At 61.8% G+C, this 55,495-nt stretch carries 48 protein-coding genes, 3 tRNA genes, 1 pseudogene and 1 riboswitch (2 of these 53 cut by a window edge); of the genes and pseudogenes, 24 read left to right on the forward strand and 28 right to left on the reverse strand.

The features are described 5' to 3' along the window. A protein-coding gene (locus tag AB5Y53_RS13855; protein WP_368182314.1) for a hypothetical protein crosses the window boundary here: on the reverse strand, window positions 1–452 show its 5' portion. Its footprint begins 136 nt before the window's first position; only the first 452 of its 588 coding nucleotides appear in the window; its start codon is at window positions 450–452; the stop codon falls past the left edge of the window. A gap of 258 nt (window positions 453–710) precedes the next feature. On the opposite strand from AB5Y53_RS13855, the gene AB5Y53_RS13860 reads away from it, so the two are divergent. After that, complete coding sequence (locus AB5Y53_RS13860; protein WP_010673503.1) at window positions 711–977, forward strand: DNA-binding transcriptional regulator; 267 nt, start codon at window positions 711–713, stop codon at window positions 975–977. A gap of 195 nt (window positions 978–1,172) precedes the next feature. Further along, window positions 1,173–2,534, forward strand: coding sequence for a sodium-dependent transporter (locus AB5Y53_RS13865; RefSeq protein ID WP_221435943.1), 1,362 nt, complete (start codon window positions 1,173–1,175; stop codon window positions 2,532–2,534). A gap of 65 nt (window positions 2,535–2,599) precedes the next feature. Here the strand turns inward: AB5Y53_RS13865 and rssA are convergent, their stop codons facing one another. After that, on the reverse strand, window positions 2,600–3,469 hold the full coding sequence (rssA, locus tag AB5Y53_RS13870; protein ID WP_368182316.1) for a patatin-like phospholipase RssA: 870 nt from the start codon (window positions 3,467–3,469) through the stop codon (window positions 2,600–2,602). Between the two features lie 34 nt (window positions 3,470–3,503). After that, window positions 3,504–5,060 (reverse strand): sensor domain-containing diguanylate cyclase, encoded by a 1,557-nt coding sequence (locus AB5Y53_RS13875; RefSeq protein WP_041201458.1) that lies wholly within the window; start codon window positions 5,058–5,060, stop codon window positions 3,504–3,506. A gap of 210 nt (window positions 5,061–5,270) precedes the next feature. On the opposite strand from AB5Y53_RS13875, the gene AB5Y53_RS13880 reads away from it, so the two are divergent. The 3 genes from AB5Y53_RS13880 (at window position 5,271) to AB5Y53_RS13890 (ending at window position 12,089) form a co-directional block, all read left to right on the forward strand. After that, the gene (locus AB5Y53_RS13880) at window positions 5,271–6,323 is read left to right on the forward strand and encodes an efflux RND transporter periplasmic adaptor subunit (RefSeq protein WP_039039307.1); all 1,053 of its coding nucleotides are present in this window, start codon (window positions 5,271–5,273) and stop codon (window positions 6,321–6,323) included. Then, window positions 6,323–9,475: an efflux RND transporter permease subunit gene (locus AB5Y53_RS13885; RefSeq protein WP_201972498.1), complete on the forward strand. Its 3,153-nt coding sequence runs from the start codon at window positions 6,323–6,325 to the stop codon at window positions 9,473–9,475. Before AB5Y53_RS13880 ends, AB5Y53_RS13885 begins: the two co-directional genes overlap by 1 nt. 196 nt (window positions 9,476–9,671) lie before the next feature. Then, complete coding sequence (locus AB5Y53_RS13890) at window positions 9,672–12,089, forward strand: YgiQ family radical SAM protein (RefSeq protein ID WP_368182318.1); 2,418 nt, start codon at window positions 9,672–9,674, stop codon at window positions 12,087–12,089. Between the two features lie 65 nt (window positions 12,090–12,154). Here the strand turns inward: AB5Y53_RS13890 and AB5Y53_RS13895 are convergent, their stop codons facing one another. Then, on the reverse strand, window positions 12,155–12,736 hold the full coding sequence (locus tag AB5Y53_RS13895; RefSeq protein WP_368182319.1) for a hypothetical protein: 582 nt from the start codon (window positions 12,734–12,736) through the stop codon (window positions 12,155–12,157). Between the two features lie 316 nt (window positions 12,737–13,052). Then, window positions 13,053–13,367 (reverse strand): hypothetical protein, encoded by a 315-nt coding sequence (locus AB5Y53_RS13900; protein ID WP_368182321.1) that lies wholly within the window; start codon window positions 13,365–13,367, stop codon window positions 13,053–13,055. A gap of 410 nt (window positions 13,368–13,777) precedes the next feature. On the opposite strand from AB5Y53_RS13900, the gene AB5Y53_RS13905 reads away from it, so the two are divergent. Beyond that, window positions 13,778–13,993: a hypothetical protein gene (locus AB5Y53_RS13905; protein ID WP_368182322.1), complete on the forward strand. Its 216-nt coding sequence runs from the start codon at window positions 13,778–13,780 to the stop codon at window positions 13,991–13,993. 75 nt (window positions 13,994–14,068) lie between these two features. Here the strand turns inward: AB5Y53_RS13905 and AB5Y53_RS13910 are convergent, their stop codons facing one another. Then, on the reverse strand, window positions 14,069–14,503 hold the full coding sequence (locus AB5Y53_RS13910; RefSeq protein ID WP_130632786.1) for a hypothetical protein: 435 nt from the start codon (window positions 14,501–14,503) through the stop codon (window positions 14,069–14,071). Beyond that, window positions 14,500–15,033 (reverse strand): DinB family protein, encoded by a 534-nt coding sequence (locus AB5Y53_RS13915; RefSeq protein ID WP_368182324.1) that lies wholly within the window; start codon window positions 15,031–15,033, stop codon window positions 14,500–14,502. The genes AB5Y53_RS13910 and AB5Y53_RS13915 overlap by 4 nt, the downstream gene beginning before the upstream one ends. A gap of 187 nt (window positions 15,034–15,220) precedes the next feature. On the opposite strand from AB5Y53_RS13915, the gene AB5Y53_RS13920 reads away from it, so the two are divergent. From AB5Y53_RS13920 to aqpZ, 3 genes are all read left to right on the forward strand, one after another. After that, entirely contained in the window at window positions 15,221–16,129 is a 909-nt protein-coding gene (locus AB5Y53_RS13920) for a Gfo/Idh/MocA family protein (RefSeq protein ID WP_368182326.1), read from the forward strand. Window positions 16,130–16,363: 234 nt separating this feature from the next. After that, a complete protein-coding gene (ruvC, locus tag AB5Y53_RS13925) occupies window positions 16,364–16,885 on the forward strand; it encodes a crossover junction endodeoxyribonuclease RuvC (RefSeq protein ID WP_010673515.1) in 522 nt (173 codons plus the stop codon). A gap of 300 nt (window positions 16,886–17,185) precedes the next feature. Then, complete coding sequence (gene aqpZ / locus AB5Y53_RS13930) at window positions 17,186–17,872, forward strand: aquaporin Z (RefSeq protein WP_010673516.1); 687 nt, start codon at window positions 17,186–17,188, stop codon at window positions 17,870–17,872. Between the two features lie 105 nt (window positions 17,873–17,977). Here the strand turns inward: aqpZ and AB5Y53_RS13935 are convergent. Beyond that, window positions 17,978–18,081 (reverse strand): annotated as a pseudogene (locus AB5Y53_RS13935) (lytic transglycosylase domain-containing protein); the annotation flags it as partial. 14 nt (window positions 18,082–18,095) lie between these two features. Continuing rightward, window positions 18,096–18,836, reverse strand: a complete 741-nt coding sequence (locus AB5Y53_RS13940) for a lytic transglycosylase domain-containing protein (RefSeq protein ID WP_368182451.1) — start codon at window positions 18,834–18,836, stop codon at window positions 18,096–18,098. Between the two features lie 324 nt (window positions 18,837–19,160). Between AB5Y53_RS13940 and AB5Y53_RS13945 the strand changes: the two genes are divergently transcribed. Next, window positions 19,161–19,619: a GNAT family N-acetyltransferase gene (locus AB5Y53_RS13945; RefSeq protein ID WP_124813657.1), complete on the forward strand. Its 459-nt coding sequence runs from the start codon at window positions 19,161–19,163 to the stop codon at window positions 19,617–19,619. Window positions 19,620–19,623: 4 nt separating this feature from the next. On the opposite strand, the gene AB5Y53_RS13950 is transcribed toward AB5Y53_RS13945, so the two are convergent. Continuing rightward, the gene (locus AB5Y53_RS13950) at window positions 19,624–20,166 is read right to left on the reverse strand and encodes a DUF1439 domain-containing protein (protein WP_029313991.1); all 543 of its coding nucleotides are present in this window, start codon (window positions 20,164–20,166) and stop codon (window positions 19,624–19,626) included. Between the two features lie 96 nt (window positions 20,167–20,262). Between AB5Y53_RS13950 and cls the strand changes: the two genes are divergently transcribed. Then, on the forward strand, window positions 20,263–21,744 hold the full coding sequence (gene cls, locus AB5Y53_RS13955; protein WP_301481321.1) for a cardiolipin synthase: 1,482 nt from the start codon (window positions 20,263–20,265) through the stop codon (window positions 21,742–21,744). Between the two features lie 109 nt (window positions 21,745–21,853). Further along, complete coding sequence (locus AB5Y53_RS13960; RefSeq protein WP_368182327.1) at window positions 21,854–23,122, forward strand: DUF945 family protein; 1,269 nt, start codon at window positions 21,854–21,856, stop codon at window positions 23,120–23,122. A 58-nt stretch (window positions 23,123–23,180) separates the two neighbouring features. Here the strand turns inward: AB5Y53_RS13960 and purU are convergent, their stop codons facing one another. Further along, entirely contained in the window at window positions 23,181–24,017 is an 837-nt protein-coding gene (gene purU, locus AB5Y53_RS13965; protein ID WP_029313992.1) for a formyltetrahydrofolate deformylase, read from the reverse strand. Window positions 24,018–24,226: 209 nt separating this feature from the next. Then, window positions 24,227–24,384: riboswitch (FMN riboswitch) on the forward strand. A 104-nt stretch (window positions 24,385–24,488) separates the two neighbouring features. Between purU and ribB the strand changes: the two genes are divergently transcribed. Further along, window positions 24,489–25,142, forward strand: a complete 654-nt coding sequence (ribB, locus tag AB5Y53_RS13970; protein WP_010673523.1) for a 3,4-dihydroxy-2-butanone-4-phosphate synthase — start codon at window positions 24,489–24,491, stop codon at window positions 25,140–25,142. 225 nt (window positions 25,143–25,367) lie between these two features. Further along, window positions 25,368–25,610 carry an Lpp/OprI family alanine-zipper lipoprotein gene (locus AB5Y53_RS13975; RefSeq protein WP_010634682.1) on the forward strand — a complete coding sequence of 81 codons (243 nt, stop codon included), beginning with the start codon at window positions 25,368–25,370 and terminating at the stop codon, window positions 25,608–25,610. Window positions 25,611–25,749: 139 nt separating this feature from the next. Here AB5Y53_RS13975 and AB5Y53_RS13980 read toward each other — a convergent pair whose 3' ends face one another. Together AB5Y53_RS13980 and AB5Y53_RS13985 are read right to left on the reverse strand one after the other, a co-directional pair. Continuing rightward, window positions 25,750–26,598, reverse strand: a complete 849-nt coding sequence (locus AB5Y53_RS13980; RefSeq protein ID WP_368182328.1) for a tetratricopeptide repeat protein — start codon at window positions 26,596–26,598, stop codon at window positions 25,750–25,752. Beyond that, on the reverse strand, window positions 26,595–27,317 hold the full coding sequence (locus AB5Y53_RS13985; RefSeq protein WP_368182329.1) for a 4'-phosphopantetheinyl transferase superfamily protein: 723 nt from the start codon (window positions 27,315–27,317) through the stop codon (window positions 26,595–26,597). The genes AB5Y53_RS13980 and AB5Y53_RS13985 overlap by 4 nt, the downstream gene beginning before the upstream one ends. A 276-nt stretch (window positions 27,318–27,593) precedes the next feature. Between AB5Y53_RS13985 and AB5Y53_RS13990 the strand changes: the two genes are divergently transcribed. From AB5Y53_RS13990 to AB5Y53_RS14000, 3 genes are all read left to right on the forward strand, one after another. Continuing rightward, entirely contained in the window at window positions 27,594–28,082 is a 489-nt protein-coding gene (locus AB5Y53_RS13990) for a C40 family peptidase (RefSeq protein WP_039039319.1), read from the forward strand. 151 nt (window positions 28,083–28,233) lie between these two features. Further along, window positions 28,234–29,181, forward strand: coding sequence for a 23S rRNA (adenine(1618)-N(6))-methyltransferase RlmF (rlmF, locus tag AB5Y53_RS13995; protein WP_368182330.1), 948 nt, complete (start codon window positions 28,234–28,236; stop codon window positions 29,179–29,181). A gap of 236 nt (window positions 29,182–29,417) precedes the next feature. Further along, window positions 29,418–30,143, forward strand: coding sequence for a MaoC family dehydratase (locus AB5Y53_RS14000; protein ID WP_201969436.1), 726 nt, complete (start codon window positions 29,418–29,420; stop codon window positions 30,141–30,143). A 63-nt stretch (window positions 30,144–30,206) separates the two neighbouring features. Here the strand turns inward: AB5Y53_RS14000 and AB5Y53_RS14005 are convergent, their stop codons facing one another. Both AB5Y53_RS14005 and AB5Y53_RS14010 read right to left on the reverse strand, forming a co-directional pair. Next, window positions 30,207–31,190: a DUF481 domain-containing protein gene (locus AB5Y53_RS14005; protein ID WP_368182453.1), complete on the reverse strand. Its 984-nt coding sequence runs from the start codon at window positions 31,188–31,190 to the stop codon at window positions 30,207–30,209. A gap of 22 nt (window positions 31,191–31,212) precedes the next feature. Next, window positions 31,213–32,130, reverse strand: coding sequence for a L,D-transpeptidase family protein (locus AB5Y53_RS14010; protein ID WP_319862554.1), 918 nt, complete (start codon window positions 32,128–32,130; stop codon window positions 31,213–31,215). A 340-nt stretch (window positions 32,131–32,470) separates the two neighbouring features. Between AB5Y53_RS14010 and AB5Y53_RS14015 the strand changes: the two genes are divergently transcribed. Next, window positions 32,471–32,560 (forward strand) — tRNA-Ser (locus tag AB5Y53_RS14015). A 387-nt stretch (window positions 32,561–32,947) separates the two neighbouring features. Here the strand turns inward: AB5Y53_RS14015 and AB5Y53_RS14020 are convergent. Further along, the gene (locus AB5Y53_RS14020) at window positions 32,948–36,385 is read right to left on the reverse strand and encodes an ATP-binding protein (protein ID WP_368182331.1); all 3,438 of its coding nucleotides are present in this window, start codon (window positions 36,383–36,385) and stop codon (window positions 32,948–32,950) included. Window positions 36,386–36,634: 249 nt separating this feature from the next. On the opposite strand from AB5Y53_RS14020, the gene AB5Y53_RS14025 reads away from it, so the two are divergent. After that, window positions 36,635–36,710 (forward strand) — tRNA-Gly (locus AB5Y53_RS14025). Window positions 36,711–36,765: 55 nt separating this feature from the next. Beyond that, window positions 36,766–36,839 (forward strand) — tRNA-Cys (locus AB5Y53_RS14030). Between the two features lie 63 nt (window positions 36,840–36,902). On the opposite strand, the gene AB5Y53_RS14035 is transcribed toward AB5Y53_RS14030, so the two are convergent. Then, a complete protein-coding gene (locus tag AB5Y53_RS14035; protein ID WP_010673542.1) occupies window positions 36,903–37,190 on the reverse strand; it encodes a hypothetical protein in 288 nt (95 codons plus the stop codon). Between the two features lie 214 nt (window positions 37,191–37,404). On the opposite strand from AB5Y53_RS14035, the gene AB5Y53_RS14040 reads away from it, so the two are divergent. Next, window positions 37,405–37,605, forward strand: a complete 201-nt coding sequence (locus tag AB5Y53_RS14040; RefSeq protein WP_010673543.1) for a YbfA family protein — start codon at window positions 37,405–37,407, stop codon at window positions 37,603–37,605. Between the two features lie 245 nt (window positions 37,606–37,850). Here AB5Y53_RS14040 and AB5Y53_RS14045 read toward each other — a convergent pair whose 3' ends face one another. The 4 genes from AB5Y53_RS14045 to AB5Y53_RS14060 all read right to left on the reverse strand — a co-directional run bounded on the left by AB5Y53_RS14045 (window position 37,851) and on the right by AB5Y53_RS14060 (window position 44,044). Next, entirely contained in the window at window positions 37,851–41,072 is a 3,222-nt protein-coding gene (locus AB5Y53_RS14045) for a transporter substrate-binding domain-containing protein (RefSeq protein WP_368182332.1), read from the reverse strand. Window positions 41,073–41,215: 143 nt separating this feature from the next. Further along, a complete protein-coding gene (locus tag AB5Y53_RS14050) occupies window positions 41,216–41,983 on the reverse strand; it encodes a class III extradiol ring-cleavage dioxygenase (RefSeq protein ID WP_109422600.1) in 768 nt (255 codons plus the stop codon). Between the two features lie 298 nt (window positions 41,984–42,281). Then, window positions 42,282–42,752: an FKBP-type peptidyl-prolyl cis-trans isomerase gene (locus AB5Y53_RS14055; RefSeq protein ID WP_010673545.1), complete on the reverse strand. Its 471-nt coding sequence runs from the start codon at window positions 42,750–42,752 to the stop codon at window positions 42,282–42,284. A 137-nt stretch (window positions 42,753–42,889) separates the two neighbouring features. Next, window positions 42,890–44,044 carry a Na/Pi symporter gene (locus tag AB5Y53_RS14060; protein ID WP_368182333.1) on the reverse strand — a complete coding sequence of 385 codons (1,155 nt, stop codon included), beginning with the start codon at window positions 44,042–44,044 and terminating at the stop codon, window positions 42,890–42,892. Window positions 44,045–44,294: 250 nt separating this feature from the next. On the opposite strand from AB5Y53_RS14060, the gene AB5Y53_RS14065 reads away from it, so the two are divergent. Continuing rightward, window positions 44,295–44,687, forward strand: coding sequence for a hypothetical protein (locus tag AB5Y53_RS14065; RefSeq protein WP_043155836.1), 393 nt, complete (start codon window positions 44,295–44,297; stop codon window positions 44,685–44,687). A 75-nt stretch (window positions 44,688–44,762) separates the two neighbouring features. Here the strand turns inward: AB5Y53_RS14065 and AB5Y53_RS14070 are convergent, their stop codons facing one another. From AB5Y53_RS14070 to AB5Y53_RS14090, 5 genes are all read right to left on the reverse strand, one after another. Next, the gene (locus AB5Y53_RS14070) at window positions 44,763–46,106 is read right to left on the reverse strand and encodes an APC family permease (RefSeq protein ID WP_319900537.1); all 1,344 of its coding nucleotides are present in this window, start codon (window positions 46,104–46,106) and stop codon (window positions 44,763–44,765) included. A gap of 470 nt (window positions 46,107–46,576) precedes the next feature. After that, on the reverse strand, window positions 46,577–47,920 hold the full coding sequence (locus tag AB5Y53_RS14075; protein WP_041214747.1) for an APC family permease: 1,344 nt from the start codon (window positions 47,918–47,920) through the stop codon (window positions 46,577–46,579). After that, window positions 47,920–48,057: a hypothetical protein gene (locus AB5Y53_RS14080; protein ID WP_164882979.1), complete on the reverse strand. Its 138-nt coding sequence runs from the start codon at window positions 48,055–48,057 to the stop codon at window positions 47,920–47,922. The genes AB5Y53_RS14075 and AB5Y53_RS14080 overlap by 1 nt, the downstream gene beginning before the upstream one ends. A gap of 233 nt (window positions 48,058–48,290) precedes the next feature. Then, window positions 48,291–49,580, reverse strand: coding sequence for a 4-aminobutyrate--2-oxoglutarate transaminase (gene gabT / locus AB5Y53_RS14085; protein ID WP_010673550.1), 1,290 nt, complete (start codon window positions 49,578–49,580; stop codon window positions 48,291–48,293). A 232-nt stretch (window positions 49,581–49,812) separates the two neighbouring features. Continuing rightward, window positions 49,813–51,276 (reverse strand): NAD-dependent succinate-semialdehyde dehydrogenase, encoded by a 1,464-nt coding sequence (locus AB5Y53_RS14090; protein ID WP_010673552.1) that lies wholly within the window; start codon window positions 51,274–51,276, stop codon window positions 49,813–49,815. 309 nt (window positions 51,277–51,585) lie between these two features. Here AB5Y53_RS14090 and puuR point away from each other — a divergent pair, with 309 nt between their 5' ends. Further along, complete coding sequence (gene puuR / locus AB5Y53_RS14095) at window positions 51,586–52,194, forward strand: HTH-type transcriptional regulator PuuR (RefSeq protein WP_029314011.1); 609 nt, start codon at window positions 51,586–51,588, stop codon at window positions 52,192–52,194. A 49-nt stretch (window positions 52,195–52,243) separates the two neighbouring features. Then, a complete protein-coding gene (locus tag AB5Y53_RS14100; RefSeq protein ID WP_201969924.1) occupies window positions 52,244–53,521 on the forward strand; it encodes an FAD-binding oxidoreductase in 1,278 nt (425 codons plus the stop codon). A 95-nt stretch (window positions 53,522–53,616) separates the two neighbouring features. Here AB5Y53_RS14100 and AB5Y53_RS14105 read toward each other — a convergent pair whose 3' ends face one another. Both AB5Y53_RS14105 and AB5Y53_RS14110 read right to left on the reverse strand, forming a co-directional pair. Next, on the reverse strand, window positions 53,617–54,810 hold the full coding sequence (locus AB5Y53_RS14105; protein ID WP_368182334.1) for a transporter: 1,194 nt from the start codon (window positions 54,808–54,810) through the stop codon (window positions 53,617–53,619). Window positions 54,811–54,873: 63 nt separating this feature from the next. Next, window positions 54,874–55,495: the 3' portion of a hypothetical protein gene (locus tag AB5Y53_RS14110; RefSeq protein ID WP_010673556.1), read on the reverse strand. Its footprint extends 38 nt past the window's final position; 622 of the gene's 660 nt are visible here — the last part of the coding sequence; the start codon falls outside the window, past its right edge; its stop codon occupies window positions 54,874–54,876.

Here is a 55,495-nt window from a genome sequence, read left to right on the forward strand (position 1 = left end):
AAGGGTGTGAAACTGAGCAAGAAGTGACGGGCGAGGTAGGGATCGAGAGGCCAGATGTTGAGGATGGCCCGCGCCACGGGCTGGACGGCGGTGGAGCAGATGAAGTACCGATGACCCGCTTCCAGCCATTGGGCCATCTCGGCGAGGCTTTCTTCCGGCACGATGCCGCCATCGCCTTTCTCCCTGGCCAGCGTCATCGTGTGACCATTGCCCAGTGCCAGGGTGCCGTTTTCTGCCACGACGCCGTCGTGGCTGCGCAGGGGAAGCGTCGCCTGGCCTTCAAGATAGAGGCTGCAGCTGTCCGGGAGGGCCGCCAGCACGGTGGTGGCGTCCCCCTGCATGGCCATGGGCAACCAGAACGCTTCGGCCCGGGTCTGCAGACCCTGGGCGAGCTGACGGGGGAGGGAGTCCGGGTCGGAATGAAGACGGGAAATGATGCCGGGAAATGCCATGTTGATGACTCTCTTGGAAATAACCGGCGAATTATACGAGGGATGGCCGGGCAACAAGAAAGGTTTCTTTTCGAGACTGTTTACCTGAGGCGACGCAGCGATTACCATCCCCGAGGTTTGTGAAGGGTTGTCGTCGAAAGACGCTGATTATAGATAGAGGCTCGACCATAACGAGTCCGTTCAAAACTGATACACTTGACTACGAGTCGTCGCGAAAAATAAAGGTGGAGTCAATCCGCCGAACGGAGTATGGAACACATGAATTCAAATATCGTAACTGTTGGCAAGAAGATCCGTCAGATCCGCGAAGCGGTAGGCCTGAGCCGTCCCAAGTTTGCCGATCTGCTGGGCGTCCCCCCAACCACCCTGAAGAACTATGAACTGGGTTACCGTGAAGTCGGAGGCGCCTTCTTGGTTGCCCTGGCCCACCACCCCGATCTGCACAAGTTCACCCTCTGGCTGCTGGCTGACAAGAAAGTCGCCGAAATCGGCCAGATCGGTCCGGACGATATTGCCAAGGCTTGATTCAGTTCAACCTTGATAAAAATGCCGCCCTCGAGGCGGCATTTTTTATTTGTCAAAATGGATGATTATTTAATTAAATAATGCGTTGTGTGCGGTCAGCGGCGATTTTCACTAAATCATCTTGTCGGGCTGGATTAATCCACGGAACACTCCGACCCTTTTAATTCAGGCGGTGATCCACACAGCGAGACAACGATGAGCCAATCCATTACCAAAGCCAGAGATGGGTTTACCAGCACCTTTGGCGTGCTGGCCGCGACCCTGGGGTCTGCCGTCGGGCTCGGCAATATCTGGAAGTTTCCCTATCTGACCGGTGAGAACGGTGGCGCCGGTTTTCTGCTGGTCTATGTCATCGCCACCCTGCTGGTGGGATTGCCGGTGATGATCTCCGAGATCATGCTGGGGCGCGAGGCCAGGACGGATGCGGTCAGCGGGCTCATCAAGCTGGCTCCGAAGGGGCAACCCTGGTGGCTGATAGCCGCCATGGGGGTGAGCGCGGCCTTCCTCATCATGTCGTTCTACTCCGAGGTGGCGGCCTGGGTGTTTGCCTACATCTTCAAGGCGGCCAGCGGCGAGATCCTCTCCACCGATCCCGCCGTCACGGGTGCTGCCTTCAATTCACTCATCACGGATCCCTTGCAGAGTCTGCTCTGGCAGTGGCTGGTGCTGGCCCTGATGGGGGGCATCCTGCTGATGGGGGTCTCCAGGGGGATCGAAGCGGTCACCAAGCGGTTGATGCCACTGCTCTTCATCCTGCTGCTGGTGATAGGCGTGCGCAGCCTGACTCTGCCCGGAGCGAGCGAAGGACTGCATTTCCTGTTCTCGCCGGATTTCTCCAAGGTGACCGCAGGTGTCGTGCTGACAGCCATGGGGCTGGCGTTCTTCAAGCTCTCCATCGGGATGGGCTGCATGATGACCTATGGCAGCTATTTTCGCGATGATCAGCACATCCCTCTCACCACGGTACGGGTGATGTGCGCGGATCTCTTCGTCTCCATGCTGGCGGGGATCGCCATCTTCCCGGCGGTGTTTGCCTTTGGCTTCGAGCCGAGCGCAGGCCCCTCCCTGCTGTTCATCACCATACCCGCGGTCTTTGCCAGCATACCCTTAGGCCACCTCTTCATGGTGCTCTTCTTCGTGCTCTCCGCCATCGCAGCCACCGGGGCCATGCTCTCCATTCTGGAGGTGCCGGTCTCGGTGCTCTCCGAGCGCTTTCACATGAGCCGCACAAGGGCGACCCTGATCAACCTGCTGGTGCTGGGGGCGGTCGGCTCGACCTGTGCGCTCTCGAGCAGCACGCTGGCGGATGTGCAGGTTGGCGGGAAAACCTTCTTCGATCTGTTCGACTTCGTCTCTTCCAACGTGCTGATGCCCCTTGGCGGCATCTTCCTCTGCCTCTTTGTGGGCTGGGTATGGGGATTCGAGCGGATGACGACGGCCCTGACCAATGGAGGCAAGCTGGCGCTGCCCATCCTCAGCCCCCTGTTTTTCATCATCCGCTATGTGTCGCCGCTGCTGATCCTGGTGGTGATGCTCAAGGGGCTGGGGCTGTTCTGAGCCGCGTAACCCGAAACAAAAAAGCGCCTATTGGCGCTCTTTTTGTCTTTTACCCCGATATGCCTTCATATCAGGCAGAGTCGTGACAGCTCCTCCTTGAGCTGCTCCAGGTTGCGCTCGACACAGGCTTCCCCCTCGTTGATGGCGTCGCTCGCGCGGTGAAAATCCATGATGGAGAGGTTGCCAAGGCGCGGGCAGAGCTGGATCTCGGGGGGATCCCCGGCCATCCGGGCACGGGTGATGCGCTCCTGCATGATGTTGATGGAGCCCGTCATCACCCCCCACATGCCGGGGGTACTGGGTTCGCGTTCGCCCCGGTTCAGCCACTGGCTGAGCAGCCCCCCCTGCACGGGCTCGTCCGGTTCGTCGGTCCAGGGCTGGTGCATGTCGGTGTTGAGGTTGACGGCGATCACCACCTCGGCTCCCATGGCGCGGGCCAGGGAGATGGGGACAGGGTTGACCACGGCTCCGTCCACCAGCCAGCGATCCTCCACCCGGGTCGGGGTGAGCAGGCCGGGCATGCCGCAGGAGGCGCGCACGCACTGGCGAAGCGGCCCTTCCTGCAACCAGATCTCGCGACCGGTATCGAGTTCGGTGGCGACGCAGGCAAAGGGCAGCGGCAGGCTTTCGATGGCGGGATCCCCCAGATGGCCGGCGGCGATGCCAAACACCTTGTCACCGCGAAACAGGCCGCCTGAGAGGGCAGGATCGAGCAGCCCCATGACCTGCAGGCGGCTGAAGCCGCGCACCCAGCTCTCCAGCTTGTCCAGTTCACCAGCGGCATAGGCGGCGCCGACAAAGCTGCCGATGGAGCAGCCAGCCACCAGATCCGGCTTGACGCCCAGTCGCTCCAGGGCATGGATGATGCCGATGTGGGCCCATCCTCGGGCCGCACCGCTGCCCAGGGCCAATCCCAGACGGGGTTTTCGTGACACAGTTGCGTCTCCTGACATGAAGTGGGAGTCCAGCTTACTCCGGCTTCTCCTGTCCGTCATCCCGCCACGCTTCGCTGCGATTGCGGCCGTTGGCCTTGGCCTGATAGAGGGCGATATCGGCGCGGCGGATCACCTCCTGCAAGGAGATGGCCGGTGACTGGCGACAGTGGCCCAGGCTGACGGTCACCTTCAGCTCGGCCGCAATCGCGCTCCAGGGATGCTCTGCTATGCACAGGCGAAGCCGCTCGGCCAAGGGGGCCAGAGGGATCGCTTCATCGGCGACGAGCAGCAGGAACTCCTCGCCGCCCCAGCGGATCAGGTGGCACTCCCGTGTCAGCAGGGACTGGCAGAGCTGCACCAGACGGATGAGGACCTGATCGCCCACCCCGTGGCCGAAACGGTCGTTGACCTGTTTGAAGTGATCGCAGTCAAACATGATGGCGCCGATGCGTTGGCGGCCCGCCAGGGCCTGGCGGTGTTCGAAGGCATCGAAGTAGTGGCGGTTGAAGGCGCCGGTCAGGGCATCGTGGCGCGACAGGTAGTTGAGGCGCCGGTTGAGGCGCTGGGCACGCAGGCTGGAGACGGTCGCCACCACCAGACAGAGAATGGTGATGAGCGCCGTCGCCGATTGCCACAACAGCGTCTGCAGCAGAGGCAGCAGCGGGATGCGATGGATGAGGGAGAGCGGTGTCTCCGGGATGGGATAGACGAGCTGCAAGGCGCCCTGTTGCCACTCATATTCCGCTGACTGCGCCGTCCTGACCGGGGGCGGCGCGGTTCCGGACTGGCTGCTGGCGAGGATCTGCTGATGGGCGTTGAGCAGGAACAGGGTACCAATCCGGGGGGCGAGGCGGTGCAGGGTCTGCGCCAGCGTGACGGTCTGGATGTCGATGCTGAGCAGGCCAATGATCTGGCCGCCCTGGGTAATGGGCTGGGAGAGGGTGATCATCTGCCCCCGTCCGGCAAAATCCTGGTAGGGGCGCGAGAGCATGGCGTGCTCCAGGTGGGGATGCCTGGCCATCGCCTCCTGCCAGTAGGCCTTGCTGTAAATCACGGGATCGAAGCGAAACTGGCTGGATGGCACCCAGGGATAGAGGTAGATGAAATTGTCCGTACCGGTGAAGTAGATCCAGGCCACGTCCCTGTCCAGCAGCTTGCTGGCCGTGGCGAGCAGGGGGGAGAGGCTGAGGGCGAGATGTATTCTGGCTTGCCGCTCGCTGCCGTCGTGGGGCAGCGGGCCCTGCCCGGTCAGGTTGCCGATGAGGGCGGGGGGCAGATCGACGGGGATGCGATCCAGGTTGATGCCGTGCTCCCCGTCGGATTGCAGCGCCTGATAGAGCTGGCGAGAGAGCACGGACTGGGGATTGCTGCGCAGGCGCTCCTCCGCCTGGCCGCGCATGGCCTCAAGGAAGGTCTCCATCCGCTGGTGCTGGCTGCTGAGCTGGGTCGCGGCGTTGATGGTGTCACGCTTGTTGATCTCGGTAACCTGGCGAAACGCATGTTGCAGGGCGAGCAGCAACAGCAGCAGGCCGAGGCCCAGCAGCAGCCACTGCAATCGGTATCTGGCAAAGGCGGGGGAGGGAATGGACATGGGCGTACCGGAAGATGGCGAGAGTCGGCATCAGTGTAAGGCAGAACCCTGACGCGCGTGCCGACAAGATGCGTTTTTGATGATCTTCTCACCGGACTGTTACGTTTTGTCACATTTATACATAGTCACGGCATAGTCAGGGGGTAACATGGTGCCATCCTTGATGAAGCTATCTCTTCTTCCTCTCTCTTTGACTGCATGGATCTTGTGATGAAAACGCGCGTGTGGCTGTGGCTTTTCCCTCTTCTTCTATTGCTGGCGGCGGGCGCCTGGCATCTGCGGCAGGCTGAACCTGCCAGCAAGCCTGCACCAAGAGAGATCAATATCAGGGCCGAAACCGTCAGGCAGAGCCTGGCCGAGCCCTCCATCAAGCTGGTGAGCAAGCTTGCGGCCAATCGCTCCGTGGCCATCAGTCCCGAGGTGACCGGCCGCATTGCCACCATCGCGGTGAGCTCCGGCCAGCAGGTCAAACAGGGGCAGACCCTGATCGCCCTGGATGCGGGCAAGCAGCAGGCGGAGCTGGCCGAGCAGAGCGCCAGCGTGCGCGACGAGGCTCGCAAGCTGCGGGACATGCGCAAGCTGGTGGCGCGAGGCGCCGTCACCACCTCGGAGCTGGAGGGGCAGGAGGCGACTGTTGCCCAGGCCCAGGCCCGGGTCGATGCGGCCCGTTACGAGCTCTCCCTGCGCACCCTGGCCGCCCCCTTCGACGGCACCGTCAGCCTCATCGATCTCAGCGAAGGAGCCCTGGTCAACAGCGGCGACGTGCTCTTGCATCTGGACGAGCTGGCAAAACTGCGGCTCGATCTGGCGGTGCCCGAGCGCTACCTCTCCCTGCTGCGCCCCGGCATGGCGGTGACGGCAACCAGCTCGGCCTGGCCGGATCAATCCTTTTCCGGCGTGCTGGAGACCCTCGACAGCCGGATCTCCAGCGACACCCAGAACATCAAGGCCCGTGTCATCCTGCCCAACACCGGCGGCCAGCTGCGCCCCGGCATGCTGATGAACGTGGATCTCTCTCTGCCACCCCAGAAGATGACCCTGATCCCCGCCCAGTCGGTGGAGTACGCCGGCGAGCAGCGCTTCGTCTATCGCCTGGAGGCGGACGGACGGGTGAAGCGGGTGCCGGTGGAGCTTGGCGACACCCATGGCGAGGCCGTCTGGGTGCTCAAGGGGTTGAACGTCGGCGATCGCATCGCGGTGGAGGGGCTGGTCAATCTGCGCGACGGCGCCCAGGTACGTGATCTGGGCGAGGTGAAAGGCTGATGTGGCTCTCCGATATCTCAGTACGCCGTCCCCTGGTGGCGGTGGTCATCAGCGCCCTGCTCACCGTGTTCGGCCTGGTGGCCTTCAGCAAACTCACCGTGCGGGAGATGCCGGATGTGCAGACCCCGTCCGTCTCCATCACCACCACCTATGAGGGGGCGGCCCCCGAGGTGATGGAGAGCCAGGTCACCAAGCCCATCGAGGATCAGCTCTCCGGCATCAGCGGCATCAAGAACATCAACTCGGTGACCCGCAAGGGGCGCTCCTCCATCACGGTGGAGTTCAAGCTCGGCTGGAACATGCTGGAGGGCACCTCCGACGTGCGTGACGCCATCTCCCGGGCCAGACCCAAGCTGCCAGACGGGGCGGACGAGCCCATGGTGACCAAGGACAACGGCAACGGGGATGTGGCCATCTGGCTCAACTTCAGCAGCACCCAGATGGATCGTACCGCCATGACGGATTACGCCAATCGCATGCTGGTGGACCCTTTGAGCCTGGTGGACGGGGTGAGCGAGGTGTCCCTCTCCGGGGACCTGACCCAGGTGATGTACGTGCGGCTGCGCCCCGCCGACATGGCGGCCCGCGGCATCACGGTGGCCGACGTGCAGGATGCCCTCAAGCGGGAGAACATCGAGCTGCCGGGCGGCGAGATCCGCAACAACACCATGACCATGGCGGTGCAGATCGCACGGCTCTATCACAGTGCGGAAGATTTTCGCACCCTGCCGGTCAAAACCGCCACCAATGGTCAGAGCATCTATCTGGCGGACATTGCGGATGTGGAGGTGGGGGCCAAGAACGAAGACAGCGCCTATCAGCGCAACGGCCGCGAGAGCCTGGGGATTGGCATCGTCGCCCAGTCCACCGCCAATCCCCTGGCGGTGGCCCAGGGCATAGAGAAGAAGCTCGTGGAGATGCAGCGCTTCCTACCGGAGGGGGCCACCCTTGAGGTCGACTACGACTCCACCATCTTCATCAAGCAGGCCATCGACGAGGTATACGAGACACTCGCCATCTGCGCCCTGCTGGTGGTCGCCGTGCTCTATCTCTTCCTCGGGCAGGGGCGCACCACGCTCATCCCCGCCATCACGGTGCCCGTCTCCCTGATTTCGGCCTTCATCGGTGCCTGGTATCTGGGCTTTTCCATCAACCTCATTACCTTGCTGGCCCTCATCCTCGCCATCGGCCTGGTGGTGGATGATGCCATCGTGGTGGTGGAGAACATCCACCACCACCTGCAACGGGGCGAGTCCCCCTTGATGGCGGCCTGGCACGGCACCCGGGAGGTGGGCTTTGCCGTCATCGCCACCACCGCCGTGCTGGTGATGGTGTTCGTGCCCATCGCCTTCATGGACGGCATGGTGGGGCGCCTCTTCACCGAGTTCGCCATCCTGCTCTCCCTGGCCGTGCTCTTCTCCTCCCTGGTGGCGCTCACCCTGACCCCGGCCATGGGCTCCTGGCTGATGCGTGCCGTGGACAAGCCCAACGCCCTGACCGCCACCCTGGACAAGGGACTTGGCTGGGTGGAGGAGCGTTATCGCCGCGTGCTGGGCGCCGTGCTGCGCCGTGCCGTCTGGATGCCCCTGGTGTTGCTGCTCTGCCTTGGCGGCATTGGCGCCCTCTTTGGCAAGCTGCCCGCGAGCCTCACCCCGACCGAGGACAGGGGCGTGCTCTATGTGTTCGTGAAAGGGGCGGAGGGCACCAGCATTGAGCGGATGAAGCGCAACATGCAGCAGGTGGAGGCCGCCATCCTGCCGCTGCTCGGCAAGGGGGTGGTGCAGGCCATGAGCTTCAGCACCCCGGCCTTCGGGCGCGGCGGCGATCAGACCGGCATGGCCATCATCCAGCTCAGCGACTGGGCGGTGCGGGACGAAACGGCCACCGAGTTTGGCCGCTCCCTGAGCGGTCGCCTCGCCGGCATCCCCGACGTGATGATCCGCACCTTCCAGCCGGGGTTCAGAGGCGGCTCCACCGCGGCGGTGCAGTTCGTGCTGCAAGGCTCCGATTACGGCGAGCTCAACCAGCAGGGGCTGGCGCTCAAGGAGGCGGCGGCCCAAAGCGGGCTGATGCAGAGCCCGGATCTCGACTATGCCGAGAAGACTCCGGAGCTGCAGGTGACCATAGAGCGGGAGCGAGCCACCCAGCTCGGCATTCCGGTCTCCACCATCGCAAGCTCCCTGCAGGCTCTGCTCGGCGGCGTCAGCCAGACCACCTATGTGGACAGGGGCGAAGAGTATGATGTCTACCTGCGCGCCAACCAGACCCAGTTCAACGGCATCTCCGACATCAGCCGCATCTATTTGAAGGCCGCGAGCGGCGAGATGGTGAGCCTCTCCACCCTGGCGACCGTCACCCAGGTGGCGAGCCCGCAGCGCCTCAACCACTACCAGCGCCAAAAGGCGGTCACCCTCACCGCGGACGTGGCCCCCGGCCACACCCTGGGGGAGGCGCTTGACTTCCTGGATGGCTGGGCCGCAGATCACCTGCCCACCGGCATGTCGGTGGATTATGCCGGCGAGTCCAAGGACTATCGCGACAACCAGGGGGAGATGGCACTGGTGTTCGGCCTGGCCCTGCTGGTGGTCTATCTGGTGCTGGTGGCCCAGTTCGAGAGCCTGCTGACCCCGGCGGTGGTGATGATGACGGTGCCGCTCGGCATCTTCGGCGGCCTGCTCGGCCTCTGGCTCACGGGGCAGGAGCTCAGCATCTACAGCCAGATAGGCATGATCATGCTCATCGGCATGGTGACCAAGAACGGTATCCTCATCGTGGAGTTCATCAACCAGTTGCGTCAGCGGGGTGAAGGGTTCGAGGAGGCGATCATCAAGGGGTCGGTGCGCCGCTTGCGCCCCATCTTGATGACCTCGCTCACCGCCATCATCGGCGCCGTTCCCCTGATGCTCTCCATGGGGGCGGGGTACGAGAGCCGGATGGCCGTGGGGACCGTGGTTTTCTTCGGCTTGTCCTTGGCGACCCTGGTGACCCTGCTGGTGGTGCCCGCCATCTATCACCTGATCGCCAGACGCGCGGGGATGACGGGAGCGCGGGACCGACTGGTGGACGAGGTACTGGCCACGGCAATCCCGGCCAGTCCCTCCACGGTGCCGGGGGCGGTGGCCCCCGAGGGGCGTGACAAACCGGCGGCCTAGCGTGCCGACCCGGATGACAGCAAGCAGGGCGCCAATGGGCGCCCTGCTTGTTGATGAGATCGGAGTCTGTCACGCCGACCTGTCGCACCCGCTCGAAGGCGCCCCTTCCCCTCGCGTTCTGTAGGGGCAAAAAGCCGTCGCCCCCGCCTTGCTCTGCCGGTATAATGCGCGACCCGAATTGTTCCAGGTGGTCAAAATGCAGCCGGTTACCAACCTCTTTTCCTATCCCCGTTACTGGGCCGAGTGCTACGGCACTGCGCCCTTCCTGCCCATGTCCCGCGCGGAGATGGACAAGCTCGGCTGGGACAGCTGCGACATCGTGCTGGTGACAGGCGACGCCTACGTGGATCACCCGAGCTTCGGCATGGCGGTGATCGGCCGCATGCTCGAATCCCAGGGTTTTCGGGTCGGCATCATCGCCCAGCCGGACTGGTCATCGAAAGATGACTTCATGCGCCTGGGCAAGCCGAACCTCTTCTACGGGGTGACCGCAGGCAACATGGACTCCATGATCAACCGCTACACCGCCGACAAGAAGCTGCGCCACGACGACGCCTACACCCCGGGGGATGTGGGCGGCAAGCGGCCAGATCGCGCCACCCTGGTCTACACCCAGCGCTGTAAAGAGGCCTATAAAGAGGTCCCGGTGGTCATCGGCGGCATCGAGGCATCCCTGCGCCGCATCGCCCATTACGATTACTGGTCCGAGACCATCCGTCGCTCCATCCTCATCGACGCCAAGGCCGACATCCTCATCTACGGCAACGCCGAGCGCCCCCTGGTGGAGGTGGCTCACCGCATCGCAGGCGGCGAGACCATCGACACCATGCAGGACATTCGCGGCACCGCCGTCATCCGCAAGGAGCCGCTGCCGGGCTGGCGCGGGGTGGATTCGAGCAAGCTCGACCAGATTGGCCGCATCGACCCCATCCCCAACCCCTATATGGAAGGGGCCCCCTGCAGCGACGATGAAGGTACAGCGCCGGCTGCGCAGGAGGCCAAGCCCATCCTGGTGCAGCCCCCTAAGCAAAAACCCTGGGAGCAGACCTACGTCAAGCTGCCGGCGTTCGAGCGGGTGAAGGAGGACAAGGTGCTCTACGCCCATGCGTCGCGCATCCTGCACCACGAGACCAACCCGGGCTGCGCCCGCGCCCTGTCGCAGGCCCACGGCGATCGTATCATCTGGGTCAACCCGCCCGCCTTCCCGCTCGAAACAGACGAGATGGACGGGGTGTTCGGCCTGCCGTACCAGCGGGTGCCGCACCCGGCCTATGGCAACGAGAAGATCCCGGCCTACGACATGATCAAGACCTCGGTCAACATCATGCGCGGCTGCTTCGGCGGCTGCTCCTTCTGCTCCATCACCGAGCACGAGGGGCGCATCATCCAGAGCCGCTCGGAAGAGTCGATTCTCAAAGAAATCGAAGAGATCCGCGACAAGGTGCCGGGCTTTACCGGCGTCATCTCGGATCTGGGCGGCCCCACCGCCAACATGTACAAGTTGCGCTGCAAGAGCCCCAAGGCCGAGCAGACCTGCCGTCGTGCCTCCTGTGTCTGGCCGACCATCTGCCCGCACATGGACACCGACCACAGCCCGACCATCAACCTCTACCGCAAGGCGCGCGACCTCAAGGGCATCAAGAAGATCCTGATCGCCTCCGGGGTGCGCTACGACATCGCGGTGGAAGATCCGCGCTACATCAAGGAGCTGGCAAAGTACCACGTCGGCGGCTACCTCAAGATCGCGCCGGAACACACCGAAGAGGGCCCGCTCTCCAAGATGATGAAACCGGGCATGGGCAGCTACTACAGCTTCAAGGAGCTGTTCGACAAGTATTCCAAAGAGGCGGGCAAGCAGCAGTACTTGATCCCCTACTTCATCTCCGCCCACCCGGGCACCACGGATGAAGACATGGTGAACATGGCGCTCTGGATTAAAGCAAACCGCTTCAAGCTCGATCAGGTGCAGAACTTCTACCCGTCGCCGCTCGCCAACGCCACCACCATGTATTACACCGAGAAAAACCCGCTCAACAAGGTGAGCCGCCAGGGCGGGGACGTGTTCGTGGTGAAAGGGGAGCGTCGCCGTCGCCTGCACAAGGCGCTGCTGCGCTATCACGACCCGGCCGGCTGGCCGATGATCCGCGAAGCCTTGCTGGAGATGGGCAAGGGCCATCTGATCGGCAACGGCCCCGACTGCCTGGTGCCGCCGGAAGGCCGTGGCGAAGCCAAGGCCGAGCGCAGCCGCAGCAAGGGCCTCAAGCCCGCCCTGACCCGCCACAGTGCCATCACCCATCAGCGCAGCAACGGGGCAGGCAACAAGGCCGCCCGCAGCGAGGCTGGCGCAGCCAATGCCCCGGTGGCCAGCAGAAATGGCGGCAAGGCAGGCAATGGCAAACCGGTGGGCTCTCAGCTCCAGAAAGGCTCGGGCAACGGCAAGTCTGCCGTACAGGGTGCTGGGCAGGGCACAAGTCAGGGTAAACCCGCTGGCAAACCCGCCCACAAGGGCAAGACCCCGACCCGCGCCGGCTCTGCCAAGCCGGGGGCCAAACCTGCCACTCAAGGCGGCAAGCCTGTGGCCAAAGGCAGTGGTGCCAAGCGACCGGCAAGGTGAGTTTGCTGATTGGAAAGCGATAGAAATAAAAAGGCGACCAGTTGGTCGCCTTCTTACTTTTCCTGTTATGAGTTAGCCCATGCGGTAGAGTAACCATTCGTTAAACAATAGTTATACATGCCAGCGTAATCATGAATCATTAAACGAGTAAGTTCTCTGTGTATTGTCTTTAATATAATTACTCCATTATTAACATCGAGAGCTAAAAGGGGATTAGTCACAACACTTTCGATATGTGCAAATTCAACATCTTGACGATTAGTAAAAGGGGTGTTTGTAAATTCACACGATGAAATATTGAATTCTACAATTCTCTGTGTTTTCAATAATGGGCGATTATTTCGGATGTCATCTAAAAATAAGTCTTTTATGTCGCGCACTTGAGATATATTTAAAATTCGTAAATATGCTTGCATAGCAACAGATAAGTATTGATGAGTTCGGCCAATTGTTTGAGTCATTCTAAAATTAATTAGTGAGATTAATGTCGGGCCAGAGATATGTTCTGTACCATCAATTTCAACTATCTCTGCTGGGCTTATTACTCCAGTAACGCCTTGATATATTAGGGGTCTCTCGGCCCCTGAGTTTCCTGTTCTTAATATTGCTGAAAGCCCGCTTACTTTAATATATGGCAAGCCATTCACACAGATCTTTGTATTTATAAAAAATGCATTAACTATCGCTGTAATATGTCCAGAGTTGAGGGCTTGATGTGTAGCATTTATGACTGACTCAAGTTCATTAACTTGTGTGATTTCATTTAAAGAGCGATAGATTACTGAAGGTAGATTCTACATTATGCTTTACCTACCATTCTTGTATATATTTTATTGATGCATGAGGTTATTTCATCATAATTTAATGATTGGTCGTTTTTTATATTTTTATCTGGATGGAATTCTTTAAGTAGTTTATTTTTCCACTCTTTAGCTGCGTGTTTATCTAAATAATGTTTCTTTTTTATACCCAACTCTTCATCAAAAAAACCTTTCTCATGTTTTTTAATAAAAAAGCTAACCGTAATTTTTCGTTCAAAAAGCAACCATCGCTTGAGGCGGATTCATTTTTTATTTTATAATTTTCAGCTAGGTTAATATCTTTTTTTGATGTATCGAAAATTCTTTTCAAAATATCGATTTTTTCATGAAGTTCACCCCAACTCTTGGCTGTGATGTGTATTTTTCCGTTCAAATCTTTAGCAATAAGAGCTTTTACTTCGCGAAATTTACCAATAGCTTGAAGCTCTGATGCTTTATTGCACTCATACCACTTCATAAAAACCACCTTATTTTCGACATTTTCAAGAATTATTTAAAATAGCAATTCTGGGGCACCCACCTTTCTGAGCAAGGCGTATCACCACCAAATCCTACGCTACCGCCCGTGGATTACAGCTTCCAATATGCTCCCTTGAGCCGCGCTGGCAGCAACCCATCGCAGTTCAACAGGTTCTGGATGGCTATGGTAAGCCAAACGAAGCTGCCTGTGTGAGCCTTAAAATGATGTAACCATCAGAATCTCATCGTTTTTTGAACTGGATCAGCAAATGGATTTGAAAGGGCATATGTGGCTATTTTCATCCCCCAAAAGATGACTGTCCTCATCAGGGAGGCTTTGTTATCTTGCCGGGGATATCGGCAGGGGTGAGCGGTGCCCCTTTATCTCACTCCAACCGGAGCAATCAGATGGCGATAAAAACGCGATCCCGCAGGGAGAAGGTGGGTAGCGGTCTTGGGCTGCTGCTCGGGATCATCGGCTTCAATCTGCTGGTGCCTTTCTTGTTTGAAAAGCAGGCGGGCTTTGATGGCAACCAGATGCTCTGGGCCGCCGTGACGGCGCTGCTCTGCTCCGAGCTGGGGGCCAGGATAGGCAAGTGGCTGGATTGCAGAGATCAATCTTGACGGGATTTCGCTAGTCATCCGGCAAACGGCTGTTACCTGGCCAGGGGACAGCAAAGCGTTCCGCTTTATCGCCCCTTATTGCCACACCTCCTGCCCCTTGCCATTGAGCAGAGTGTGAAACAGATAGTGATCGTCCCGATCGTAATAGACGGTGAGGGTGTGGCGCTGGGTGTAATCCGCCGCCACGCCGGCCACTGTCATGGGTATCAGGATCAGCTCCCCCAACCCCATTGTCACGGCGCTCGCCGTGGCCTGGCCATTGCCGTCAGCGCGCTTGTGGATCTTGCCGAGCACGGTAAAGCGATCGCAGCCTTGCACCTTATCCTCGGTCAGAAAGGCGGCCTGCTGGCAGAGCTGGGGCTTGCCCAGCTCGGTGCGAATGGTCGTGCGGGTCTGCCCCGCTGCCAGGGTGTTGCGAAAGCGCCCCGAGTAGTGATCGATGGCGGCGGCGCAGCCGCTCAGCAGCCCGATCAGCAGCAGTGGCGTGAGCCGCAGACCGGCGCGTTTCATGGGCGGGCCTCGTTATCCGCCGAGGGGGCATCGCCCCGCCGCCCGGGTTCGCTGCGATGCAAAAAGGTGGTCAGGGTATCGCGCGGCGGCGTGATGCCGCACTGCACCAGAATGCGCCCGATCGCCCCCCTGTGATAACCGCCGTGGGTGACCAGGTGCAGCAGCATCTCGGCGCGGCTCATCTGCCCCTTGTCGCCATCCACGAAGTTGAACGAGAGCACGGCCTCGCCATCTGCCTGGCTCAAGTCGGCAACGTAATCCAGATACCAGGCATCCAGCTGGCCGATGGCGGTGCGCAGCATCGCCAGGGTCGGCGTCTCCGGGGTATTGGTGGCGGTAAAGCCGTGCCGTTCCCCCAGCAGATTGGCCTTGAAGATGGCATCAACCACATGGATATGGTTGAAGATGCGCAGGGCCGTGTGGTGGGCCTCGCCATCTTGCGCGGCATCCAGGGTGGCGAGGGCATCCAGCAGTTCGCCATCGGCCCAGGCCTTGTAGCGAAACAGCGAGAGCAGGGTTGAGCTTGGCATGGCACTCCTTGGCACGTCTTATGTCCAAAAGCGGGCATCTTAGCCAGATGGAGCCAAAAATGACACTCCCCGAGCAGAGGGCGTGGCTGGGCCAGCCATCGGCTGTGTCCGGGTCGGCAGGGATGCTACCCTGTCAGCCGTTGCCGGATAAAACGGCGCCCATAACCCGCCGCCACAAGGAGTCCCCATGCGCATTGCCTTGATTGGCCTTGGCGATATCGCCCGGAAGGCCTATCTGCCGCTGCTTGCAAACGACGAGCGAGTCACCCCGCTGCTCTGTACCCGGAGTCCCTCGGTGCTCGGCAAACTGGCGCGCCAGTACCGGATTGGCGAGTGTTTTACCGAGGTCGATGCGCTGCTGGCGAGCCGACCTGATGCGGTGATGATCCACGCTGCCACCGTCGTGCACGGCAAACTGGCGGAGCTGTGCCTGCGTGCCGGCATTCCCACCTTTGTGGACAAGCCGCTGTGTGACAACGCAGGAGAGGTGGAGGCGCTCGCCAATCTCGCCATCGCCAGAGACTGCCCGCTGTTTGTGGGCTTCAACCGTCGCTATCTGCCCGCCATGGCCGCCGCACGCGGCCAGCCGCTGACCGAGCTCCATTGGCAAAAGCACAGGCACGCCCTGCCGGGGGCGCCTCGCCAGTTCCTGTTCGACGACTGTATCCATGTGCTCGACAGCCTCTGCTGTTATGGCGGCGAGCCGGACGGGGAGCTGCATGCGGTGCTGCGACGCAGCAGTGAGCAGCCCGAGTTGCTGGCCGGGGTGAGCGTCGCTTGGCAGAGCGGGCAGATGGCGGTGAGCGGCAGCATGAATCGCAGCGCCGGCATGACCGAGGAGCGCATCGATGCCTATGGCGACAACCTCACTCTGCATATCGAGAATTGCACCCGTGGCCTGCTTGCGCGAGACAACACAGTGCAGACCCTGGCTCCGGGCGACTGGCAGCCCGTGCTGGCGAGCCGAGGCTTTGTCGCCATGCTCGAGCACTGGTATGGGCAGATTGACGTCGGGCGGGCAGACGGGGCGCTGGTCGAGAGCTACCTGAAAAGCCATCGACTGGCGGAGCGCCTCGTCGCCCTGGCAAAGGGATGACCCGGAGGCAAGGGGCTGGGTGACACCGACAGGCATCACTGGTCAGAGAAGCGGCAGAGCACTGTATGAGATGGTGGCTCCTTGCGCAGTCAGCCGGGAAAGGTGCCAGCGAGCGAGCCAAGCGAAGGCGGGTTTGTTATCTTGGCGGCCATCAAGAGCAGCAGGGCAAGAGATCGCAATGAAGAAGGTGTCGAAGATGAGATGGCTGACCGCAGTGGGCGGGGTATTCCGTTCATGAGCATCATTCTGGGGATCGATCCCGGTTCACGCATCACCGGCTACGGGGTCATTCGCATCGTCGCGGGCAAGGCGGAATATCTGGGATCGGGCTGCATTCGCACCGATCTGGGGGAGCTGCCGTCTCGCCTGAAGCAGGTCTATGACGGTGTGAGCGAGATCATCACCCAGTTCAAGCCGGACGAGTTCGCCATCGAGCGGGTCTTCATGGCGCGCAACGCGGACTCGGCCCTGAAGCTCGGCCAGGCCAGGGGAAGTGCCATCGTCGCGGCGGTCAATGCCCTGCTGCCGGTGAGCGAGTACTCGGCGACCCAGATCAAACAGGCGGTGGTGGGCACCGGTGGCGCCGCCAAGGAGCAGGTGCAGCACATGGTGACTCATCTGCTCAAGCTCTCTGCCACCCCCCAGGCGGATGCGGCGGATGCCCTCGGGGTGGCGCTCTGCCACTTCCACACCCGTCAGAGCCTCATTCGTATGGCCGGGCGGGCCAGCGGATCGGTGCGCGGCCGTTATCGCTGATCCCTTGAGGAGGGCTATCCGGTGTTGGCTAGAGAGCGCCGGGTGCCGGAGCTGCTGGCAAAATCGCTGGTCGGGTCACAATCTGTCGCGTCCCTCGATGGGACTCCCATGGAGAAGCGCACCGGGCGGGTGAATATCTTTCTACTTTATCAATAACTTGTGACTTTCATCACATATCCGCGATGAATCGGGTCGGTTTCGTCTTGAGCCGCCACACTCCCATAATATGGCGCCTGTTCAATAACAGTGTCCGTATGAGCCTTTCAGGTTCGCGTGTTAGTCATCATGGGAGAGACAAGAGTGAAACCTTTTGCTGCTGAATTTATGGGGACCTTCTGGTTGGTGCTGGGGGGCTGCGGGAGCGCCGTGCTGGCTGCCGCCTTCCCCAATGTGGGGATCGGCCTGCTGGGCGTCGCCCTGGCGTTCGGCCTGACCGTGCTGACCATGGCCTATGCCATCGGTCATATCTCGGGTTGCCACCTGAACCCGGCCGTGACCGTCGGGCTCTGGGCTGGTGGTCGCTTCCCGGCCTCCAACGTGCTGCCCTACATCGTGGCCCAGGTGCTTGGCGGGATCGTGGCTGGTGGCGTGCTCTATGTCATTGCCAGCGGACAGGCGGGTTTTGATGTGAGCGCCGGCTTTGCTTCCAACGGCTATGGCGAGCATTCCCCCGGTGGTTACAGCCTGCTGGCCGCACTGGTGTGTGAAGTGGTGATGACCGGTTTCTTCCTGTTCGTCATCATGGGGGCCACCGACAGCCGTGCACCGGCCGGGTTTGCTCCCATCGCCATCGGTCTGTGCCTGACCCTCATCCACCTCATCAGCATCCCGGTGACCAACACCTCGGTCAACCCGGCGCGCAGCACTGGCGTGGCGCTTTTTGTCGGTGACTGGGCCGTGGGCCAGCTCTGGCTGTTCTGGGTTGCCCCCATTGTCGGTGCCATTCTGGGTGCATTGGCCTATCGTGTGATCGCCACGAAAGAGTGATGTGTTGCTAGTTAACGTGTGGTATCGACACGCCCCCGGGCGTGTTTTTTTATGCCTGAAGGAATACCGGGCAGGGCGCCATGCTGACGATAGGGTGCGGCATGATCACAGTCCCTTGGCGCTCAGCATCTCCTTGTAGCGCTGATGCAGCAGCTTGACTCGTTCCACATAGGCCCGGGTTTCGGCCAATGAGGGATGCCGCCGTGCTTGTACCGTACCGGTCCTACAACCCCTTGGCGCTCAGCATCTCTTTGTAGCGCTGATGCAGCAGCTTGACCCGTTCCACATAGGCCCGGGTTTCGGCATAGGGCGGTATGCCGCCGTGTTTTTGCACCGCACCGGCGCCTGCATTGTAGGCGGCGGTGGCCAGGGCCACGTTGCCGTCATACTGCTTGAGCAGCCCCGCCAGGTATTTCACCCCGCCAAAGATGTTCTGCTCCGCCAGCAGGGCGTTGCCGACCCCGAGCTCGCGCGCCGTGGCGGGCATCAGCTGGGTCAGTCCCATGGCGCCCTTGCGGGAGACGGCCAGGGGATTGAAGGCGGACTCGGCATGGATCAGCGCCCGGATGAGGGCAGGCTCGACCTGATAAGCCTTGGCTGCCGCCTGTATGGTACTGGCGTAGTCATAGAGGAAGAGGCCTGTCGTGTGCCAGTTGACCTTGGACGCCGGATCGCAGGCATAGCAGTCGTTGAACAGCAGTAGTTCGTAGTGACCCTGCTCCGGCATCATGTCGGAATAGCGTATGACCCCGTTCTTTTGTACCGACTTGTAGACCTGGATCTGACGGCTTGCAGGCTTAGCGGGTTCAGGGGAGGGGAGCTGCGCCGTGGTGAGCGCCACGGTACGCGGCGTGGGAACCGGGGAGGAGACAGCCGTCTCCGGGGTCAGGATCACCACCTCTGCCGGCGGCGGTATCTGAGCCGGGGCTGCGTGGGAAAACAGCGGCATCATGCCCAGCAACATCCATGCTTTCAACGGCTTGCTCCTTAAGCCTCGTTAGCCACGTTGAGTAAAGCATTCGGGATGGCGCAGAACAAGTGTCCGTGAACAGGGGAGGCTGGAAATGTGATGGTAGAGGGACGTCCCGCCTGTGTGCTCACTCAGGACAAGGGGCGCGGCTCATAGCGTCAAGGGACGCATGATCGCAACCTCGTCTTTTCCATCTAGTTATTGGCTTTTTTGTAAGTTAAAGGCGTGTTATCTTGCTGTTGCTCCACTCTGGTCAGATCTCTTCGTGGAGCCAGAGAGCGAGCAGGAGAGGGCCGGTATGGCCAGAGCGAAATGGGCATGACAAGCAGGCGAGCGATGGAGCTCACATTCGAAGAGTACTGTGATGCGGATCTTTCTCTCATCAGAGACTATTACGAGACGACGTTTTCCCACTATGTGCCGGATTTGGCAGAACGGATTTTTGTGGTTCGTGATGCACACTGGCTGGTGGGGGCGGTGCGCCTGCGCGATGAACAGGATTACTACCACTTGTGCGGTTTTCGTCTGCTCCCTCACTACCAGTCTCTGGGGCTGGGGTCCCGCTTGTTGCAGCATGCCTGCCGCGATCTTTCCGACAAGCCCGTGATCTGTCACGCCCTGCCGTTCGAGAAACCCTTCTACCTCAAGGCGGGATTTGACCACCTTCCCCTGCATGAACTCGACGGACCCCTTCACTCCCACTATCACCAGCAGCACGAACAGGGTTACCAGATCGAGCTGCTGGTGCGTCAGGCGAAGGCGCCTGTTTTCAACTGACGTCTTATTGGGGTTTGGTCAGCAGGTGGATCTTGCCTGGTGACAGCTCCAGCCCCAGCAGATTTTCCTTGAGCCAGGCCTGATTGGGGTCCTTGTCATCCAGCTTGTAGACAGGCTGAGTCTCCAGCCGTTTCTCCATGCTTTGCAGCAGCATCCTCAGCATGAAACCAAACTTCTGTTCCGCCGCGGCAGGCTCCAGCTTGTAATCGATGAGCTTCATGTTGTCGAGGAAGAGCGCACTCCTGGCCTTGTCGTAGCGGGGCCTCGCCTCATAGGTCATGTTGAGGCGCGCGTCGTACTCGGTCTGATCCGGGAGCGCGATTTTCAACTTGCCTTTGCCAAACACCCTGGCGGTATCCGGGCTCTGGCGACCAATCTGCACATCGCTCTGCTCGAGTTGCACATGGGCCTTGATGATGCCGGGCAACTCCAGCTGTTTGTCCACTTGCACCTGGGACTGCAGGTACTGATTTATCTGTTGCTCATTGATGTCATATGAGCCTTGACCTAGCATGGCCAGACTCAGCAGCATAGATTGCAGGATCATGCTAACGACCTGATAGAATGGGTGTGCCCCATAGCATACCATCCCGACCCTGTGGGGTCTGCCCGTGCCATCTGTCCAATACACCAAGGAGTCGCCTTGCTCGACGGTCTGGAATACGACATTCAGTTGCTGTTTTCCCGCTTTCTCGGCTGGTTGTTGCTGTTGTTTCACACCGTGATCGTGGCAGGGATCTCCCTGCGGGTGGTGATGAAGCGACGTCCCATCGGGGTATCCCTCGCCTGGTTGGCCCTCATCTATGCCATCCCCTTCGCCGGGGTCGGTTTCTACGTGCTGTTTGGCGAGATACGTCTCGGTCGCAAGCGGGCGGAGCGGGCCCAGGCCATGTACCGTCCTTACGCCATCTGGATCCGCCAGCTCGCGCGCCTCTTCCCCCAGCACTGCTGCGAGGTGGGCAGCAAGGCACGCCCGCTCCACGATCTGATCCAGGGGCGCTTGGCCATGCCCATGCTCTCGGGCAATCGGATGACCCTGCTGCACAAGCCCAAGAGCATCGTAGAGGAGATAGTGCGCGACATCCGGGGCTCCTCCCAATCCTGTTATCTGGAGTTCTACATCTGGCACCCCGGCGGGGATGTGGACGAGGTGTGCGAGGCGTTGATGGAGGTGGCGGCACGCGGCGTGGATTGTCGTGTCTTGCTCGACTCCATCGGCAGCAAGACCTTCTTCCGCTCCTCCTGGCCCAAAACCTTGCGCGCCGCCGGCGTCAAAGTCGTGGAAGTGTTGCCGGTCGGCGCCTGGCGAATCCCCTTCCAGCGCCAGGACTTGCGCATGCACCGCAAGCTGGTGGTGATCGATGACAAGGTTGGTTATACCGGCTCCATGAACATGGTGGATCCCCGTTTCTTCAAGCAGGATGCCGGGGTCGGCCAGTGGGTCGACATCATGATCCGGGTGCAGGGCCCCGTGGTGCCGTTGATGTGGTCCACCTTCGTCTGGGACTGGGAGATGGAGACCGGCGAACGGCTGCTCGACAGTCTGCAACATGAGCCGGAAGCCTGGCCACAGACCAACTATCGGGCCCAGCTCATTCCCTCAGGCCCCTTCGTCGGCGGTGACTGCATCCAGCAGAGCCTGCTGCTCGCCATCTACCAGGCTCGTCACCATCTGGTGCTGACCACCCCCTATTTCGTGCCGGACGATCCGCTGGCTGCGGCCCTCTCTTCGGCGGCGGCCCGCGGCGTGCTGGTGCAGTTAGTTCTGCCTGCACGCAACGATTCCCTGATGGCCAACCACGCCAGCAACTCTTTCATGGAGGATCTGCTGGCGGCAGGAGTGGAGATATACCGCTATGATGCCGGACTGCTGCACACCAAGAGCGTGCTGGTGGACGATGATTTCGCCCTGGTGGGCACGGTCAACCTCGACCGGCGCAGTCTCTGGCTCAATTTCGAGATCACCCTGCTCATCGACAACCCGGTGTTTGTCGCCGAGATGAACCAACTGGTGCAGGGCTACATGCTGGAGGCGACCCCCATGTCACTGACCAAGTGGCGTGCCCGCCCCTGGTACAAAAAATTGCTTGAGAACATCTTCTACCTGTTCAGCCCCCTGCTGTGACAGCCAGAGCGTGGAACCCAAGCCGTTGTCTGGCTTGTGTTGATGCCCATCCTCCCCGTAGAGTGCGCCCATGCACCCGCCATTGAACCATTGTGGAGAAACAGAACTGATGAAGAAAAAAGTGGCCTTGGCCGTCGGAGCCGTGTTGGTGGTGGGAGGGCTTGGCGCCTGCTGGTACACGGGCAATACGTTCGACCGGATCTTGGCCGAGCAGATCGCCAGGGCGCAGCAGGAGAGCGGAATCGAAGTCACCTGGAGCCCGGAGACGGAGAATCTGTTCACCCGCGACGGCGTGCTCAAGGTGGTGGTGCCGCCCCAGACGCTGGCGAGTTTTGATCCCCAGCTGGCGGGAAGCGAACCCATCGAGATGCAGTTCGCGTTCAACAGCCGCCTGTTGCCGCTCTATATCAAGAGTCACCTCCAGCTTGATACCGCACAGGGCACGCTGGCGCCCATCCTGACCTCTCTGGGGATGCAGCAGTGGCAACTGGGGGCCGAATCGGCGAGCAGCCTCTGGACCATGAGCAACAGCTCCCGCTTCTGGGTGAGTGACTTCAAGGTCAAGGAGGGGCTCAACGAGTTCACCTTCCGGCCCTTGAACGGCGACTATCGCGGGGATCTCGACGGCAATGGCCATCTCACCGCCCACTGGTTGGGGATGACGGTCCACGATGCCCAGAGCAAGACAGATCTGGCCTTGGCGGATCTCAAGGGCAGTGCCGACATGGCCGAGATCAGCGGGCTCTGGCTCTCTCCCCGCAGCGATGCGACCCTCACGGCCTTCACCCTGACCCAGCCGGGGAACGTCAAGATCACGCTGGAGGGGCTGACCACGGCCACCGAGCTGGCGGGGGACGATCTTCAGACGCTCTCCACTCGCTATCAGATGAAGGTGGCGACCCTCAACATGGAGAGCGAGGAAGACCGGCTCGCGCTGACCCAGGGAAATCTGGATCTCTCCCTCAAGGGGCTGGATCTCGAGGGGTATCAGACGCTGCAAGAGGCCAGCAGCAAACGGGTGGACGAAGCGGCCATCCAGGAAGCGCTGGACAAGATGCTCCAGAGAGGGGCCACGCTGGAACTGGCGGATCTGAGTGCGCGATTGAACGGTGAGCCTGTCAGCCTGCAAGGGGAGGCCAAGCTGGCGCCCACCACCCTGGCACAGTTGATGGGCAGCGAGGAGGGGATGCAGGCACTCTCCGGTCTGCTGCATGCTCACCTTGGGGAGAAGCTGGGCCAGGCCGTTCCCCAGTTGGCCCCCATGCTGGAGCAATTCACTGCCATGGGATATCTGAAGGCGCAGGAGTCACAGCTTCAGGCCGAGCTCAAGCTCGACAAAGGGGCCGTGACCGTCAATGGTCTGCCGCTGCACCCGTGAGTGCCGCGCAATGAAAAAGGCTCCCTCGGGAGCCTTTTTTCTGGGGGCGCGCAGCCGCTTACTTGAACACGACGGTCTTGTTGCCGTAGACGAAGACCCGCTCGTTCAGCACCAGTTCCAGCGCCCGGCTCAGCACGGATTTCTCCACGTCGCGTCCGGCCTTGGCCATGTCATCGGCACTGAAGGTGTGATCGACGTGGATCACGTCCTGCTCGACGATGGGGCCTTCGTCCAGATCGTCGGTGACGAAGTGGGCGGTGGCACCAATCAGCTTGACCCCGCGGTCGAAGGCCTGACGATAGGGGCGGGCGCCGATGAAGGCAGGCAGGAAGGAGTGGTGGATATTGATGATCTTGCGCGGATAGGCTTCCACGAAGCTTGGGGTCAGCACACGCATGTATTTGGCCAGGATGACGTAATCCGGCTGGTAGCCATCGATGAGCGTGCGCACTTGCTCCTCATGCTCGGTGCGGCTGAGATCCTCGTGGCTCACGCAGTGGAAGGGGATGTCGAACTTGCCGGTCAGCTCGGCGAGGGTGTCGTAGTTGCCGATGACCGCGACGATGTCCATGTCCAGGGCGCCGGCATAGTTCTTCATCAGGATGTCGCCGAGGCAGTGGGTCTCCTTGGTCACCAGGATGACGATGCGCTTCTTGCCCGCCTTGACGAGACGACGCTGGGCGCCGGCAGGCAGGGCATCATCGAGGTCGGCCAGCAGGGTCTCGTCGTTGAAGCGCCCTTCCAGCTCGGTGCGCATGAAGAAGCGGCCGTTTTCGTGATCCACGAACTCGTCGTTCTTGTTGATGTTGAGCTGGTGCTTGTAGCAGATGTTGGTGATCTTGGCGATGAGACCCTTGGCGTCGGGGCAATCGGTCAGCAGTATTTTCTTTTCCATCTCTGTCATGATTCCGTTTGTGATGTTGGCACCCGGTCTGCGCGGGCGCGCGCGTTTTTGCTGGCACTATGCCACAAACGAAATCAGAAAGGACAGCGCGCCGTGTATCGGGTGGTGCTCGCGCGAAAATTGCAGTGCAGCCAGCACCCGGTTTGTCTTTGATGGGTTTTTGGCTGGCATCCTGCGTCTTTTTTCTTTAGGCTGTCTGCGCTTATTCTCAGGGCGGGGCGAAATTCCCCACCGGCGGTATCCCGATGTAACTCGGGGAGCCCGCGAGCGCCCGACCCGGCATTCATCCGGGACGGGGTCAGCAGATCCGGTGAGATGCCGGAGCCGACGGTCATAGTCCGGATGAAAGAGGATAAGACAGATATTGCTGGCCAGACCCTGCCGGGTTGGCCGCTGCATGGCTACTTCTGTCTGCCTTTCCATGCCCTGATTCTGGTCCTTGTCTTTTTTAGGAGTCTTACCATGAATCAGTCTCTACTCAGTGAATTCGGTGATCCCATTGCTCGCGTCGAAGCCGCGCTGGCCGCCCTGCGTGCCGGTCAGGGTGTGCTGGTGGCCGATGATGAAGATCGCGAGAACGAAGGCGATCTCATCTTTGCCGCAGAAACCATGACCAACGAGCAGATGGCCATGATGATCCGCGAGTGCTCCGGCATCGTCTGCCTCTGTCTGACCGATGAGCGGGTTCGCCAGCTCGAGCTGCCGATGATGGTGGAGGCCAACTCCAGCCACTATCAGACTGCCTTCACCGTGACCATCGAAGCGGCGCAGGGGGTGACCACCGGGGTGTCCGCCGCCGATCGCATCACCACCATCCGCGCGGCCATCGCCGACGGTGCCCGGCCCTCCGATCTGCATCGACCCGGCCATGTCTTCCCGCTGCGCGCCCGTACGGGTGGGGTACTGACCCGCCGTGGTCACACCGAAGCGACCGTCGATCTGATGCAGCTCGCCGGGCTCAAACCTTACGGAGTATTGTGCGAGTTGACCAAGGAAGATGGCTCCATGGCCAGGCTGCCGGACCTGGTGGCCTTCGGTCGCCAGCACCGGATGCCGGTCCTGACCATCGAAGATCTGGTGCAATATCGTCAATTGCTGTCAGAACGTTCAGCCTGAGCCTCATACGAAATTGTAATAAGCCCAAATTTTGGTTACGCTTTGTGCGAACCTCATCCAGGGACACTCATTTTTGCTTAAAGTTTGTACGGAAAGTGTGCAACTAAAAAAAAATGAGGGTTTTAACGCATTTATCTGTGATGAGGCCTATCCAAACTATGATTTTTTTGTGCCATAATCACGCCGCTTGCTAAACGTCTGGCGAGTTAAAGGGAGCTTTTAAAAATGAAAAAAATGTTGTTGGTAGGTGTTGTTGGTCTGTCCGCTCTGCTGGGCGGTTGTGCAAACACCAGCGAACTGGAAACTTCCGTTCAGAATCTGTCTAACAAAGTTGACCAACTGGCTCAAGATGTTAGCGCTGTTCGTGCTGATCAGTCCAAGATCGCTGCTGATGTTGCAGAAGCCAAGCAAGAAGCTATGCGTGCTAACCAGCGCATCGACAACATGGCTACTTCCTACAAGAAGTAATCCATGCGAAAAAATGGCGCATTTCAATGCGCCATTTTTTTTGCCTGAAATTCATCAAATTACCGCGTTTCCCCGCTGAAACCCGCCTGACAAGGCAATGCCGACGAATCGGCATCCCCTCTTCTGATTTTCCTGTCGCTCAATAGAGCAGGCTGTAGAGCTTGCGACGATAACTCTGCGCCGCCGGGTGCGCGCCCATGGTTGCCAGCACATCGAGATAGATCTTCTTGGCATCGCCAAAGGCGAGATCACGTTTGAGTATGGTGAACAACAGGGCCAATGCCTCTTCCTGTCGACCAACCTGGCTGTAGAGCACCGCCAGCTCCTGGGCGAGGGCATGATCATCCGGCTGTTCAGCGTGGCGCAGCTCCAGGGCGCGCAGCTCAGGGCTGTCGCTGGCCTGCAGCGCCAGTGAGAGGCGGGAGCTCAGGGTCTGGTAATGATCATCCTGTGCCACCATGGGGATGGTCGAAAGCAGGCTCTGCGCCTCGTCAAGGAGATTGAGATCCAGCGAGGCCTGTATCAGCCAGAGCGTGATGTCGTGACGCTCGGGGGCGAGGCGATGGGCCTGGCCAAGATGGGTGTGCGCCACATCGGCTTGCCCGTTCTCCAGCGCCTGTTTTGCCTGATCGAGCAGCAACTCCTCCTCTTTGGGGGCAAAGGCGGCGAAATACTGGCGCAATGTGGCTTCATCCTGCGGCCCTTCCAGAATGGCCTGTTCATCCGGGCGCCCCTGATGGAACAGCACCAGCGCGGGCAGTGCGCGCAGGGCAAGCTGGCTGGCCAGAGGCTGCAACTGGGGGTCGTTCATGTTGACTTTGGCAAGGGTCACCGCCGCATTGGCCGGGCCGACCAGCGCTTCCACTTGCGGGGTCATGGCTTGGCACTCCGGCATTTGGGGGGCGTGGAAATAAATGACGACCGGCTTTTTCATGGACGCATCGAGCAATTCTGCGTGGAAGTTCTGGGGAGTGATGTCGACGATCATGAGGCTGACTCTCGAAAAATGGTGTGGATCAACATGGGGTCCAGCGGGGTGGAATTCAAGCGTGCGTCCAGCAGATGGGCATCGACCCGGCGGGTCGGGGCAGCCAGGCTGAGCCATCCGCTGCCCGCGGGCCAGTCGCGGATTTCATAGTGGCGATTGTCGAGATGATTATTGAGCTGCCATGCCTGCTCCGGAAGGAAGCAGATCTTTTCGAGTCCGGCGGAAATACCGTCGCCATGCGCCTTGAGCACAGCTTCCTTGCGAGACCATAGCCGATAGAAGGCCGAATGTTGCTCCTCTCGGGGCAGGGCGTTCAACCATTGGTATTCGCTTGGCGCATAGAAGCGTTTGGCCAGCGGCAGTATGGGGCGGTGACGCAATCCCATCTCGATGTCCACCCCAAGGGGGCCCTCCTCACAGAGGGCGATCACCAGCCACTCTCCGCTGTGGCTGAGGTTGAACTGCCAGCGATGACTGAGCAGTGTCGGTTTGCCATGCGCACCGATGCCAAAAGTCAGGGCATCGGCCCGGCAATGGAGTCGCTCGGCCAGCAGGCGGCGCAGCAGCACCCGGCCGAGCAGGTACTCATGCTGGCGACCCGCCTGGTGGATCTCGTGCCAGTGACGGCGTTCATCCGGGGCGAGTTCGGATGCCAGCCTGATCACCAGGTCTGCATCAACGCTTGCCGTATTTAACAAATAGAGATCCGCAGATAGCATAATATTTCACTTAAAAATGGGGGTGAAATAGCGATAACAGTCCGTTTGATGCGCTCAAAACCGATGCTTTCAAGATTGTATATTGTTTGGGCATGATCACATAAATTGCGCTAAACAGAGCATTTCCTTGCAAAAATGTGAGGTCGATTGGGATTTTCGCTTGCCTCGATAGAATTCTTGGATATAGTCGGGTGCTGTTGCCTTATAAATTGCCCTTTCGGGCTGCATTTTAACAAGTTTCACTCTTTTTGCGGGGATAAAGGATTGCGCCACCTGATGCTACTGCTGGTCGCGCTCGGAATGGTGGGTTGTGCATCGGCACCCCAACCCGAGGTCGCGAGCAAGATCGAGGTTTCCATGATGGAACCCGTGATTGAACCCGAAGTTTCACCAACCCCTGACGTCAACGAAATCCTGACCGTATACAAAGAGTGGCGCGGCGTTCCTTACCGGATGGGAGGCAGCAGCCAGCGAGGCATCGATTGCTCCGCCTTCGCCCGTGAAGTGTTCCGCAATGCCGTCGGCATCGAATTACCCCGCGATACCCGCTCCCAGGTCCATGAAGGCACCCGGGTTTCCAAACAGGATCTGGTCGAAGGAGACCTGGTCTTCTTCAAGATCAACCGCCGCCTCAATCACGTGGGCATCTATGTCGGCAATGGCGAATTCATCCATGCCTCCACCCGCGCCGGGGTGACACGCTCCAAGCTCGACAGCAGTTACTGGCGCAGCAAATTCTGGCAGGCACGCCGGATAGACATCTGAGTCAGGCTGGACAAACGGCTCGCAGTACGGACTGTTTTTCCAACCTCACTTGAACCGGGCCCTCAGGGCCCGGTTTTTTTATGACCCTCGTTTAGACTTTCCCTGGTCGACTCTCTATAGTGTGGCCCCCTTGATCCTCGGCAGGTCCAGCATGACACCCCAGCAGAAAACCGGATTGCACCCGCGCAATCGCCATCAGGCACCCTACGACTTCGACGCGCTCTGCCAGCGTACCCCGGCGTTGACGCCTTTCGTGTTCACCAACGAGCACGGCACCCGAACCCTGGACTTTGCCGATCCGGCCGCCGTCAAGACGCTCAACCGGGCATTGCTGGCACTGCACTATGGCATTGCGCATTGGGATCTGCCCCCCGGCTATCTCTGCCCGCCCATTCCGGGCCGGGTAGACTACCTGCATCGAGCCGCGGATCTGCTGGCCGAGAGCGCGGGATGCGTACCGACGGGCAAGCAGGTTCGAGTGCTGGATGTCGGTGTCGGGGCCAACTGCATCTATCCCTTGCTGGGCGTCCGGGAGTATGGCTGGCGCTTCGTGGGCTCAGACATCGATCCTGTGTCGGTGAAGGCGGCGACCCTGCTGGCCACCAGCAATGGATTGGGCAACCAGATCACATGCCGTCATCAGGGTAACCCCAAGCATGTCTTTCGCGGGATCCTGGGGCCGAAGGAGCACTTTGCCCTGACTCTGTGCAACCCGCCGTTTCATGCTTCTCTGGCGGAAGCGAGCAAGGGGACGGAGCGCAAGCTGCGCAACCTGGGCAAGGGCCAGGCAGTGGTCGGGGCGCCCGTGCTCAATTTCGGCGGTCAGAAGGCCGAGCTCTGGTGCGAGGGAGGCGAGGCGGCGTTTCTGGCGGCAATGATAGAGCAGAGCAAGGAGTTTGCCAGCCAATGCCTCTGGTTCAGCTCGCTGGTGTCGAAAAAGGAAAATCTGCCAGCCACCCGCAAGGCGCTGGTCAGGGTCGGTGCACGGGAAGTGCGGGTGCTCGAGATGGCGCAAGGCAACAAGGTGAGCCGGATCCTCGCCTGGAGTTTCCTGGACGATGGGCAGCGCAAGACCTGGTGGACAGCCCAGGGGAGATGATCGAGGACGGGGCTCAGTGGCGACACGGGCCCCGTCTCTTTTTCAGATCAGATGTTGATTCGTTTGCAGCCTTCCATTCAATCGTTTTCCTGCCCGTGTTTGCTCGCATGTTAGTGACCACTTTCGCGCCTGGTACAGGTGTACGCCGAGATTTTTTTGTACTTGCTGATGAAACTTTCATAAAATAGGACTGGTTAGACCTCTTTACAGGCTTTGAATCGAATAGGGATCGGTAAATGAAAGTTGTCGATTTTCTGAAGCACAAGCGCGAAATTCTGGCGCAACACCCCTTTGAGCTCAAGGATTGGCTCTCTCCGGCGATCCGCGACTACTGGCGTGAGTTTCAGCAAAAGGCACACCTTCACCCCTTGCTGGGAAGAGTGCTGGATCTGCAGGGGGAGTCACAGGATGCCCGCCAGCAAGAGACTGCCAGAGTCACCCAGGTCGCGAATGGCCAGCCTGCCCTGGCGCAGGATCCCGTGGTGGAGCTCGAAGGCGAAGCGGCGGCACTCTATGCCGAGTTGCAGACCCGCATCGGTGAAGAGACCCATGTAGGTGAGTGGTTGCAGGTCACCCAGGCGTTGATCAACCAGTTCGCGACCGTGACCGGCGATCATCAGTGGATCCACACCGATCCCGAGCGTGCGGCAGCCGAGTCTCCCTTCAAGACCACCATTGCCCACGGCTTCCTGACTCTGGCCCTGCTGCCCCAGTTGACCGGTTCGGTGGACGAGAGCACGCCGGAGTTCCCGACCGCTCGCATGGTGGTGAATTTCGGTCTGGAACAGGTCCGCTTCCCTTATCCCATCAAGGTGGACAGCAACATACGCGCCCGTACCAAGCTGTCGCGTGTCACGCCCATCAAGGGAGGCATCGAGCTCCTCAAGGAGATCAAGATAGAGATCGAGGGGATCCGTCGCCCTGGCTGCGTCATCGAATCGGTCACCCGGATCTATTTCTGACGCGCTCGTCTTGCGTCCATGAACACAGGCCCACTTCGGTGGGCCTGTGTCGTTTCTGGCGGGTTAAAAACTCGCCCCCAGGGTGATGAGGTGACGCCACTCCTTCTCGCTCACATCCATGTGCAGTCCGTGGTAGTCGAGCCAGGCATCATCCCAATCCAGCTCGCTTGACCAGGAGAGACGCAGATGATCGCTGAAGTAATACCTGAGGCCCAGGCTGCCGCTGACGGACTGCTTCCTGGTCAGATAGGGGGAGGGTTGGTCGACGAACCTTTCATAACTGCCCTTGCCAAACAGCTCGAACTTCTCTTCCCAGAGTGCCAAGGGCTGCCTGTAGTCCCAACCCAGGCTGACGAAGGGGTAATTGATGATCCTGTCGTCAAACAGGTCTGAATTGCTCCACACCTCCGGCCTGAAATAGGCCCGTTCCAGACCGAGCTGGCTGATGAGCTCCAGCCGGCGTTGCCTGTCATTCCAGAAGCGGTAGCCGGGGCCGGAAGCGTAGTCAATCTCCAGATAGCTCGCCTCGATCATGTTGTAATCGATGTCGACGGAAGATCGCAGGAACCAGTGATCGTCGAAGAAGAAGTCGAGCTTGGGCTTGAGCTTGTATTCGTGGCTGTCGGTGACGTTGTTCGCCGTTTCGTAGATGTACTCGCCATCCAGGCTGTAACGCCAGTCCAGATTGGCAAACTCGGTGGAGACCTTGAGATTGACGTTGTTGGTCCTTTTGGCGTTCTCCTTGAGCTTGATGTTGAGATCCCCGTTCCCCGTCAGCAGCCAGGCATTGGCCTCGTCAGGAGAGTCCAGCAGGGGGATCCCCGTCTTGGTGAGCGGCTTGGGTTTCTCCTGCTTGTCCAGACGCCAGCGTTTGATGGCGTGGCGCGGGACCGTCATGGCCTGGCTGTAGGCGGGCTTGATACGGATCTGCTCGTCCGTGATCTCTTCTATGGTTCCGCTCAGTCGATCACCGTTGTGCATCCAGAGGATGTCCGCCATCGCCGAGGAGCCAGGCAGCAGAAGCAACAGGCAAACCACATGACTGATTCTGTTCATGGTGGTCAGGCCTTCAGCCACTCACGGGCTTGGGCAGCCCGCTCTTGTGCTCGAGCAGTGCGGTCACCCGGGCACTGTCGATGTCGGGGGCGGCGATGAACTGCTCGGCTTCGGGGGAGAGCACCAGCGGTGCCCCTTGTGCCATCTCCGCTTCGGTGCGGGAGAGGGGGGAGTGTACCTCCAGCCAGCGACGACCGTCAGGTTCCACCGCCATCTTGACCGGCTGGTTGATGACACGGACCGGGGTGCCGACGGGAACAAGACCAAACAGGGTTTCGATGTCATCCGGGCGCAGCCGGATACAACCCGCGCTGACTCGCAGACCAACCCCGAAATCCTTGTTGGTGCCGTGGATGAGGTAGTCCTTGTTGCCATAGCCAAGACGCATGGCGAACTTGCCGAGGGGGTTGTCGGGGCCGGGGGGGACCACGGCGGGCAGATCGATCCCCTTCTGCTCCAGCCAGGACTTGCGGACCATGGGGCCGGGCACCCAGGTCGGGTTGGGATTTTTCGCGATGATGGTGGTGGTCATCTCCGGCGTCTCGCGGCCGATGTCACCGATCCCGATGGGCAGCACCATCACCTCCTGCTTGCCCTTGGGGAAGTAGTAGAGGCGAAGTTCAGGCAGGTTGATGACGATGCCTTCTCGCGGCACGTCGGGCAGCAGCATCTGGGTCGGCAGAGTGAGCCGGGTGCCCGGGGTGGGCAGATAGGGGTCTACGCCGGGATTGGCTTCGAGCAGTGCCAGAAAGCCTGTCCGGGTATGCTTGCCGACCAGTTCCAGATGATCGCCAGGCTGTACGATGTAATCTTCCAGGGCGCCGATGAGACGGCTGTCCGCTGGTGGCAGGGGATAGGTGTTGGACCAGACAGGTGCGGCCCAGAGGCTGGCGGCAGCCAGCAGCAGTGAGACGATACGAGTGTTGAGCATGGTTGTTCCTATCGGCTGGGGCGAGGGACGGGTTCCCTTCCAAAAAATGAGCAGAGATTGTCAACGAATCCCGCGGGGATTACCAGTCCGGCACCATGACTGCCGGGAGGGCGGTGGCGAGCGCGTCACAGCGTGTCACTGGCCCATCAGGCTCGCCATATTCACCCGCCCGGAACCGGGCACAAAGTGGAGGCCGTGAGTGGGGAGGCGCTGCCGGGTGAACGTCACTGGCGTTGGGAGGGGCGGGATCGCCGGATGGCGGTTTTATCGCCAGTCGTCTGATCTGCAACGATATTTACATTGATTTCCCGGCTAGGGTTGGGTCAATATGAGTGCCCGTGGAGAGATGCCGGAGTGGCCGAACGGGATTGACTCGAAATCAATTGTGGCAGTAATGCCACCCAGGGTTCGAATCCCTGTCTCTCCGCCATTTATTCCCCTCAAGCCCGCGTCCGTCGCGGGTTTGTCATTTCTATCTCATCTCTGTCCATCCCCCGGCTCAGCCATCTCCCAATGTCTTTTCCGATTTGGGGCCTGTGGTCACGGGGTAGCGAAGCCTCACCCCATTCTCTCTAATGTCCATTCACCTGATTAGCCACTTGCCGGCCCAGACAGGTCTCCCGGGGTCATCACCAACATGGTGATGGGGCATGGGCCCGAACCTGCAGGGTCATCTGGCCGCCCCCGCGAGCTCAGCCATCGCGATCCCCCTGATAGGCGCAGAAAGCGTGCGGGTAGATGTGTCCAGAGTTGGCTATTGGTGCTTGTTTTCTATCCCGCAGCCATCATCAGAGCAACGTGGCTGCGGGTTGGAGACTCATGCCTTGCGGCTGGCGAGCTGGCGAAGGCGCTGGGTGCTCTGGTGCAGACTCTGGTGCTGCACCTCGTTCAGGGGGCAGTGCTTGAGCACGTACTCGGCGCTGGCCACCACCGTCTTCCAGCGCGGTGCCTTGGGCAGGGTGTCGAGGTTCAGGTACTTGTCGAGGGTGCGGGTCTGGGGACTGGAGCGGTCCATGTAGACCCGCCACAGCTTGCTCTTCTCCGCCAGCACTATCTTGCCCTTGCCGGTGCTCTGCTGCCAGGTCTCCAGGGTGAGACGCATGGTGTCCACCAGGGCGCGGCGCAGAGGTTCGTCATCCTGCTGGCGAATGAGATCGTCCGCCAGCGACCTGAACTCCCCTCCCAGCCGGCTCAGTTCCCCCAGCAACTGGCCATCCTCGATGATGGCCTGGCGAGAGAGGCTCTTGAGGGCGTTTTCCAGTGCAGCCATGCGATTGTCGTCCTGGCGCGGTTCGGTGCCAAGGGTCAGCGCATAGGCGTGCTGCCCCCCCAGGTTGATGGGCAGGGCGCGGGCGTTGAGGGTGTCTCGCTGGCCCGCCACCAGGAAGTCCAGCTCCCGCTCCGGCTGCGCGGTCATGTCGGGCCACTGGCTTGCCAGCGGGGCGGCCAGCCACTCGTCCAGCAGCTGCCCCTCCATGGCTTCCGGCTCCTGACCCAGCAGGCGCGCCAGGGCCCGGGAAGCAAACAGCACCCCTCCTTGCTCATCGAGGAAGACCATGGGGTCGGCCCCCTCGCCAAGCAGGGCGAGGAGCCGCTCCTGATCCTGGTGCAGTTGCTCCTGGAGCAGCAGACGGTGCTCTATCTCCTGTTTGAGCAGGCGGTTCTCCACCAGGGAGGCGCGCCCGGCGCTGGCCTCCAGCAGGGCCCTCACCCGGGCGAACAGCTCCTCCTTGCAGAAGGGTTTGACCAGATAGTCGTTGGCCCCGGCGTTGAAACCCTCTTCAATCTCCTTGGGCTGGTTGAGGGCGGTGAGCAGCAGCACCGGCAGCTTCTCCTTGGGGTGCTGCTGGCGCAGACGGCGGCAGACGTCGAAGCCCGAGAGGGTGGGCATCATCACGTCAAGCAGGATGAGATCCACCGGCTCCTGAGCCAGCTTGGTCAGGGCGTCGTGGCCGTCGCTGCTGGGCAGGATGCGATAACCGCAGGGCTGCAGCAGGTGGCGCAGGATGTGCAAATTGATGGGCTCGTCGTCCACCACCAGGATGACGGGGGCATCTTGCGGCGGGGGGGGCAGATCCTCGCTTTCCCAGTCCGGCAGGATGACGGGCTGCTGGCGCACCAACTGGTGCTCTATCTGGCGGCTGTCGAGGGTCAGACTGCCCGCCTTGCCGCTGGCCAGCGGCAGGGTGAAGGCGAAGGTGGAGCCGACGCTCGGCTCGCTTTCCACGAACAGCTCCCCCCCCATCAGGTGCACCAGCTGGCGGGTGATGGAGAGACCTAGCCCCGCTCCCTGCTTGCTCACTTCCGGGCTCATCTGCACCAGGGGCTCGAAGATGTGCTCCAGGTGGTCCCTGGCGATACCGATGCCGGTGTCGGTCACCTTGATGCGCAGGAAGTTGCCCTCTACCAGGGCGCTCAGCACCACCTTGCCCTGGGGGGTGTACTTGATGGCGTTGCCCACCAGGTTGTAGAGCACCTGTTCGAGGCGCTGCTCGTCCGCCAGCACAGGGGGCAGTTCGGCGGGGCTCTTGTCTACCAGGGTGAGGGGCTTGGCCTGCACGAGGTGCTGACAGAGATCCAGCACCAGCCGGATGACCCCCTTGGAGGAGACCGGCTGGGGGTGGATCTCCAGCTGGCCGTAGCGCATCTGGTGGTAGTCGAGCAAGTCGTCTACGAGGCGCGCCAGACCGTCGGCGCTCTTGATGATGAGGCCGAGCTGTTTCTGCTGCCCTTCGGTCAGGTCCTGCTGGCTGGCGAGCATGGACTCGGCCATCCCCTTGATGCCGTGGATGGGGGTGCGCAGCTCGTGGGAGGTGTTGGCCAGGAGTTCGTCTTTGAGCTTGTCCGCCTGTTGCAGGCTGAGGTTCTGCTTGTGGGTCAGCTTGACCTGCTGTTGCAGCTCCTGGGTCTGGCGTTCGATGAGCTCGATCTTGTCCTTCACCGAGCGCTGCATGTGGCGAAATGCCTGTGCCAGCCGGTCGATGTCATCGTCGGTGCGGGGGATGGTGATGGGGTGATCCAGGGCGCCGTCCGCCACCTGTTCGGCGGCGGCGGTGAGGGATCGCAGGGGCGCCGTGATGGAGTGGGAGAGCCAGCGGGAGAAGAGGATCAGCAGCAGCAGTGAGCCTGCCCCCAGCAGGATCACCAGGGTCTCGAGCTGGCGGATGGGGGCATAGGCCTCGCTGGTGGAGATCTCGGCGATGAAGGCCCACTCGGTATCGAACACCTTCACCTGGGTATAGGCGGCCAGCACCTCGTCATCGTGGTAGGAGAGGAAGGGGCCGACCCCCTGCTCCCCGGAGAGGGCCTTGATGATGAGGGGGGTCTGCAGCGGCCGGAAGTCGGGGCTGAAGCTGTTCTCCACGCTGAATTCGGGGGCGAGCCAGGCGTTGGCGCGCATCCGCTTGTCCGGGCCGATGAGAATGGTCTCGCCGGTTGCGCCGAGCCCCTCCCGCTCCGCCATGATCTGGTTGAGCTTGTCCGGCAGCAGCTCGAAGATGACCACGCCGCGCACATAGTCGTACTGCATCACGGGGGCGGCGAGGTAGGCGACCACCTGGCCGGTCAGCTCGTTGCGGCCAAAATCGGTGAACTCGAAGATCTGCTGGGGCTTCTGGCCGCCATCGAGGCGGCGCTTGATCTTGGCGAAGGTGTTGCCAAGACCGCTGGACTGGTAGGGGCCCGAGAGCAGGTTGGTGGCGAAGTTGGCCTGCTTGGTGACCGAGTAGACCACGTCACCGTTGAGGTCGACCAGGAAGATGTCGCTGTAGTTGGATTTGCGCACCATGTCGGCGTAGCCGCGATGGAAGCGCTGGTGGACGCGGCCATACATCTCGTCCGCCAGGATGAGGGCACTGATGGAGGGCTCTATCTCCACCTGACTGTCAGGTTGTTGCAGCTTGTCCCAGGAGCCAGGCACATAGCGGGCCTGGGCGCGGGCACGGGCCTCCTGCGGCGTGGTGCCGAGCTTCTCGAAGGCACCGGTGAAACCGTAGAAGCGACCGATACTGTTGCCGGCAAAGTCCTGCTGGGAGAAGTTGATGATCTGCTCCTTGAGGTTGCCGAAGTAGTCTTGCAGCTGGTTTTTCTTGATGTTGCGCACCGAGACCAGATGGTTGGAGGTCTGGGTGGTGAGATCCTTGCCGTGGCTATAGAGGAAAAACAGGGTGACGACCAGGAAGGGCACCAGGCCCAACATGAAAAAAGCCAGCATCAGCTGCGGTCTGAGCCCCCGAGGCCTGAAGTTCCATTTCATCGCATGATTTTCAATTGAGAATCCAGTTACTAAGCGCGATGAGTTTCTGACTAAAGGCTAACTATTTCAATGGCTTTATCTTAAATTCGCTCGTCGGGTCACAGGGAGCGGGGGGATTTTCGACCAAGGCGTCTAAAGGGTGAGCAAACAGCACGGGAAAGGGCTCAAAGTGAGAAAAAAGGGTTGTGCCCGGGCTCGGGGTACGTATAATGCGCCTCGTTGTCAGGCAACTGGCACGCAAGCAGTCATGCGGGAATAGCTCAGTTGGTAGAGCACGACCTTGCCAAGGTCGGGGTCGCGAGTTCGAGTCTCGTTTCCCGCTCCAATATTCCATGGCACCAACCATGGACATCACTCTCAAGGCAATGCCTTGTCAGCATGGCGCGTTAGCAAAGCGGTTATGCAGCGGATTGCAAATCCGTTTAGTCCGGTTCGACTCCGGAACGTGCCTCCATCTTCTCCCTGTTTTCCACGTCACTGACGTTGCCCATCCGCCATTGCGGCCCAGGATGATGCTTCATTGCATGTCAGTCAGCCGTGAACAACCCTCCCGTTGCCACGTCTTGTGCAGATGCTGATCCATCTCGGCCAATGCCTCGCCCCTGGATCCGGACCTCTCTTCGCCCCCCTGTTCTGCCAGCGCGGCCATCTCCTTTATCAGCAGACCGCATTGCCACAGGCTGGCGGTGGGGACCCCGTGATAGGGGATGTCGATGGCATCGTCACGATTGAGCCGCCACTCCTGCCACTGGCTCCAGGCGAGCACGCCCAATGCCCCCAGCAGCGCCGCATCTGCAAGTTTCATCCTGTGTTCCCCCGTTCTGGTCCAGTCCTCGTTAACTCTGGAACAGGGGCCGCGTTTTGCCACCTTTGTTGTTTTTTAGTTAAAGAATGTAACCCGGTTTCATTTTTAGGCTTTTAGCCCCATTTTTTATCAAAAAATGGCGCTGTCGGTGTAGTAATCCTACAATGATTGGCGTAATCTTTGTTCAGTGGTCTTACCAGTGAGGCGTTACATCATGTTTCATCCCTTCTCCCTGACTCAGATAATCCTTCGCCGCATCTTCGTCCTGATGGCGGGTCTGCTCGCCTTCCCGGTGATGCTGTTTCGCCGGGATCGCGCCCGTTTCTACAGCTACCTGCACCGCATCTGGAGCAAGACCAGCACCAAGCCGGTCTGGCTCAAGATGAGCGAGCGAGGGGAGCGGATCTTCTACTGATCCTCCCCGTGACGCCCGTTTCACCCGGCGCCAGACTGGCGTGACAGGCAGGGCGCACCTCCCGATATAAAAAAAACCGACACCCTGGTGTCGGTTTTTTTTATGGGGCTCGAACTGCCACCGGCCTTGTATCCATGGCTGGTCCACGTTGTCTTTTGTCTCTGTGGGCGACCCTTTATGCCGCAAATGCCAACGCACTCTCAGCCGAGCCCTTGCGACATGACGGGAGGAAAGGCTGGGGGTTCTCAGGGCGCAGGCCCCAGGGTGGCCAACGCCGCGCGCAGACGGGCGAGGCCGATGGGCTTGAACAGGCAGTCGTTCATGCCAGCGGCGAGGCAAAGCTCCCGCTCGCGAGGCTGGGCATGGGCGGTGAAGCCCCAGACGGGCAGGTCATGGCCGAGAGCACGCAGGTTGCGGGTCAGCTCGAAGCCGTCCATCACCGGCATCTGGCAGTCGGTGATGACCAGATCGAAGGGGTGGCTGGCGAGGGCGCGCAGGGCCTCCAGGCCATTGCTGCGCACACTGACGTCGTGTCCCAGGTGCTTGAGCTGCTGGCGCAGCAGGATCTGGTTGGCGTGATTGTCATCGACCACCAGGATATGCAGCCGATGGGGGAGGGGTTGAGCCTGGTGGGGCTGGGGCGCCGGCATTGCCGTGATCGGGGCGGGGGGTTGCTGGGCGAGCGTGAGGGGCAGTCTTATCTCGAGCCGGGTGCCCTCGCCGACCTGGCTGTGAACGGCTATCTCCCCCCCCATCATCTGGCACAGGATGCGGGCGATATTGAGGCCCAGCCCGCTGCCGGGGAACTGGCCCTGGCCGTGGGCGCGATAGAAGGGGGTGAAGAGCCTGGGCAGCTTGTCCGCGGGAATGCCGGCTCCGGTGTCGGTGATGGTGAGGTGCAGCACAGGAGGCTGCTCGCCCCCGGTCAGGGTGGCGGTGATGGCGACCCGGCCCTGCTCGGTGAACTTGATGGCGTTGCCGATGAGATTGAAGAGGATCTGGCGCAGGCGAAGGGGATCGATCAGCACCCTCGGCATGGGGGTGTAGGGTAGCCTGACCTCATAGATCAGTCCCTTCTGCTCGGCCATGCCCGCAAAGACCCGGGTGACGGACGAGAGCAGGGGCGCGAGATCGCAGGGGGTGGGAGTCAGGGTCATCTGGCCCGCCTCTATGGAGGCGATATCCAGGCTGTCCCCCAGCAGATCCAGCAGACCGTTGGCGGAGTCGGCGGCGATGCGCAGCAGCTCGCCGCTGTGACGGCTGAGAGCGGGATCCTCGGTGGCCAGCTCCAGCATGCCGAGGATGGCGTTCATGGGGGTGCGGATCTCGTGGCTCATGGTGGCGAGGAAGTCGCTCTTGGCGCGGCTGGCGCTGTCGGCCTGCTGTTTGGCCTCGCGCAGCGCCTCTTCCAGCCGCTTGCGGTCCGTGATGTCTATCCAGCCGTCGATCACCCCGCTGATGGCCCCCTCCCCGTCGAAATAGGGCACCATCCAGTGATAGATGTCGCTCTGGGTTCCCCTGTGATGGAAGAGGCGATCCGCAAAGATGGGCTGCCCCTCCTGCAATACCCTGGCAAAGTCCTGCTCCAGCACGGCGATGCTGCCTGCATCGAGCACCCCTGACAGCCCCTGGGCGAAGGGCTGACCCAGGATGGCCTTTGGCTCGGCGCCGAGCTGGGTCAGGTATTTGCTGTTGCACAGCAGCACCTTGCCGCTCTTGTCCCGCACGACGATGGGGTGGGGCAGGCTCTCCCCCAGTGCCCGGATGAACCTGACATGGGCCTCCAGTTGCTGGCGGGAAGCCTGCTCGGCGCTGGCCATCCGCTTGAACATGCGGTTGCGATAGAGCAGCACCAGCGCCAGGGTGAGGAGCCCCACGAACACCAGATAGACGATGTGGGCGTGGCGATCCATGAAGCCGGGCACCGGCAGTTTGCGATTGCGCCACTCGTAACTCATCATGGCGAGCTCGTTGGGGGGGATGGCGAGGATGGTCTTGTCGAGGATCCCCATCAGCATCCCCTGTCCGGGCAGGCTGGCAAACCCCATCCGGATTGGCTCGTCATCGGCGGGGCCGGCGATGCGCAGCGGGCTCTGGGGATCATTGTCCAGCGCATGGCGGGCAAAATAGAGGGGCACGATGGCGGCATCCACCCGTCCCTGGGCGAGCACTTCCATTGCCTCTGCTGCGCTCTCCACCTCGGTAATGCGGCTGCCCTCCAGTCTCTGTGCGAGGGGCACATGGCGCGTCATCGCCACCGTCTTGCCCGCCAGACTCCGGAGGGTGTCGATCCCTTGTTCCTCCTGGCGGGTGAGGATCACATAGATGTTGTCGGTGGCGTAGGGCACCGAGGTGCGCAGCCCGTAGTGTTCAGCCACCTGCTGGGAGATGGCGCCGATGAGGTCGATGGCGCCTGACTGCATGGCTTTTGCCAGCTGACGCTCAGTGTCTGCCCGCACGAACTCGAAGGTGAGGCCGGTGCGTGTGCGGATCTTGTCCAGCATGTCCACCGTCATGCCGACCAGCTGGCCGTCATGATCCAGGGCGCCATAGGGGTAGAGGTTGTCCATCAGCCACACCCTGATGGGGGGCGCTTGCCGCATCCAGGCCCGCTCGGCGGCATCATAGAGATCGGCGCTTCGCTCGCTCATGTCGCGGATGGGCCCGTTCCACTGGGTGAAGAGGGTGTTGCGCGCCCGGTCGTCGATGGCCGCCAACCCCCGGTTGACCAGGCTGAGCAGGGCGGGCTCGGTGGCCGGGACGGCAAAGCGGAACTCGGCAGGCGCCAGTTCGGGCGGGGCCTCGCCCCGCTGGCGAAGGTTGTCGAAGCGCTCGCTGTTGAGGTAGTGGGTGGCGTGGGCATCCCCCAGCAGGATGTCGTCGCGGCCGAAGAAGACCGCATCGAACGCCTCCATGTTGGAGGGATAGGTCACCAGGGTGAGAGTGGGGTAGTAGCGGCCAAAGCGTGCCCTGTCTATCTGATCCCGGACGGCGGCTACCCGCTGTCCCGGTGTGAGCAGGGCCCCCCGATAACGTCTGGGCACGGAGAAGACGAGGGGGCTGCTGAAATAGGGGTTGCTCAGGCGGATCGCCCGGGTGTCACTGTCCGCCAGGGTGAGATTGCCGAGGCTGGCGAGGTGTATCTCCCCCCGTGCCAGGGCACGGAGCAGGTGCGCCTTGTCGGGGAAGGCGCTCAGGGCAACGGGTTTGTCCAGCATCCGGGCCAGCAGGTCGATGTAGTCGGCACTGAGCCCCTCGACGCGCTGGCGAGCGATCATGGTGAAGGGGCGGTAGTCCTCTTGCAGGATGCCGACCCGCAGTTGGGACTGCTGGCGCAGCCATCCGAGCTCCGCCTCCGACCAGCGGGGAGGCAGCGGGGCGGGATCGTAGCGGCTATGCAGGGTCAGGGCCTGCACAGGTTGAAGGCAGAGCAGACAGAGCAGGATCAGTGTTCGATATAGGTTCATCTAGCCACCCGACGCGACAGCCATCCCTGCCAAGCCTCATCCAATGGCGGCCATTCTACCGGAAAATGGCTATAACGAGTCCGCTATTTCTCCACGCGCGTCGGCGAGAGCACGTCAAGCAGGGCGGCCTGGCCGCCCCGCCCTCAACCGAACTGGTAGGCCCCCATGTAGAGGCTGCCGTAATCCCAGCTCTCGTGCAGCTTTCGGGGTCTGTCGGCCCCCGCCGCGCCGAGCGCCACAAACAGGGGGCGCAGGTGATCGTCGTGGGGATGGGATTCCACCGCGCCCGGCGCCCGGGCCCGGTAATCTTCCAGCGCCCCCCTGTCTCCCTCTGCCATGGTCTGCTCCAGCCAGCGGGCAAACTGGCTCGCCCACTGGGGAACCGGCGAGCCGTCCGGCCCGAGGGCGCGCAGGTTGTGGGTGATGGCGCCGGAGGCGAGGATGCCGATCCCTTGCTCGCGCAGCCCCTGCAATGCCTCCCCCAGTTGCCACAGCTGGGCCGGGGTGAAGCTGGCCGGGATGGCGATCTGCACTAGGGGGAGTTCACTGTCCGGATCCATCAGGGAGAGGGGGGACCAGACTCCGTGATCCAGCTCGCGGCGCACCGGGGTAGCAGGCAGACCGGCCAGCAGCAGCTGATCGCTCACCGCTTCCTGCAACCATTGCGGGCTCGTCGCGGGCCAGCGGATCTGGTAGAGGGGCTCGGGGAAGCCGTAGAAGTCGTACATCAGGGCCGGGCTGGGCTCGACGTTGATCTGCAGCTCGCTTCGGCTGAACCAGTGGGCCGAGATCACCACCAGCCCTCTGGCACCCTCGAGGCGCAGTTGCTTCAGGAACCGGGTCGCGGGCTGATCGCGCAGGACCAGATCCGGGGCGCCGTGGGAGATGAACCAGACAGGGGCGATAGACATGACAGACTCCATATGCGTTGTGCCGATGCGCGCGGCGCACCGACAACCCGAGGCCAGGGCGACATGCCGCTGACGATGTGGTCATTATCTGCCCCTATTGATGGGTTAACAATCAGGCTTTAAGGATAAGCACTCTTCACTTTTGGTTGATAGTCTGGCATCAGGGCGAGGGAGACCGGGGCAGAAACGACAACGCCGGCGCAGTGCGCCGGCGTTGTGATCAGGGTCCGTCGGACGTGGCCTCTGAGGGGATGCCCCGCAGCGCCACCGCCAAGATCAACGCGGGCCCAGGGCGGGTTTATTGAATGCCCAGCAGCTCCACGTCGAAGATGAGGACTGAGCCCGGCGGGATCTTGCCGGCGGCGCGATCGCCATAGGCCAGGTTGGCGGGGATGTAGAAGCGGGTCTTCTCCCCTTCCACCATCAGTTGCACCCCTTCGGTCCAACCCTTGATCACCTGGTTGAGGCCGAACTCGATGGGTTCGCCACGGGCGACGGAGCTGTCGAACACGGTGCCGTCCAGCAGCTTGCCCTCGTAGTGCACCTTCACCTTGCTGGTGGCGGTGGGGTGAACGGTGCCGGTGCCCGGGGTCAGCACTTCGTACTGCAGGCCGGAGGCGGTGGTGGTCACCAGGGGTTTTTCCTGGTTGCTGGCGAGGAACTCGGCCCCCTTGCGCACGTTCTCTTCCGCCAGCTTCCGGTTGTTGCTGCTGGAGTAGAAGTAGTAGGCGGCGCCGGCGATAAGAAGGGCTATCAGAATGAATTTCATCGGGTTTTCCTGTTCCTTGAAATCAGAGTGCAATGAAGGGGCATCTTATCCCAGCCGGGGAGGGAGGGCGAGGGGGGATGCCGGAGGATGTGACCGGACGGGCAAGGCACCGGGGGCATGATGCCCCCGGTTCGGATTTACTTGACGGCCACCATCATCAGGGCGGGCAGGGCGAAGAAGAGCCCGGCCACGTAACCCAGCGCCAGCAGCTTGTTCTCGCTGCCGACCCGGGCCAGGGTTTCGGCGGCCTTGATGGGCAATTCCCGCAGGAAGGGCACGCCATAGATGAGCGCCACGGCGAAGACGTTGAACAGCACATGCACGAAGGCGATGGTCAAGGCCAGCTGGGCGCCGGCGCCGCTGATGGCGGTGGCCGCCAGCAGGGCCGTGATGGTGGTGCCGATGTTGGCCCCCAGGGTGAAGGGGTAGAGCTGACGGGTGTTGAACACGCCGCCGCCCGCCAGCGGGATCATCAGGCTGGTGGTGGTGGAGGAGGACTGTACCATGACGGTCACCAGGGTGCCGGAGGCGATGCCGGTCAGGGGACCACGGCCCAGCGCCTTGTGCAGCAGCTCCTTGGCACGGCCCACCATGACCTGTTGCAGCACCTTGCCAAGGGCGGTGACGCAGCCGAGGATGAGCAGAATCCCGATGACGATGGTGGCGATGGCGGGGCCCTTGCCCGGCAGGAAGGCGACGGCGCTGTCGATGAGATCCAGGGAGGGGGAGATGATGGGCTTCATGAAGTCCATGCCCTTCATGGACATGTCGGCGGAGCCCATCAGCAGACCGGACAGCCACTCGGCACTCTTTTGCAGCAGACCGAACATCAATTCCAGCGGCAGGAAGATGAAGACGGCCAGCAGGTTGAAGAAGTCGTGCACGGTGGCGGCGGCGAAGGCGCGGCGAAACTCGCCTCTGTCCCGGATGTGCCCCAGGGAGACGATGGTGTTGGTGATGGTGGTACCGAGGTTGGCCCCCATCACCATGGGGATGGCCATGCTCATGGGCAGGCCGCCCGCCACCAGGCCGACGATCACCGAGGTGACGGTGCTGGAGGATTGCACCAGGGCGGTGGCCAGGATACCGAGCAGCAGCGCGACGAAGGGGTTGTTGGCGAAGGCGAAGATCTGGGCCGCGCCCTCGGCGCCGCCGGAGAAGCCCTTGAAGCCGTGGGAGACGGCGCCAACGGCGACCAGGATCAGATAGATCAGCGTGATCACCGCGAGCCAGTTGAACAGGGGGCCGGGACGACGGATCTGCTGGGGTGCGGAAGATGCGGTGCTGTGCATATGGCCTCTTGGGGTCGTTCTGCGTTGAATTGGACGGGCGCATTACAACAAGGCTCCATGACAGAAATATGACAACGTGACACTTTTATGATGCTTTGGTGACAGGGCGGCAGGGGGCGTCGCAGACAAAAGGTGTCGGAGCAAACGCCGATATGGCGCCATCCGGCTCATCACCGGCCCCCGCCCTTGCACTGGGATCCCAGGGTTATATGCTGCCGGACTTTCCTGTCTTGAAACTGAGGAAGTGATGATGCGTGCATGGGTTTTGTGCCTCTCCCTGGGTCTGCTGTCTGCCGGTGCGCAGGCCAGCGTGTTCAAGTCCGAGTGCAACCTCGACAAGGCGGTCAGGAACGAGGCGATGAATGCCACCCTGGGGGTCAAGGGCAACTGCGATGCCGACAAGCTGGTGCGCCAGCAGAAGGAGAAGGCCAATGCCGAGGTGAAGAAACACACCACGGACGTGCTGGACAAGAAGACGGCGGGACTGAAAGAGACCAGGCAGCACACCAATGCGGCCCTGAACAAGCAGAGTGCCGGCGTGAAGCAGGCGCAGGACAAGGTCAACCAGACCCGCAAGGATGTCAACGCCGTGGCCAGGGATCCGGTCAAGGCGGCCGCCACGGCCGTGCTCAATCAGGGGTGAGGGTCCTCGCACCGGACGTCTGAATGCAAGAAGGGGAGCCATGGGCTCCCCTTCTGTTTGGGCGTGTGTGCCGCCTTACTGGCCGTCGGCCGCTTCCTCGTACTGACGGAAGGGGATGCGGAACACGGCGAGGCGCAGGAAGAGGTAGGTGACCCCGATCCCCGCCCAGATGAGGCCAAGCTCCAGGGAGCTCTGCTCCAGGTTGATCCAGAGGGCGCCGATGGTGGCGGCCCCCAGCAGCGGCAGCACCAGGAACAGCAGGTGCTCCTTGAAGCTCTTGTTGCGCTTCTCGCGCACCCAGAACTGGCCGATCACCGAGAGGTTGACGAAGGTGAAGGCCACCAGGGCGCCGAAGTTCACCAAGGCCAGGGCCATGTCCAGATCGAAGGAGACCGCGGAGAGGGCCAGGGCCCCCACCAGCAGCACGTTGATGGCCGGGGTGCGCCAGGTGGGGTGGATATAGCCGAACACCCGCTCCGGGATCATGCGATCGCGCCCCATCACGTAGAGGATGCGCGACACGCCGGCGTGGGCCGCCATGCCGGAGGCGAGCACGGCAGCGGTGGTGCACACCAGCACCACGCTCTGGAACAGGGTGCCACCCACGTAGAGGGCGATCTCCGGCAGCACGGCGTCCGGCTCCTTGAAGCGGGCCAGATCCGGGAAGAAGAGCTGCAGGCTGTAGGAGACGGTGACGAAGATGATGCCGCCGATGAGGGCCGTCAGCACGATGGCACGGGGGATCACCTTGCCGGCATTCGGGGTCTCTTCGGAGAGAGAGCTCAGGCCGTCGAAGCCCAGGAACGAGAAGCAGAGGATGGTGGCGCCGGTGAACAGCGGCAGCATGCTGGCAGACTCCACATGGAACGGACGGCTGCTCATCAGGGTGCCGGCCCCTTCACCGTGACTCAGGCCCCAGGCGATGAGGCCGAGGAAGGTGACGATGATGGCGATCTGGATGAAGACGATGAAGCCGTTGAGGTTCGCCACCAGCTTGATGCCGCGTAGGTTCAGGAAGGTCATCACGGTCACCAGACCGAAGATGAAGATCCAGGGCTCCACGGTGGGGAACATGGCGGTCAGGTAGATCTTGGCCAGCAGGATGTTGATCATCGGCATGAACATGTAGTCCAGCAGGGAAGACCAGCCCACCATGAAGCCCACATAGGGGTGGAACACCTTCTGGGCATAGGTGTAGGCGGAGCCTGCAGACGGGAAGCGGCGCACCAGGTGGCCGTAGCTGAACGCGGTCAGCAGGATGCCGCCGAGCGCCAGCAGGTAGGCGGTGGCCACGCGACCATCCGTGATGTCACCGACGATGGCGAAGGTATCGAATACCGCCATGGGCGTGAGGTAAGCCAGACCCATCACCACGACCTGGAACAGGGTGAGGGTCTTGAGCAGCTTGGCACCGGCCATCACGCTTTCTCCTCTGCACAGGCCCCGTGGGCGAGATGGGACGGGATCAGGGACGCGGGAACGCGTCGCTGGACACAGGGGGCGCCCATCTGTGGCACAGATGCGTGGCGCACGCCGGCGGGGACCGGCAGGAAAGCAGTGAAATGCCCCATGTTTTTCCTCACAACGTCGGGAGATTGCTTGGCAATCTGGGTATCAATTCCGGCACATGGCCGGCCTCTTGGTGAATGGTGGTGTGCCCCAGAAAAGCAAAGAACCGATGTTGTTGAAACATCGGCTCTCAAGGGGCGCCGTATTGTGCCCTCAGGGGGGGGAGGAGACAAGCGAAAAAGGCCGCCAGCGGGGAATTTGTTCCCCCCGTGAGCGATCACTTCGCCACCGCTGCCGGAAAGTCGATGACAACCTTGTCATCAGGCGGGACCCTGCTTTGCCGCCATGTGAAACCGGCGCCCTGGGGGCGCCGGTTTTGCTCAGGAGGCGTCCTGCTCGGGGCGGCCGAGGCGGACCCGGAACACGGTGAGGCGCAGCAGCAGGTAGATGGCGCCGAGGGCGGCCCAGATCAGCCCCAGCTCGAAGGAGGCGGGCTCCAGGTTGAGCCAGAGCACCCCGATGCAGGCGGCGCCGCACAGAGGCAGGGCGAGGAACAGCAGGTGATCCTTCAGGGTCTTGTTGTGACCCAGCCTGAGATAGAAGTGGGCAATCACCGCCAGGTTGACGAAGGTGAAGGCCACCAGGGCGCCGAAGTTGATGAGCGCCAGCGCCATCTCCAGATCGAAGGCCACCGCCGAGAGGGCCAGCATGCCCACCAGCAGCACGTTGAGAGCCGGGGTCTGCCAGGTGGGGTGGATGTAGCCGAAGACGCGGCTCGGCAGGGCGCGATCCCGGCCCATCACATAGAGCAGGCGCGACACCCCGGCGTGGGAGGCGAGCCCCGAGGCGAGCACCGCCACCGTGGTGCAGACCAGCACCACCGCCTGGAACAGCTTGCCACCCACATAGAGGGCGATCTCCGGCAGCACCGCATCCGGCTGCTGGAAGCGGGAGATGTCCGGGAAGAAGAGCTGCAGGAAGTAGGAGACGGAGATGAAGAGCACGCCGCCGATGAGGGCGGTGAGCACGATGGCCCGGGGGATCACCCGATCCGCGTTCGGGGTCTCCTCCGACAGGGTGGTGATGGCGTCAAACCCGAGGAACGACAGGCAGAGGATGGAGGCGCCGGTCAGCAGGGGATTGATGTGCATCTGCTCGGAGAAGAAGGGGCGGCTGCTCGCCACCGTGCCGAGCCCCTCGCCGTGGCTCACGCCCCAGGCGATGAGGCCGATGAAGACGGCGATGATGCTGAACTGCATGATGACGATCAGGCTGTTGAAGTTCGCCACCAGCTTGATGCCCCGCAGGTTCAGGAAAGTCATGACGGCGGCCAGGGCCAGGATGTAGGTCCAGGGGGCCACGCCGGGGAAGAGGGCCTCCATGTAGATCTTGGCCAGCAGCATGTTGATCATGGGCATGAACATGTAGTCGAGCAGGGAGACCCAGCCCACCATGAAGCCCACATAGGGGTGGAACACCTTCTGGGCATAGGTGTAGGCGGAGCCTGCCGAGGGGAACTTGCGCACCAGGTGGCCGTAGCTCATGGCGGTGAACAGCATGCCGATGAGGGCGAGCAGGTAGGCGGTCGGCACATGGCCTTCGGTGATCTCGGTGACGATGCCGAAGGTGTCGAACACCGCCATGGGGGTGAGATAGGCCAGCCCCATGATGACCACGTGCCAGAGTTTCAGGCTTTTTTTCAGACCGGCGGGGTGCGGGTGCATCAGGCGATCCCCCGCAGGCTGGCTGACGGGATCAGGCTGACGGTGAGGTCATCCTGCACGGTGGGGGCGCCAGTCCGGGATGCGGACGGATGGCGCAGACCGGCGCGGGCCGGCAGGAAAGCGATGATATGCCCCATGGAGTTCCTCACTAAGAAGCGGGTGTCGTGAGATGGCGTGCCACCTCGTTATCATTTCCGGTCTGTTCCGGCCTCGTTATGGATTTGTTTGGCGCAAAAAAAGAACCGGGCTCCGATGAGCGGACGGTCCTTGAATACGGCGGCGCATTGTGCATTCGTGATGCCCCCTTGACAAGCATATCAAGGGAGCAAAAACGCATTTTTTTGCACGTGGGCGAACGCTGTCTTCCGGATCAGGCCAGGGAGGCGGACAGGGCCTGCTCCAGCAGGTCGAGCCCCTCGTCGACGATGGCCGCCGGGGCGGTCAGGGGGGCGAGGAAACGGATCACGTTGCCACGCACGCCGCAGGCCAGCAGCACCAGCCCCCGCTTGCCCGCCTCGGCCACCAGCCGCTTGGTGAGATCCGGGTCCGGTCTGGCGGCATCTCCCTCCTTCACCAGCTCCATGGCCACCATGGCGCCGGGGCCGCGGATGTTGCCGATGCAGTCAAACCGTGTCGCCAGCTGGTGCAGGCGTGCCTTGATCTGCTCCCCCTGGGCCAGGGCCTTCTGGTTCAGGCGCTCCTCCTCGATCACCTCCAGCACCGCCAGGGCGGCGGCGCAGGCGATGGGGGAGCCCGCATAGGTGCCCCCCAGGCCACCGGGCTTGGCGGCGTTCATCACCTCGCTCTTGCCCACCACGGCAGAGAGCGGGAAGCCGCCGGCCAGGCTCTTGGCCAGCGTCATGATGTCGGGTTCGACACCGCTGTATTCGGTGGCGAAGGTCTTGCCGGTGCGACAGAAACCGGTCTGGATCTCGTCGCAGATGAGCAGGATGCCGTGCTGGTCGCACACCTGGCGCAGGCGCTGCATGAAGCTGGCGGAGGCGGGGTAGAAGCCCCCTTCCCCCTGCACCGGCTCGATGATGATGGCGGCCACCCGGGTGGGTTCGATGTCGGCGCTGAAGCAGAGATCCAGCGCGGCCAGGGCATCGTCTTCACTCACTCCCAGGTAGTCGGCGGGGAAGGGGAGGTGATAGACCTCGCCCGGGAAGGGGCCGAAGCCGGTCTTGTAGGGCACCACCTTGCCGGTGAGGGCCATGCCCATCATGGTGCGGCCGTGGAAGCCCCCTTTGAAGGCGATGGTACCGCTGCGACCGGTGTGGGCGCGGGCGATCTTGATGGCGTTCTCCACCGCCTCGGCGCCGGTGGAGAGGAAGAGGGTGCGCTTGGGGGTGGGGCCGGGCACCAGGGCATTCAATTTTTCCGCCAGCTCGATATAGCCGGGGTAGGGGGTGACCTGGAAGCAGGTGTGGCTGAACTTCTCGAGCTGCTCGCGCACCGCCGCCACCACCTTGGGGTGGTTGTGGCCGGTGTTGAGCACGGCGATGCCGGAGGCAAAGTCGATGTAGCGGTTGCCCTCCACGTCCCACAGCTCGGCGTTGTGCGCCCGGTCGATGAAGACCGGCAGCAGGGTGCCGACCCCCTGGACCACGGCCGCTTCGCGGCGGGCCTGCCACTGCTGGTTGTTGCTTGAATGACTCATCTTTCCTCCCTGAGGGGCATGGGCCCCCGCTGTTCCTGTGCCATCTGGCCATATGTGTGCCGCCAACTGCCCTCGGGCAGGGCGGCCTGTTCGCAAAAGGGGGCCCCGGGCGTGCCCTCAGGGCCCACAAGGCGCTCGGTCGTGACCGGCGACCCCCTCTTTCTATCTGTAAAAGCGATAGGCTGCGTCATAACGCATCTGTTTTAACGATGCGATTGCCCTTTCATTTCCCTCAGCGAATGCCGCCAAAGCAGAGGTATTTGGTCTCCAGGTACTCCTCCAGCCCTTCGGCCGCCCCTTCCCGGCCCAGCCCCGACTCCTTGATCCCGCCAAAGGGGGCCAGCTCGGTGGAGATGATCCCCTCGTTGATCCCCACCATGCCGTATTCGAGCCCCTCGGCCACTCGCCACACCCGGGCGATGTCGCGGCCATAGAAGTAGGCGGCCAGGCCATAGGGGGTGTCGTTGGCAAGCGCAATGGCCTCGGCTTCCGTCTCGAAGCGCACCAGAGGGGCGACGGGCCCGAAGATCTCCTCGTCCAGAATGGGGTTGCCCCGGGTGACCCCGGTCAGGATGGTGGGGTGATAGAAGAGGGGACCGGCGGGGTGGGCGTCGCCCCCCACCAGCACCCGGGCACCGGCGGCGACCGATTGCTGCACCAGCTCGGCCACCTTGCTGGCGGCGGCCGGGTTGATGAGGGGCCCGATCTGGACGCCCTCGCCCATGCCGTCCCCCACCTTGAAGGCCTTGACCGCGGCGGCGAGCTTCTCGGCGAAGGCGTCATAGACGCTGGCCTGCACCAGGATGCGGTTGGCGCAGACGCAGGTCTGGCCGGCGTTGCGGTATTTGGACGCCAGGGCCCCGGCCACGGCGGCGTCGAGGTCGGCGTCGTCAAAGACGATGAAGGGGGCGTTGCCGCCCAGCTCCAGGGAGAGGCGCTTCATGGTGTCGGCGCACTGGCGCATCAGCAGTTTGCCGATGCGGGTGGAGCCGGTGAAGGAGAGCTTGCGCACCACGGGGTTGCTGCACAGCTCGTTGCCCACCGCGCTCGCCTGATGGGAGGTGACGATGTTGATGACCCCGGCGGGAATGCCCGCCTGCTCCGCCAGTACCGCCAGTGCCAGGGCGCAGAGGGGCGTTTCGGCGGCGGGCTTGATGACGATGGTACAACCGGCGGCCAGCGCCGGACCCGCCTTGCGGGTGATCATGGCGATGGGGAAGTTCCAGGGGGTGATGGCGGCCACGACCCCCACCGGCTGCTTGATGGTGGCCAGGCGCCGATCGGCGGAGAAGCCGGGGATGGTGCGGCCATAGGCACGCTTGCCCTCTTCCGCGAACCACTGGATGAAGCTGGCGCCGTAGGCCACCTCTCCTTTGGCTTCCGCCAGCGGCTTGCCCTGCTCGCAGGTCATGATACGGGCGAGCTCCTCCTGGTTGGCCATGATGCGCTCGAACCAGGCGTAGAGTTTGCTGCTGCGCTCCTTGGCGGTGAGGGCCGCCCAGGCGGGTTGCGCCGCGTGGGCGGCCGCGATGGCGAGGCGGGTATCCTCCCCGTCCATGTCGGGCACCTGGGTGATGACCTGGCCGGTGGCCGGGTTCAGGACCTCGAACCGGCGCCCGCCCAGGGACTCGCACCAGCGGCCGTCGACATAGGCCAGGGATTTGATCAGGGAGAGAGCAGGTTGTGATGCTGACATAAGTAAGGGGCCTCGATAGTGGGTCTGGGTGGCGCGTTTATGTGGGCACCGCCGTATAGAATAATAAGCACGTAACGACCATAAAATGAGCCGAAATGTTTTTCAAGTGTTAAATATATTTGAGTGAACTGGGCGTCACATGCTAGAAATGGGGCTGTGAGCGCGATTGTAGCGGTTTTCATTGCGCAGGGTGTGCAAAATAATGAACGCTCTGGGTTGTGCAGGATAGTGAACGGGGCTGACGTGCCTGACTCACTATATTGACCAGTCGGCCCCAGGTATTCGAATGACCATGGAAGGAGGTGGGCGATGGAGCAATCCCGTGGCGAGGTCCGGTGGCGGACCATGACGGACAACCCTCTGGCGGAGCACGAGAGAAACATGGGGGAGCGGCTCGCCCGGATCCGCAGGGAGCTCGGGCTCTCCCAGCGCCGGGTGGCGGAGCTGAGCGGCCTGACCCACGGCGCCATCTGCATGATAGAGCAGAACAAGGTGAGCCCCTCGGTGGCCTCCCTGCAAAAGCTGCTGAGCGTCTACGAGCTGCCGTTGTCGCGCTTCTTCGCCGAAGAGGAGGTGGCGAGCACGCCCAGCGTGGTGATCAAGGCGGAGCAGCTCATCGAGCTCGGCAGCCAGGGGGTCTCCATGAAGCTGGTGCACAACGGCAACAATCGGCGCCAGCTCGGCTTCATGCTGGAGACCTATGCCCCCGGCACCGACACCGGCGGCGTGGTGAAGCATCAGGGGGAGGAGGTGGGCACCGTGCTGGAAGGGTCGGTGCTGCTGACCCTGGCCGGCCAGACCTATGAACTGTGCGCCGGGGACAGCTATGTCATCGACACCGGCGAGCCCCACAGTTTCAGCAATCCCTCGGGGCAGGTCTGCCGCATCGTCAGCGCCCACACCCCGGCCAGCTTTTAATGTGAACAACCCGTTGTGTTGGAAACGAACCGGTAAGGAAACAGGGATCATGACCGAACATGTAAAGAGTTACTACGCAGCCAGTGCCAACAAACACGCGCCCTATCCCACGCTCACCGAGCAGCTGGAGTGCGACGTCTGCGTCATAGGCGCAGGCTACACCGGCCTCTCCAGTGCCCTGCATCTGGTGGAGAAGGGGTACAAGGTGGTGGTGCTGGAGGCGGCCAGGGTCGGCTTTGGCGCCAGCGGTCGCAACGGCGGCCAGATCGTCAACTCCTACAGCCGCGACATCGACACCATCGAAGCGAACTGCCCGCCGGATCAGGCCAGGCTGCTCGGCTCCATGTTGTTTGAGGGGGGCCAGATCATCCGCGAGCGGATCAAACGCTACAACATCCAGTGCGATCTGCAGGAGGGCGGGGTGTTCGCCGCCGAGACCGAGAAGCAGCTTCACGAACTCAAGGCGCAGAAGGCGCGCTGGGAGAAGTGGGGCAACGACCAGCTGGAGCTGCTCGATGCCGACGGGGTGCGCCAGGTGGTCGCGAGCGATCGTTACGTCGGCGCCCTGCTGGACAAGAGCGGCGGCCATATCCATCCCCTCAACCTGGCGCTGGGGGAGGCGGAAGCCATCCGCATGCAGGGGGGGCTTATCTTCGAGCAGTCCGCCGTCACCAGCATCACCCCGGGTCAACCCGCCCTGGTCAAGACCGCCAAGGGGGCAGTGAAGGCGCGCTTCGTGGTGGTGGCCGGCAACGCCTATCTCGGCAACCTGGTGCCCGAGCTCGCCGGCAAGAGCATGCCCTGCGGCACCCAGGTGATCGCCACCGAGGTGCTGGGGGAGGAGCGGGCCCGCTCACTGCTGCCGCAAAACTACTGCCTGGAGGATTGCAACTACCTGCTCGACTACTACCGCACCTCCGGCGATCACCGGCTCATCTATGGCGGCGGCGTGGTCTACGGGGCGCGGGATCCGGCGGATATCGAGCGGCTGATCATCCCCAAGATGCGCAAGACCTTCCCCCAGCTCAAAGACGTCAAGGTGGAGTACACCTGGACCGGCAACTTCCTGCTCACCCTGTCGCGCCTGCCGCAGTTTGGCCGCATCGGTCACAACATCTACTACATGCAGGGCTACAGCGGCCACGGCGTCACCTGTACCCATCTGGCGGGCAAGCTGCTCTCCGAGGTGCTGAGCGGTCAGGCGGAGCGCTTCGATGCGTTCGCCAGGCTGCCGCACTACCCCTTCCCGGGTGGCCGCCTGCTGCGCATCCCCTTCACCGCCGCCGGCGCCGCCTGGTACACCCTGCGCGATCGCCTGGGGGTGTGATGACAAGGTGGCCCGCCAGGCAGACTGGCGACAACAAGAAGAGGGAGGCGTTATGCCTCCCTCGTTTTTTGTCGTCAACCTGCCCGGGCACGGGGCTAGAAGCGGTAGGGGAAGCGGATCCCGATGGTGTAGTCCGGTGCATCCGTGGTGAGCCCGGCAGACCAGTTGACCGCCATGGAGAGGTTGTCGGTGATGGCCCAGGTCGACCCCATGCCAAAGCTGGCGGCGTTGGCATCGGAGCCGGTGACCTTCTCCATGGCAAAGCCTTCGGACCCCTGCTCGGACTCCATGGTGACGCGCTGGTTGATGTTGAAGGAGAGGCTGAAGCGTTCGTTGAGGGCGAATGCGACCCCCAGGCCATATTCATACCAATCCCCCAGCTGGATGCTGCCGGGCTGGTTGCCGGGCTGGTAGGAGATATCGTCAAAGTCCTGCGTGAGGCTGTGGCCATAGTTGAGGCTGGCAAACAGGATGGCGGGATCCATGGTCTTGACCAGAGAGAAGCCGGTGGAGAGCTGCCAAAGCCCATTGCCGGTGGCGAGCTCCTTGGGGGTCACCAGGTTGCCCGATTCCGAGGTGTTGATCTCGATGCCGTAAGGATCCTTGCCGGTCGGCGCCTTGGCCCGGAAGTTCCACACCAGATCCGGCCAATCCTCGCTCTCTGCCATGACCCTGTAGTAGATGGCGAGGCTGAGATCCCCCAGACCGCCATCGCTGACGCTCTGCTCCTCGAAGTCGCGGCTGGAGTTCTCCTTGCCGGTGCTCTGGTAGTTGGTGTTGCGGAACATGTAGGGGAGTGCCAGCTCCAGTTGCCAGCGATCGTTGAGGGTGTAGCGGGTGATGACATCCGCCGTCCACTGATCGGAGCGCACCCGATCCAGGTTGATTTCGCCAAGGAAGATGGCGTCCAGGGCGAGGAAGCCGCGCAGGGCGAGATCCTTGCGGTTGTAGTGCTGGTAGGAGAGGCCCACATCGACGGTCAGGGCTCGGTCGAACACATTGTGCTGTTCGATCATCAGGTCTTCGGTACTGCGGCCGACTTCCGGCGTGCGCCGTGAGGCGTCCTGCTGGGTGGAGGCGACGGCGGCCCCGGCTCCGGCGGTTGCCGTCGTGGCACCGGCGGCCTTGACGGCCTCCAGGCGGGCCTGGAGCTGATGGAGGGCCTGGTTTTGCTGGATCAGTTGCTGGCGCAGGAGATCCAGCTGTTGTTGCAGGGCCTCCTCTTCGGCCGTGGCCCCCCAGCAGGCGAAGGGGGCGAGGGCAATCAACAGCATGCGAGACTGTTTCATCGGGATACGTCCTTGTTGTTTATCATCCTTTCTTATAGTTCAGCCCCGGGAACTCACCTGCTCTCAGCGCGAAAACCAGATGCGGGTCTGATTGAGCGTCTGCAAACCGTCCCCCCTGACCTTGTTGAACTGCAGCAGCCCCCGGCTGAAGTCGGTACCGCGCAGGCTCTGCTCCAGCAGGACCCGGCCGTCGGAAGAGTGTAGTTGCAAGCCGGCATAATTCCCCGAGACCCGATAGGTGGCGGTGCCAAGATCGCCCTGGTGCTCATAGCTGCCCGCCTGGACCAGGTGTCCCGTCATGGTGGGGGTGGTCAGTTCAATACCGGTCTGGTTGACCGAGCTGTTGCCACTCCCCTCCAGTTGAACGACCTGCACCAGCCCGGCCCCCTGCACCTGGGCCTCCTTGGCGGGCGTGGCCGCGGGCTTGACCTCATCCTTGACGCGCACATCCAGCTTGGGTTTGTTTTGCACAATGCTCAGTGCCAGGTTCATGGCCGCCGTCTGCTGGGCCTGGGCCGTGGTCAGTGACGAGATGAACTCGATGCCGAAGTAGCTGATGCCATGGCTGCTGACATAGCGGCCGCGCAGGTGGGCCAGCTCCCCGTCCGCCAGTTCGGGCGCAAAATGGTCTGACAGATGGGCCAGCGGGTCCGGTGCTGCCAGCAGCGGAGAGGCGATGCCACCC

The organism is Aeromonas sp. R7-5 (genome assembly GCF_040908015.1).
Classification (GTDB): Bacteria; Pseudomonadota; Gammaproteobacteria; order Enterobacterales; family Aeromonadaceae; genus Aeromonas; species Aeromonas caviae.

What these genes read in the sequence shown, in the direction of transcription:
- AB5Y53_RS13860 (WP_010673503.1), top strand. Translation starts at nt 711, where the DNA reads ATGAATTCAAATATCGTAACTGTTGGCAAGAAGATCCGTCAGATCCGC.
- AB5Y53_RS13865 (WP_221435943.1), top strand. Translation starts at nt 1,173, where the DNA reads ATGAGCCAATCCATTACCAAAGCCAGAGATGGGTTTACCAGCACCTTT.
- AB5Y53_RS13875 (WP_041201458.1), bottom strand. Translation starts at nt 5,060, where the DNA reads ATGTCCATTCCCTCCCCCGCCTTTGCCAGATACCGATTGCAGTGGCTG.
- AB5Y53_RS13880 (WP_039039307.1), top strand. Translation starts at nt 5,271, where the DNA reads ATGAAAACGCGCGTGTGGCTGTGGCTTTTCCCTCTTCTTCTATTGCTG.
- AB5Y53_RS13885 (WP_201972498.1), top strand. Translation starts at nt 6,323, where the DNA reads ATGTGGCTCTCCGATATCTCAGTACGCCGTCCCCTGGTGGCGGTGGTC.
- AB5Y53_RS13890 (WP_368182318.1), top strand. Translation starts at nt 9,672, where the DNA reads ATGCAGCCGGTTACCAACCTCTTTTCCTATCCCCGTTACTGGGCCGAG.
- AB5Y53_RS13900 (WP_368182321.1), bottom strand. Translation starts at nt 13,367, where the DNA reads ATGAAGTGGTATGAGTGCAATAAAGCATCAGAGCTTCAAGCTATTGGT.
- AB5Y53_RS13905 (WP_368182322.1), top strand. Translation starts at nt 13,778, where the DNA reads ATGGCGATAAAAACGCGATCCCGCAGGGAGAAGGTGGGTAGCGGTCTT.
- AB5Y53_RS13910 (WP_130632786.1), bottom strand. Translation starts at nt 14,503, where the DNA reads ATGAAACGCGCCGGTCTGCGGCTCACGCCACTGCTGCTGATCGGGCTG.
- AB5Y53_RS13915 (WP_368182324.1), bottom strand. Translation starts at nt 15,033, where the DNA reads ATGCCAAGCTCAACCCTGCTCTCGCTGTTTCGCTACAAGGCCTGGGCC.
- AB5Y53_RS13920 (WP_368182326.1), top strand. Translation starts at nt 15,221, where the DNA reads ATGCGCATTGCCTTGATTGGCCTTGGCGATATCGCCCGGAAGGCCTAT.
- ruvC (WP_010673515.1), top strand. Translation starts at nt 16,364, where the DNA reads ATGAGCATCATTCTGGGGATCGATCCCGGTTCACGCATCACCGGCTAC.
- AB5Y53_RS13940 (WP_368182451.1), bottom strand. Translation starts at nt 18,836, where the DNA reads ATGTTGCTGGGCATGATGCCGCTGTTTTCCCACGCAGCCCCGGCTCAG.
- AB5Y53_RS13945 (WP_124813657.1), top strand. Translation starts at nt 19,161, where the DNA reads ATGACAAGCAGGCGAGCGATGGAGCTCACATTCGAAGAGTACTGTGAT.
- AB5Y53_RS13950 (WP_029313991.1), bottom strand. Translation starts at nt 20,166, where the DNA reads ATGATCCTGCAATCTATGCTGCTGAGTCTGGCCATGCTAGGTCAAGGC.
- AB5Y53_RS13960 (WP_368182327.1), top strand. Translation starts at nt 21,854, where the DNA reads ATGAAGAAAAAAGTGGCCTTGGCCGTCGGAGCCGTGTTGGTGGTGGGA.
- purU (WP_029313992.1), bottom strand. Translation starts at nt 24,017, where the DNA reads ATGGAAAAGAAAATACTGCTGACCGATTGCCCCGACGCCAAGGGTCTC.
- ribB (WP_010673523.1), top strand. Translation starts at nt 24,489, where the DNA reads ATGAATCAGTCTCTACTCAGTGAATTCGGTGATCCCATTGCTCGCGTC.
- AB5Y53_RS13975 (WP_010634682.1), top strand. Translation starts at nt 25,368, where the DNA reads ATGAAAAAAATGTTGTTGGTAGGTGTTGTTGGTCTGTCCGCTCTGCTG.
- AB5Y53_RS13980 (WP_368182328.1), bottom strand. Translation starts at nt 26,598, where the DNA reads ATGATCGTCGACATCACTCCCCAGAACTTCCACGCAGAATTGCTCGAT.
- AB5Y53_RS13985 (WP_368182329.1), bottom strand. Translation starts at nt 27,317, where the DNA reads ATGCTATCTGCGGATCTCTATTTGTTAAATACGGCAAGCGTTGATGCA.
- AB5Y53_RS13990 (WP_039039319.1), top strand. Translation starts at nt 27,594, where the DNA reads ATGCTACTGCTGGTCGCGCTCGGAATGGTGGGTTGTGCATCGGCACCC.
- rlmF (WP_368182330.1), top strand. Translation starts at nt 28,234, where the DNA reads ATGACACCCCAGCAGAAAACCGGATTGCACCCGCGCAATCGCCATCAG.
- AB5Y53_RS14000 (WP_201969436.1), top strand. Translation starts at nt 29,418, where the DNA reads ATGAAAGTTGTCGATTTTCTGAAGCACAAGCGCGAAATTCTGGCGCAA.
- AB5Y53_RS14010 (WP_319862554.1), bottom strand. Translation starts at nt 32,130, where the DNA reads ATGCTCAACACTCGTATCGTCTCACTGCTGCTGGCTGCCGCCAGCCTC.
- AB5Y53_RS14020 (WP_368182331.1), bottom strand. Translation starts at nt 36,385, where the DNA reads ATGAAATGGAACTTCAGGCCTCGGGGGCTCAGACCGCAGCTGATGCTG.
- AB5Y53_RS14035 (WP_010673542.1), bottom strand. Translation starts at nt 37,190, where the DNA reads ATGAAACTTGCAGATGCGGCGCTGCTGGGGGCATTGGGCGTGCTCGCC.
- AB5Y53_RS14040 (WP_010673543.1), top strand. Translation starts at nt 37,405, where the DNA reads ATGTTTCATCCCTTCTCCCTGACTCAGATAATCCTTCGCCGCATCTTC.
- AB5Y53_RS14045 (WP_368182332.1), bottom strand. Translation starts at nt 41,072, where the DNA reads ATGAACCTATATCGAACACTGATCCTGCTCTGTCTGCTCTGCCTTCAA.
- AB5Y53_RS14050 (WP_109422600.1), bottom strand. Translation starts at nt 41,983, where the DNA reads ATGTCTATCGCCCCTGTCTGGTTCATCTCCCACGGCGCCCCGGATCTG.
- AB5Y53_RS14055 (WP_010673545.1), bottom strand. Translation starts at nt 42,752, where the DNA reads ATGAAATTCATTCTGATAGCCCTTCTTATCGCCGGCGCCGCCTACTAC.
- AB5Y53_RS14060 (WP_368182333.1), bottom strand. Translation starts at nt 44,044, where the DNA reads ATGCACAGCACCGCATCTTCCGCACCCCAGCAGATCCGTCGTCCCGGC.
- AB5Y53_RS14065 (WP_043155836.1), top strand. Translation starts at nt 44,295, where the DNA reads ATGCGTGCATGGGTTTTGTGCCTCTCCCTGGGTCTGCTGTCTGCCGGT.
- AB5Y53_RS14070 (WP_319900537.1), bottom strand. Translation starts at nt 46,106, where the DNA reads ATGGCCGGTGCCAAGCTGCTCAAGACCCTCACCCTGTTCCAGGTCGTG.
- AB5Y53_RS14075 (WP_041214747.1), bottom strand. Translation starts at nt 47,920, where the DNA reads ATGCACCCGCACCCCGCCGGTCTGAAAAAAAGCCTGAAACTCTGGCAC.
- AB5Y53_RS14080 (WP_164882979.1), bottom strand. Translation starts at nt 48,057, where the DNA reads ATGGGGCATATCATCGCTTTCCTGCCGGCCCGCGCCGGTCTGCGCCAT.
- gabT (WP_010673550.1), bottom strand. Translation starts at nt 49,580, where the DNA reads ATGAGTCATTCAAGCAACAACCAGCAGTGGCAGGCCCGCCGCGAAGCG.
- AB5Y53_RS14090 (WP_010673552.1), bottom strand. Translation starts at nt 51,276, where the DNA reads ATGTCAGCATCACAACCTGCTCTCTCCCTGATCAAATCCCTGGCCTAT.
- puuR (WP_029314011.1), top strand. Translation starts at nt 51,586, where the DNA reads ATGGAGCAATCCCGTGGCGAGGTCCGGTGGCGGACCATGACGGACAAC.
- AB5Y53_RS14100 (WP_201969924.1), top strand. Translation starts at nt 52,244, where the DNA reads ATGACCGAACATGTAAAGAGTTACTACGCAGCCAGTGCCAACAAACAC.
- AB5Y53_RS14105 (WP_368182334.1), bottom strand. Translation starts at nt 54,810, where the DNA reads ATGAAACAGTCTCGCATGCTGTTGATTGCCCTCGCCCCCTTCGCCTGC.